General features: G+C 62.7%; 56 protein-coding genes (3 of these 56 running past the window's edge). 30 read left to right on the top strand and 26 right to left on the bottom strand.

Annotated elements, in window-relative coordinates; translation table 11 throughout:
- The 5 genes from GA829_RS09610 to GA829_RS09590 form a co-directional block, all read right to left on the bottom strand.
- A protein-coding gene (locus tag GA829_RS09610) for a sugar phosphate isomerase/epimerase family protein (RefSeq protein WP_195178266.1) crosses the window boundary here: on the bottom strand, positions 1–744 show its 5' portion. 3 nt of this gene lie to the left of the window's left edge; only the first 744 of its 747 coding nucleotides appear in the window; it begins with the start codon at positions 742–744; the stop codon falls past the left edge of the window.
- A 53-nt stretch (positions 745–797) separates the two neighbouring features.
- Positions 798–1892, bottom strand: a complete 1095-nt coding sequence (locus tag GA829_RS09605; protein WP_374940415.1) for an ABC transporter ATP-binding protein — start codon at positions 1890–1892, stop codon at positions 798–800.
- A gap of 5 nt (positions 1893–1897) precedes the next feature.
- Positions 1898–2833: a carbohydrate ABC transporter permease gene (locus tag GA829_RS09600; RefSeq protein WP_195178264.1), complete on the bottom strand. Its 936-nt coding sequence runs from the start codon at positions 2831–2833 to the stop codon at positions 1898–1900.
- Entirely contained in the window at positions 2830–3723 is an 894-nt protein-coding gene (locus tag GA829_RS09595) for a carbohydrate ABC transporter permease (RefSeq protein ID WP_195178263.1), read from the bottom strand. Before GA829_RS09595 ends, GA829_RS09600 begins: the two co-directional genes overlap by 4 nt.
- A gap of 85 nt (positions 3724–3808) precedes the next feature.
- Positions 3809–5047 (bottom strand): ABC transporter substrate-binding protein, encoded by a 1239-nt coding sequence (locus GA829_RS09590; RefSeq protein ID WP_195178262.1) that lies wholly within the window; start codon positions 5045–5047, stop codon positions 3809–3811.
- 415 nt (positions 5048–5462) lie between these two features.
- Here GA829_RS09590 and GA829_RS09585 point away from each other — a divergent pair, with 415 nt between their 5' ends.
- A complete protein-coding gene (locus tag GA829_RS09585; RefSeq protein ID WP_195178261.1) occupies positions 5463–6518 on the top strand; it encodes a LacI family transcriptional regulator in 1056 nt (351 codons plus the stop codon).
- Here the strand turns inward: GA829_RS09585 and gndA are convergent.
- The 6 genes from gndA to GA829_RS09555 form a co-directional block, all read right to left on the bottom strand.
- Positions 6515–7939: an NADP-dependent phosphogluconate dehydrogenase gene (gene gndA, locus GA829_RS09580; RefSeq protein ID WP_195178260.1), complete on the bottom strand. Its 1425-nt coding sequence runs from the start codon at positions 7937–7939 to the stop codon at positions 6515–6517. The genes GA829_RS09585 and gndA overlap by 4 nt on opposite strands.
- Before the next feature lie 162 nt (positions 7940–8101).
- Positions 8102–9739: a copper resistance CopC/CopD family protein gene (locus tag GA829_RS09575; RefSeq protein ID WP_195178259.1), complete on the bottom strand. Its 1638-nt coding sequence runs from the start codon at positions 9737–9739 to the stop codon at positions 8102–8104.
- 115 nt (positions 9740–9854) lie between these two features.
- The gene (locus GA829_RS09570; protein ID WP_195178258.1) at positions 9855–10373 is read right to left on the bottom strand and encodes a YcnI family copper-binding membrane protein; all 519 of its coding nucleotides are present in this window, start codon (positions 10371–10373) and stop codon (positions 9855–9857) included.
- Between the two features lie 42 nt (positions 10374–10415).
- Positions 10416–10958 (bottom strand): copper chaperone PCu(A)C, encoded by a 543-nt coding sequence (locus tag GA829_RS09565; protein ID WP_195178257.1) that lies wholly within the window; start codon positions 10956–10958, stop codon positions 10416–10418.
- Positions 10959–11057: 99 nt separating this feature from the next.
- Positions 11058–11414 (bottom strand): DUF2946 family protein, encoded by a 357-nt coding sequence (locus GA829_RS09560; RefSeq protein ID WP_195179585.1) that lies wholly within the window; start codon positions 11412–11414, stop codon positions 11058–11060.
- A gap of 117 nt (positions 11415–11531) precedes the next feature.
- Positions 11532–12434 carry a GntR family transcriptional regulator gene (locus GA829_RS09555; RefSeq protein WP_195178256.1) on the bottom strand — a complete coding sequence of 301 codons (903 nt, stop codon included), beginning with the start codon at positions 12432–12434 and terminating at the stop codon, positions 11532–11534.
- Between the two features lie 230 nt (positions 12435–12664).
- Here GA829_RS09555 and GA829_RS09550 point away from each other — a divergent pair, with 230 nt between their 5' ends.
- The 6 genes from GA829_RS09550 to GA829_RS09525 all read left to right on the top strand — a co-directional run bounded on the left by GA829_RS09550 (position 12665) and on the right by GA829_RS09525 (position 20410).
- A complete protein-coding gene (locus GA829_RS09550; protein ID WP_195178255.1) occupies positions 12665–14170 on the top strand; it encodes a UxaA family hydrolase in 1506 nt (501 codons plus the stop codon).
- Between the two features lie 147 nt (positions 14171–14317).
- On the top strand, positions 14318–15316 hold the full coding sequence (locus GA829_RS09545) for an aldo/keto reductase (protein WP_195178254.1): 999 nt from the start codon (positions 14318–14320) through the stop codon (positions 15314–15316).
- A gap of 320 nt (positions 15317–15636) precedes the next feature.
- Positions 15637–16629 carry an ABC transporter substrate-binding protein gene (locus GA829_RS09540; RefSeq protein ID WP_195178253.1) on the top strand — a complete coding sequence of 331 codons (993 nt, stop codon included), beginning with the start codon at positions 15637–15639 and terminating at the stop codon, positions 16627–16629.
- A 157-nt stretch (positions 16630–16786) separates the two neighbouring features.
- On the top strand, positions 16787–18310 hold the full coding sequence (locus tag GA829_RS09535) for a sugar ABC transporter ATP-binding protein (protein WP_195178252.1): 1524 nt from the start codon (positions 16787–16789) through the stop codon (positions 18308–18310).
- Between the two features lie 37 nt (positions 18311–18347).
- Positions 18348–19316, top strand: coding sequence for an ABC transporter permease (locus GA829_RS09530; RefSeq protein WP_195178251.1), 969 nt, complete (start codon positions 18348–18350; stop codon positions 19314–19316).
- A gap of 74 nt (positions 19317–19390) precedes the next feature.
- Positions 19391–20410 carry a zinc-binding alcohol dehydrogenase family protein gene (locus GA829_RS09525; protein WP_195178250.1) on the top strand — a complete coding sequence of 340 codons (1020 nt, stop codon included), beginning with the start codon at positions 19391–19393 and terminating at the stop codon, positions 20408–20410.
- 291 nt (positions 20411–20701) lie between these two features.
- Here the strand turns inward: GA829_RS09525 and phnF are convergent, their stop codons facing one another.
- The gene (gene phnF, locus GA829_RS09520; RefSeq protein ID WP_195178249.1) at positions 20702–21451 is read right to left on the bottom strand and encodes a phosphonate metabolism transcriptional regulator PhnF; all 750 of its coding nucleotides are present in this window, start codon (positions 21449–21451) and stop codon (positions 20702–20704) included.
- Positions 21452–21572: 121 nt separating this feature from the next.
- Here phnF and phnG point away from each other — a divergent pair, with 121 nt between their 5' ends.
- The 12 genes from phnG (at position 21573) to phnE (GA829_RS09460) (ending at position 32260) form a co-directional block, all read left to right on the top strand.
- Complete coding sequence (phnG, locus tag GA829_RS09515; protein WP_195179584.1) at positions 21573–22034, top strand: phosphonate C-P lyase system protein PhnG; 462 nt, start codon at positions 21573–21575, stop codon at positions 22032–22034.
- The gene (gene phnH, locus GA829_RS09510) at positions 22034–22645 is read left to right on the top strand and encodes a phosphonate C-P lyase system protein PhnH (protein WP_195178248.1); all 612 of its coding nucleotides are present in this window, start codon (positions 22034–22036) and stop codon (positions 22643–22645) included. Before phnG ends, phnH begins: the two co-directional genes overlap by 1 nt.
- Position 22646: 1 nt before the next feature.
- Positions 22647–23759 carry a carbon-phosphorus lyase complex subunit gene (locus GA829_RS09505; RefSeq protein WP_195178247.1) on the top strand — a complete coding sequence of 371 codons (1113 nt, stop codon included), beginning with the start codon at positions 22647–22649 and terminating at the stop codon, positions 23757–23759.
- Complete coding sequence (locus GA829_RS09500; protein WP_195178246.1) at positions 23756–24667, top strand: alpha-D-ribose 1-methylphosphonate 5-phosphate C-P-lyase PhnJ; 912 nt, start codon at positions 23756–23758, stop codon at positions 24665–24667. Before GA829_RS09505 ends, GA829_RS09500 begins: the two co-directional genes overlap by 4 nt.
- Positions 24664–25440, top strand: a complete 777-nt coding sequence (gene phnK / locus GA829_RS09495) for a phosphonate C-P lyase system protein PhnK (RefSeq protein ID WP_195178245.1) — start codon at positions 24664–24666, stop codon at positions 25438–25440. Before GA829_RS09500 ends, phnK begins: the two co-directional genes overlap by 4 nt.
- A 223-nt stretch (positions 25441–25663) precedes the next feature.
- Entirely contained in the window at positions 25664–26371 is a 708-nt protein-coding gene (gene phnL / locus GA829_RS09490; protein WP_195178244.1) for a phosphonate C-P lyase system protein PhnL, read from the top strand.
- Positions 26368–26985, top strand: a complete 618-nt coding sequence (locus tag GA829_RS09485; protein WP_195178243.1) for a DapH/DapD/GlmU-related protein — start codon at positions 26368–26370, stop codon at positions 26983–26985. The genes phnL and GA829_RS09485 overlap by 4 nt, the downstream gene beginning before the upstream one ends.
- Positions 26986–27069: 84 nt before the next feature.
- A complete protein-coding gene (locus GA829_RS09480) occupies positions 27070–27780 on the top strand; it encodes a DUF1868 domain-containing protein (RefSeq protein ID WP_195178242.1) in 711 nt (236 codons plus the stop codon).
- Between the two features lie 148 nt (positions 27781–27928).
- The gene (gene phnC, locus GA829_RS09475; RefSeq protein WP_195178241.1) at positions 27929–28777 is read left to right on the top strand and encodes a phosphonate ABC transporter ATP-binding protein; all 849 of its coding nucleotides are present in this window, start codon (positions 27929–27931) and stop codon (positions 28775–28777) included.
- Between the two features lie 151 nt (positions 28778–28928).
- Positions 28929–29837 carry a phosphonate ABC transporter substrate-binding protein gene (gene phnD / locus GA829_RS09470; RefSeq protein ID WP_195178240.1) on the top strand — a complete coding sequence of 303 codons (909 nt, stop codon included), beginning with the start codon at positions 28929–28931 and terminating at the stop codon, positions 29835–29837.
- 97 nt (positions 29838–29934) lie between these two features.
- Positions 29935–30849, top strand: coding sequence for a phosphonate ABC transporter, permease protein PhnE (phnE, locus tag GA829_RS09465; RefSeq protein ID WP_374940391.1), 915 nt, complete (start codon positions 29935–29937; stop codon positions 30847–30849).
- 43 nt (positions 30850–30892) lie between these two features.
- Complete coding sequence (gene phnE, locus GA829_RS09460) at positions 30893–32260, top strand: phosphonate ABC transporter, permease protein PhnE (RefSeq protein WP_195178238.1); 1368 nt, start codon at positions 30893–30895, stop codon at positions 32258–32260.
- Between the two features lie 241 nt (positions 32261–32501).
- Here phnE (GA829_RS09460) and GA829_RS09455 read toward each other — a convergent pair whose 3' ends face one another.
- The 3 genes from GA829_RS09455 to GA829_RS09445 all read right to left on the bottom strand — a co-directional run bounded on the left by GA829_RS09455 (position 32502) and on the right by GA829_RS09445 (position 35983).
- Positions 32502–33353 carry a sugar phosphate isomerase/epimerase family protein gene (locus tag GA829_RS09455; protein ID WP_195178237.1) on the bottom strand — a complete coding sequence of 284 codons (852 nt, stop codon included), beginning with the start codon at positions 33351–33353 and terminating at the stop codon, positions 32502–32504.
- Between the two features lie 237 nt (positions 33354–33590).
- Positions 33591–34778 carry a Gfo/Idh/MocA family protein gene (locus GA829_RS09450; RefSeq protein WP_195178236.1) on the bottom strand — a complete coding sequence of 396 codons (1188 nt, stop codon included), beginning with the start codon at positions 34776–34778 and terminating at the stop codon, positions 33591–33593.
- Between the two features lie 149 nt (positions 34779–34927).
- Positions 34928–35983, bottom strand: coding sequence for a sugar phosphate isomerase/epimerase family protein (locus GA829_RS09445; RefSeq protein WP_195178235.1), 1056 nt, complete (start codon positions 35981–35983; stop codon positions 34928–34930).
- Between the two features lie 399 nt (positions 35984–36382).
- On the opposite strand from GA829_RS09445, the gene GA829_RS09440 reads away from it, so the two are divergent.
- From GA829_RS09440 to GA829_RS09420, 5 genes are all read left to right on the top strand, one after another.
- Positions 36383–37270 carry a sugar phosphate isomerase/epimerase family protein gene (locus tag GA829_RS09440; protein ID WP_195178234.1) on the top strand — a complete coding sequence of 296 codons (888 nt, stop codon included), beginning with the start codon at positions 36383–36385 and terminating at the stop codon, positions 37268–37270.
- A gap of 58 nt (positions 37271–37328) precedes the next feature.
- On the top strand, positions 37329–38498 hold the full coding sequence (locus tag GA829_RS09435; RefSeq protein WP_195178233.1) for a mandelate racemase/muconate lactonizing enzyme family protein: 1170 nt from the start codon (positions 37329–37331) through the stop codon (positions 38496–38498).
- Between the two features lie 2 nt (positions 38499–38500).
- Positions 38501–39217: a FadR/GntR family transcriptional regulator gene (locus GA829_RS09430; protein WP_195178232.1), complete on the top strand. Its 717-nt coding sequence runs from the start codon at positions 38501–38503 to the stop codon at positions 39215–39217.
- 1 nt (position 39218) lies between these two features.
- Positions 39219–40199, top strand: coding sequence for a hydroxyacid dehydrogenase (locus GA829_RS09425; RefSeq protein ID WP_195178231.1), 981 nt, complete (start codon positions 39219–39221; stop codon positions 40197–40199).
- A gap of 82 nt (positions 40200–40281) precedes the next feature.
- Positions 40282–40668: a hypothetical protein gene (locus GA829_RS09420; protein WP_195178230.1), complete on the top strand. Its 387-nt coding sequence runs from the start codon at positions 40282–40284 to the stop codon at positions 40666–40668.
- A gap of 18 nt (positions 40669–40686) precedes the next feature.
- Here GA829_RS09420 and GA829_RS09415 read toward each other — a convergent pair whose 3' ends face one another.
- Positions 40687–41982 (bottom strand): amidase, encoded by a 1296-nt coding sequence (locus GA829_RS09415; RefSeq protein ID WP_195178229.1) that lies wholly within the window; start codon positions 41980–41982, stop codon positions 40687–40689.
- Between the two features lie 117 nt (positions 41983–42099).
- On the opposite strand from GA829_RS09415, the gene GA829_RS09410 reads away from it, so the two are divergent.
- Positions 42100–42447 (top strand): GFA family protein, encoded by a 348-nt coding sequence (locus GA829_RS09410; RefSeq protein WP_195179583.1) that lies wholly within the window; start codon positions 42100–42102, stop codon positions 42445–42447.
- Between the two features lie 2 nt (positions 42448–42449).
- Here the strand turns inward: GA829_RS09410 and GA829_RS09405 are convergent, their stop codons facing one another.
- Complete coding sequence (locus GA829_RS09405) at positions 42450–43667, bottom strand: MFS transporter (RefSeq protein ID WP_195178228.1); 1218 nt, start codon at positions 43665–43667, stop codon at positions 42450–42452.
- A 185-nt stretch (positions 43668–43852) separates the two neighbouring features.
- Here GA829_RS09405 and GA829_RS09400 point away from each other — a divergent pair, with 185 nt between their 5' ends.
- Complete coding sequence (locus GA829_RS09400; protein ID WP_195178227.1) at positions 43853–44839, top strand: AraC family transcriptional regulator; 987 nt, start codon at positions 43853–43855, stop codon at positions 44837–44839.
- A gap of 11 nt (positions 44840–44850) precedes the next feature.
- Here the strand turns inward: GA829_RS09400 and GA829_RS09395 are convergent, their stop codons facing one another.
- From GA829_RS09395 to GA829_RS09365, 7 genes are all read right to left on the bottom strand, one after another.
- Positions 44851–45936: an ABC transporter ATP-binding protein gene (locus tag GA829_RS09395; RefSeq protein WP_195178226.1), complete on the bottom strand. Its 1086-nt coding sequence runs from the start codon at positions 45934–45936 to the stop codon at positions 44851–44853.
- Positions 45936–47039 carry an ABC transporter ATP-binding protein gene (locus GA829_RS09390; protein ID WP_195178225.1) on the bottom strand — a complete coding sequence of 368 codons (1104 nt, stop codon included), beginning with the start codon at positions 47037–47039 and terminating at the stop codon, positions 45936–45938. The genes GA829_RS09395 and GA829_RS09390 overlap by 1 nt, the downstream gene beginning before the upstream one ends.
- On the bottom strand, positions 47036–47266 hold the full coding sequence (locus GA829_RS09385) for a hypothetical protein (protein ID WP_195178224.1): 231 nt from the start codon (positions 47264–47266) through the stop codon (positions 47036–47038). The genes GA829_RS09390 and GA829_RS09385 overlap by 4 nt, the downstream gene beginning before the upstream one ends.
- Entirely contained in the window at positions 47263–48222 is a 960-nt protein-coding gene (locus tag GA829_RS09380) for a carbohydrate ABC transporter permease (RefSeq protein ID WP_195178223.1), read from the bottom strand. The genes GA829_RS09385 and GA829_RS09380 overlap by 4 nt, the downstream gene beginning before the upstream one ends.
- A gap of 1 nt (position 48223) precedes the next feature.
- On the bottom strand, positions 48224–49129 hold the full coding sequence (locus GA829_RS09375; protein WP_195178222.1) for a carbohydrate ABC transporter permease: 906 nt from the start codon (positions 49127–49129) through the stop codon (positions 48224–48226).
- A gap of 69 nt (positions 49130–49198) precedes the next feature.
- Positions 49199–50515 carry an ABC transporter substrate-binding protein gene (locus GA829_RS09370; RefSeq protein ID WP_195178221.1) on the bottom strand — a complete coding sequence of 439 codons (1317 nt, stop codon included), beginning with the start codon at positions 50513–50515 and terminating at the stop codon, positions 49199–49201.
- 359 nt (positions 50516–50874) lie between these two features.
- The gene (locus GA829_RS09365; protein WP_195178220.1) at positions 50875–51570 is read right to left on the bottom strand and encodes a TetR/AcrR family transcriptional regulator; all 696 of its coding nucleotides are present in this window, start codon (positions 51568–51570) and stop codon (positions 50875–50877) included.
- A gap of 101 nt (positions 51571–51671) precedes the next feature.
- Between GA829_RS09365 and GA829_RS09360 the strand changes: the two genes are divergently transcribed.
- From GA829_RS09360 to GA829_RS09350, 3 genes are read left to right on the top strand one after another with little or no spacing between them, the layout of a single operon-like run.
- Positions 51672–52868: a Tm-1-like ATP-binding domain-containing protein gene (locus GA829_RS09360; protein ID WP_195178219.1), complete on the top strand. Its 1197-nt coding sequence runs from the start codon at positions 51672–51674 to the stop codon at positions 52866–52868.
- Between the two features lie 10 nt (positions 52869–52878).
- Positions 52879–53736: a phosphoenolpyruvate hydrolase family protein gene (locus GA829_RS09355; protein ID WP_195178218.1), complete on the top strand. Its 858-nt coding sequence runs from the start codon at positions 52879–52881 to the stop codon at positions 53734–53736.
- Positions 53737–53741: 5 nt separating this feature from the next.
- Entirely contained in the window at positions 53742–54161 is a 420-nt protein-coding gene (locus GA829_RS09350) for a cupin domain-containing protein (protein WP_195178217.1), read from the top strand.
- 181 nt (positions 54162–54342) lie between these two features.
- On the opposite strand, the gene GA829_RS09345 is transcribed toward GA829_RS09350, so the two are convergent.
- Both GA829_RS09345 and GA829_RS09340 read right to left on the bottom strand, forming a co-directional pair.
- Positions 54343–55533 (bottom strand): M24 family metallopeptidase, encoded by a 1191-nt coding sequence (locus GA829_RS09345; protein ID WP_195178216.1) that lies wholly within the window; start codon positions 55531–55533, stop codon positions 54343–54345.
- 85 nt (positions 55534–55618) lie between these two features.
- A protein-coding gene (locus GA829_RS09340; RefSeq protein ID WP_195179910.1) for a hypothetical protein crosses the window boundary here: on the bottom strand, positions 55619–55926 show its 3' portion. The gene runs 31 nt beyond the window's last position; only the last 308 of its 339 coding nucleotides appear in the window; its start codon lies beyond the right edge, outside the window; its stop codon occupies positions 55619–55621.
- A protein-coding gene (locus GA829_RS09335) for an ABC transporter substrate-binding protein (RefSeq protein ID WP_195178215.1) crosses the window boundary here: on the top strand, positions 55908–55926 show its beginning. 1592 nt of this gene lie beyond the right edge of the window; only the first 19 of its 1611 coding nucleotides appear in the window; it begins with the start codon at positions 55908–55910; its stop codon lies off the right edge, out of view. The two genes, GA829_RS09340 and GA829_RS09335, sit on opposite strands and share 50 nt — an antisense overlap.

The following is a 55926-nucleotide window of genomic DNA, read 5'->3' as shown; positions in this document are numbered from 1 at the left end:
GTAGGTCTTGGCGGCCGCGATCGAGCGGCGCGCGAAACGCTCGATGTCGTTTGGATTGTCCTGCTCCATGATGAAATATTTGGCAGGGCTGTTGGCGCGCAGCGCCTTGATCAGGCCCGCCCAGTCGATGATGCCGTGGCCGACATCCGACCAGCCATCCTCATCCAGCCCCTCGCCGGGCTTGGCCATGTCCTTGACATGGACAGCCAGGATGCGCCTGCCATGCTTTTCGATCCAGGGCAGCGGGTCGGCGCCGCCGCGCACCACCCAGGCAACGTCCATCTCCCAGCCGATGTCGGGCGCCGACGACAGGATGTGATCCTGCGGCAGCGTGCCATCGGCGAGTGCCTTGAACTCGAAATCATGATTGTGCCAGGCAAAGCCGTAGCCGGCCTTCTTCGCGGCTTCGCCAACCTTGGCCAGCCGCGCGCCGAAGCCTTTCCAGCCGGCCGCATCGGACGGCCTGGCCTCGGCGACCAGATAGGGGCAGACCAAAAGCTTGATGCCGAGCGTTTCGGCGATTTTGCGCACGCCGTCGAAGTCATTTTCGAGCGCGTCGATGGAGAAATGCCCGGTCGGCATGGCAAGGCCATTCTTGTCGAGCTCGGCGCGAAAAGCCTTCGGGTCGTCATAGACGCCGCCATAGCCTTCAACCTCCTTGTAGCCGAGCTTGCCGAGCGTGTTGAGCACGCCGTCCCAGGGCAGGAAATTGCGGGCGCTGTAGAGTTGGAATGACCAGTTCATCGTCTCTGTCCGTTTTGCTTGGGGATGGATGGTTCTTGGGAGTTCTAGGGAAGTTAAAGGCGGCTGCCGGTTGCGATATCGAACAGCGAGGCGCGCATCGGATCGAAGCCGACCGTCACCGCCTCATCATTCTTGGGTGTGCGTTCGGAGGTGACCCGGACGCTGAACCTTTGTTGGGCGAACTTCAGCCAGACCAATGTGTCGGAGCCCATCGGCTCGACCACCTCGACATTGGCGGTTGTCGAAAACGGCCAGCCCGTGCCGCTGTTCAAACTCACATGCTCGGGCCTGATGCCGAACACGACAGGCCCTGGTGACGGCTGCCCGTCGAAATCATAGTTGCTAAGAGGAATCTTGAGGCCACTGGCCGCGAAGTGCCAGCCGCCATTCTCGTTGACCAACTGCCCCTCGAGAAAATTCATCGCCGGCGAGCCGAGGAAGCCGGCTACGAAGCGGTTGACCGGCCGGTTGTAGATGGTCTGCGGCGCATCGAGTTGCTGGATTACCCCGCCCTTCATCACCGCGATGCGGTCGGCCAGCGTCATCGCCTCGATCTGGTCGTGGGTGACATAAATCATGGTGTTCTGCAGCTTGCGATGCAGCAGCTTGATCTCGACACGCAATTCGGCGCGCAGCTTGGCGTCGAGATTGGACAGCGGTTCGTCGAACAGGAACACGTCGACATCGCGCACCAGCGCCCGTCCGATCGCCACGCGCTGACGCTGGCCGCCCGAAAGCGCTGCCGGCTTGCGTTGCAGCAAGGGCTCGATCTGCAGGATTTCAGCGGCACGCGCGATGCGCTTGGCGATCTCGTCCTTCGGCGTGCCGGCAACGCGCAGCCCGAAGGACAGGTTCTTCTCCACCGTCATCTGCGGATAGAGCGCATAGGACTGGAACACCATGCCGATGCCACGGTCCTTCGGTTCTTCCCAAGTGACGTTCTTGCCCTTGATGAAGATGCGGCCTTCCGAGACGTCGAGCAGGCCGGCAATGCAGTTGAGCAAGGTTGACTTGCCGCAGCCGGAGGGGCCGAGCAGCACGATGAACTCGCCTTCGGCGACATCGAGATTGAGCGTCTGCAGCACCGAGACCGCGCCGAAATTCAGCGACAGCTCCTGGATTGAAACGCTGGTGCCGTTCATTGTCATCGCGGTCATCCCTTCACCGCGCCGGCGGCGATGCCACGCACGAACAGTTTTCCGGAAACGAAATAGACGATCAGCGGCACCAGGCCGGTGATCAGCGTCGCGGCCATGTTGACGTTGTATTCCTTCACGCCCTGCACCGAATTGACGATGTTGTTGAGCTGCACCGTCATCGGATAGGTGTCGGGCTTGGTGTAGATGACGCCGAACAGGAAGTCGTTCCAGATGCCGGTCACCTGCAGGATGATGGCGACGACGAAGATCGGCAGCGACATCGGCAGCATGATGCGGAAATAGATGCCCCAGAAGCCGGCGCCATCGACACGCGCCGCGCGGAACAGCTCCTCCGGCATTGACGAAAAATAATTGCGGAACAACAGCGTCAGGATCGGCATGCCGAAGATCGAATGCACGAGGATCAGGCCCCAGATGGTGCCGTAGAGGCCGATCTCGCGCAGGATGATGACGATCGGATAGATCATCACCTGGTAGGGGATGAAGGCACCGACGATCAGGATGGTGAAGAACAGGTCGGCGCCCTTGAAGCGCCAGTTGGCCAGCGCATAGCCATTGACCGAAGCGATGGCGATCGACAGCAGCACCGACGGCACGGTGATCCGCACCGAGTTCCAGAAGCCGCGCGACAGCCCGTCGCAATTGAGGCCGGTGCAGGCGGTCGACCACGCCTTGACCCATGGCTCGAAGGTGATCTCCAGCGGCGGCGAGAAGATGTTGCCGAGCCGGATTTCAGGCATGCCTTTGAGCGAGGTGACGACCATCACATAGAGCGGCAGGAGATAGTAGGCCGCCACGACGAACAGGGTGCCATAGAGAAAGATATTGCGGCGCGAAAACACGTGGCGCGGCTTCGGGCCATGGGGCCCGGTGATCTCAGTTCGCGAGGCGCCGGCAACCGTTGGGCCCGGGACGGCAATGTTGCTCATTTGCGCCTCCCGAATTCCAGATACGCCCATGGCACAATGGCGATGATCACCGACAGAAGCATCATGGTGGAAGCGGCAAAGCCCTGGCCGAGGTTCTGGGCGTGGAACATGTATTCGTAGACATATTTCGCTGGCACTTCCGACGAGATGCCGGGGCCGCCGCTGGTCTGGGCGACGACCAGGTCATAGACCTTGACGATGCTGGCGGCGATGATCACCAGCGTCGTGATCAGCACCGGCCGCATCATCGGAATGATGATGAACAAATAGGTTTGCCAGGTCGGGATCCCGTCCACCCGCGCCGCCTTCCAGATGTCTTCGTCGATGCCGCGCAGACCGGCCAGCATCAGGCACATGACGAGGCCTGTTCCTTGCCAGAGGGCCGCGATCAGGATGCCGTAGATGACGATGGTGGAATCATAGAGCGGGTCGAAGGCGAAGTCGGTCCAGCCGAGCGAGCGCACCACGTGCTGGACGCCGAAATTCGGGTTGAGGATCCATTGCCAGACCAGCCCGGTGACGATGAAGGACAGCGCGAACGGATAGAGGAAGATCGTGCGGAACGTGTCCTCGAAGCGGATTTTCTGATCGAGCAATGCCGCCAGCAGAAAGCCGATGAGCAGCGAGAACACGAGCATGCAGGCGCCATAGATGGCCAGGTTCTCGACCGCCACCAGCCAGCGCGGCGTCGCCCACAGCCGATAATACTGGTCAAGGCCGACGAAATTCAGCCGCGGCAGCAGTCTGGAATCGGTGAAGGAATAGACGACCGTCCAGACGGTGCCGCCGAGGAAGATGACCAATGCGTTGAGGATCATCGGGATCGACGCAATCTTGGCGTTGAGATTGCGAAACAAACGGCTTGGCCGCCTGGATGCCTGTTCGTTCATGGAATGCGCCTCGCTGGACAGGATCGCGTTGCGGCTTGCCTCCGGCCCCGTGTCGGGAGCCGGAGGATCGGAGCGACAAAGACCGTCAATCGGCCTTCGAGACGATGTCGGCGAAGCGCTTCTGCGCATCCTCGGGCGTCATCGTCGGCGTCGCGAAGAACTCGGCGAACAGGTCGTTGACCTGGGTCAGCGAATCCTCGGTCATCAGCTGGTTGGTGTCGGGAATGGTGTTGCCCTTGGCCAGGATGTCGAGGCCCTTCTTCATGCAGTCATTGGCGGCGTTGAGATCGACATCGCCGCGCACCGGCAGCGAGCCTTTCTTCAGGTTGAAAGCAACCTGCGTCGCCGGTGAAAGCATGGTCGAGGCCAGCACTTCCTGCGCCTTCGCCTTGTCCGCGTCCTTGAGCAGCGGGAAGTAGAAGGAATCGCCACCGGTCTGGATGACGGCATTGACGCCGAGACCCGGCAGGCAGGTGTAATCCTTGCCGGCGGTCTGCCCGGCGACCTGGAATTCACCCTGTGCCCAGTCGCCCATGATCTGGCCACCGGCCTGGCCGGTGATGACCAGATTGGTCGCCTGGTTCCAGTCCTGTACCTTGGACTTCACCTGCATCTTGCGCGCGTCGTCGGCGGCCTTGAACACCTTGGCCACTTCCGGTCCGCCGGCAACCTTGGCGTCCTTGTCGCCATAGACCTTCTTGTAGATGTCCGGACCGCCGATCGCCACCATCAGCACCTGGAAGGCGCCGGAGGTCTGCCAGGCCTGCTGGCCGACGGCGAGCGGGATTTTGCCGGCCTTTTCCAGCGCGGGCGCGGCAGCGACAAATTCATCCCAGTTCTTCGGCACCGGTACGCCCGCGTCGGCGAATGCCTTGTTGGACAGCCATAGCCACTGCCAGGAGTGAATGTTGACCGGGATGCAATAGACCTTGCCGTCGACCGTGCACTCATTGAGCAGGCTGGCGGGGCGGATGACATCCTTCCAATGTTCCTTCGTGGCAAGGTCGGTCAGGTCGCGCATCAGGCCGGCCTTCACCAGTTCCTCGGCTTGGCGGCCGTGGTTGAACTGGGTGGCGCCCATCGGGTCGCCGCCGGTGATGCGGCTGATCATGATCGGCCGCGCGGTGTCGCCGGAGCCGGCAATGGCGCCGTCGACCCAGTGATTGCCGGTGGCGTCGAAAGCCTTGGCGAATTCGGCGACCGCCGCTGCCTCGCCGCCGGAGGTCCACCAATGGGTGACTTCCAGATCCGTCGCCGCCGCCGGACCGGCAAACTGCAGCGCCGCCGTCGCCGCCAATGCGGCAGTCATCAGTTTGTATCGCATTTCGGTTCCTCCCAGAATCTGAAACGTTACAGATTTTCGATACGGCAATTGTTCAAACGGCGCAACCCCTCGGTTATTGGCCGTCCTATATTTTTTCGGCGCCCGAATAAATTCACCCGAATGATTATGCCTTGCTGCACCGCAACAGACATAGTTGCGCTGCAAAATGATGTGGAGATGCATAAAAGTCGGCAAAAGGCTCATCCGGAACTCATCCCCTCTGATTCTTCAGCATTTTTCTGTTAGGCGCAGGCGGCCCCTTAGGAGCAGTCCGATATGAGCCTTTCACGGCGACAGTGACAATCTGTAACGTTTCAGTATACTGGAGCCTCGCTGAGCGAGGAAACGCACCGCGGCGTGATCCGGCGATTGCCGGCCTGCCTCGCGACTGCTATGCGCCTGACGGGCGGGACGAATGGACAGACAGCGTACAGACCGAGACGACGAGGCTACGGCGAAAGGCAGGCCGACGCTGAAGACGCTCGCCTTCATGACCGGGCTGGGGGTAACCACCGTGTCGCGCGCATTGAAGGACGCGCCCGAGATCGGCGCCGAGACCCGGCGCCGCGTGCAGCTGGTAGCCAAGCAGATCGGCTATCGCCCGAACCGCGCCGGCGTGCGTTTGCGCACCGGCCGGACCAACGTCATCAGCCTTGTGCTGAACACCGATCGCGAGATCATGAGTTTCGTCTCGGACATCATCTATGGTGTCTCCGAAGTGCTCGCAGAAACGCCCTATCACCTGATCGTCACGCCTTACTCCGGCTCACAGGATCCGCTCGAGCCGATACGCTATCTGGTCGAGACCGGCTCCGCCGACGGCGTGATCATCTCGCGCACCCAGCCAAACGACCCGCGTGCCCGCTACATGCTGGAACACGGCATGCCGTTTGCCACGCATGGCCGCACCGACATGGGTCTGGTCCACCCCTATCATGACTTCGACAATCACACCTTCGCTATGGAGGCCGTGCGCCGGCTGGCCAGCCTGGGACGCCGCAGGCTGGCATTGCTGACGCCACCGCCGGGACTGACCTATTACGGCCATACGCTGAATGGCTTTGCCGATGCGTTAAGCGAGGTCGGCGCCAGCGAGGTTCCGTTCAACACCGTCTCGATCGACCACACGATCGAGCAGATCAGGAGCCGGACCGCGCAGTTGATGCGCCGCGACACCGGGCCGGACGGCTTCGTCAGCAGCGGCGCCGCCGCGACGCTGGCCATCGTCGCTGGCATCGAGGATGCCGGCCTCAAGCTCGGCCGCGATGTCGATGTCGTGTCAAAACAGTCGTCGGACCTGCTGCACCTGTTCCGGCCGGAATTGCTGGTCGTCAACGAGAACTTCCGGCTGGCGGGCTCTGAACTCGCCCGCGCCGTGCTCGGCTGGATCGGCGGTGCGGCGCCCGGCTCCTTGCAGAGCCTCAGCGCCGCCAGCGATGTTCTGGCAGTCCGCCAGCCAGTATCATCCTAGCCAGCAGCGCCGCTGCCCCATGGGCCATGGAACGCGCCCGGCCCATCGATGCGCTCAAAACCATGCGCACCGAAGAAGTCACGCTGCGCCTGGATCAGGTTCGAGGTGCCACGGCCCTGGCGATAGCTGTCGAAATAGGCCAGCGCCGACGACAACGCCGGCACCGGCGCGCCGGCTTCCGATGCCCTTGCCACGACGCGGCGCAGCGACGGATGCGCCTCCTGCATCATGGCGATGAAGGCAGGCGCCATCAAAAGATTGGTGGAAGCGCTGCCCTTGCCAAAAGCCTCGGCCATGGTGTCGAGCATCTGCGAGCGGATGATGCAGCCCGCCCGCCAGATCTTGGCGATGGTGGGCATCGGCAGGTTCCAGTTGAACTCCTTGGAGGCACCGCTCATCACCGCGAAACCCTGCGCGTAAGCCGCGATCTTGCCGGCGAACAGCGCCAGTTCGAGGTCCTTGAGCAGAGCGGCCTTGTCGCCGGAAATCCTGGTGACCCCGCCGCCATAGGCTTTCTCGGCGGCCAGCCGCTCGTCCTTGATCGACGACAGCACGCGCGCCGCCACCGCCGCCTCGATCGCGGTCGCCGGAATGCCAAGCTGCTGCGCCTCGATGACCGACCATTTGCCGGTGCCTTTCTGGCCGGCGCGGTCGACGATGATGTCGACCACCGGCTTGCCGGTCTTCGGGTCATCGGCGGCCAGCACCTTGGCGGTGATCTCGATCAGGTAGGAGTTGAGCCGGCCCTTGTTCCAGTCGGCAAACACCGTGCCGATCTCTTTGGGCCCCATGCCGAGCCCGTCGCGCAAAATGCCGTAGATTTCGCCGATCATCTGCATGTCGGCATATTCGATGCCATTGTGGATGGTCTTGACGAAATGGCCGGCGCCATCGGTTCCAAGCCAGGCCGCGCAAGGCTCGTCCTTGAACTTGGCGGATATCGCGGTCAGCACCTTTTCGACGCGCTTCCAGGAATCCTCGGTACCGCCGACCATGATGGACGGACCATGACGGGCGCCCTCTTCACCGCCTGAGACACCCATGCCGATGAAGGTGAGGCCCGAGCCGGAAAGCTCGGAGAAGCGCCGCATCGTGTCGCGGAAATTGGCGTTGCCCGCGTCAATGACAATGTCGTTGGCCGAAAGCACGCCGCGAAGGGCGGCAATCTGCTCGTCCACCGGCTTGCCGGCCAGCACCATGATGATGATCGGGCGCGGCGGGCGGATGGCGGCCGCGAGTTCTTCAAGGCTGTAGCACGGCACCACCATATCTTTCAGCGTACCGGCATTCTCGACGAAGGCGTCGGTGCGTGCCCTGGTTCGGTTGAAGACGGCGATACGGTGCCCGTGCTCGGCGATGTTCAGCGCCAGGTTGGAGCCCATCGTGCCAAGGCCAATCAGGCCAATCTCGGCTTTTTCCATCGTTTCTTCCCTGCCTTCGGATTTGTCGGTTCGAACCCGCGATCGCGGCGATGCCAATTCTTTCGATGATGATTGACGGGCCTTCAAGGCCGCGTCAACCGCCTCGCCTATTTGTGTTGCCACAAGACATCGTCGCCGCTCCTCAAGCGGCGATATAGTGGATCAAGGCCTGATGTCGATCGGCGCCTCGATCTTCACCATCTCGAAATCCGAGACAAGAATGTCGATCCGCACCGTCCATCTGCCCGGAATCGGAATGACAAGGTTGTCGACGCGCCAGCTTCCGTCACCAGGCTTGGTCGCCGCGCGCTTCAACGGCTCGATGCCCGAATCCGGTTTTGACAGCACCAGCGTCACTTCCTTGGCGTCGAGCGCGCCGAAATCGCCACTCATGATGATCATCGAGGCGGCGACTGGCCCGGCATGGCCAGGCGTGATGCTGAGATCGGCCATCGCCTGCAACGCATGGATGTGGACCGAGGCTGGCTGCGCCGCCGCGATTGCCAACGCTCGTGGCGGCGGCGTGAAACGCCAGCCCGCGGCCACGCCGAAGATAGCCAGCACGATCAATATCTCGACGCCGATCGAACGGCTGAGCCGCTGTCGCACCTCCGTCACCCCCGTCTCGGCCATCGCTGTCAGTTTCCAGCGGTTGATGGCAGCGAGCGTGAACAGGAAGACCAGCAGCCCCAGCTTGATCAGCAGCAGGCGGCCATAGGCGGTGTCGACAAGCGCAGAGAGTGTTTGCACCTGAACGACCCCGAGCACGATGCCTGCAGCGGCAAGCACGGCCACGACGGGCAGGATCATTCTTGAAAACCGCCGCAGGAAAGCCGCGGCCTCCACCGATTGACTTCTCATCGCCAGGCCGAGCGGCACCAATGCGCCAGCCCAGAAGGCGATGCCCGCGCCATGCAGGAACACCATCGGCCGCGTCAGCCATTGCGGCTCGGCGGCACTGGCGTGTCCGCTGGCGGCCAGCGCCGCGCCGACACCCAGAAGCCCGGCGAGAGCGAGCGGCCTGGCCGTCACTCGCGGCCCGACCAGCGACAGCAGGCCGAGGCCCAGCGCGACCAGGGCGATCAGCACCGTCCAGCCGAAACTGGTGCCGAGACCTGTCCGCCAGATGACCGGTTGCACCAGACGGGCGAATGGCGCGCCCAGTGCATCAAGCCCCTGGAAGCCGAGCGACAAGGGTGCGGCAACCAGCCCGCACAGAATCGCGACCGTGACAAAACGCTGTCCGGCGCGGGCGCCCTGCGCCAGCCAGGCCAGCGCGAAGGCGCCGCCGATGCCAAGGAAAAGGCCGATGTAGAGAAAAACCTTGCCGGTCCAGACCGCCGACCGCAGCCCCCAGTCGACAGCCTCGGAGATCGCCGGCGGCTCGGTGGGCGCACCGACGGAAAACAGGATCGAGCCGCCGACCGGATGACCGTCCGTGGAAATCACGCGCCAGCTCAGAACATGCGTGCCAGGCTTGAGCGTTTGCGGATTGTCGATTTCAACCGACTGGTAGCTGAGACGGAAGGAGGTCAGCGGCACCGGCGTGCCGTCGGGTTTCACCAGGGTCAGCACCAGCGGTGACACCGGCTCGCTGAAGGTGATGATGAATTGCGCCGGGCTTTGCGCCAGCAGTGCACCATCGGCCGGCTCGGTCTTGATCAGCGCGGCATGGGCGAAGGCCGGATTGGGTGCCGCCATGACCAGCAGCAGCATGACCATTGCCAGCAGTCCGCCGGCAATGCGGCAGGCCACCTTGCCGCTCAAGTCGACCGTCCGCAGTGAGATTATCGCGTTCATGTCATTGCCATGCAAATCAATGGGCCATGCAAATCAATGGGCCATGCAAATCACGGCCATGCAAATCAGCGGCGCGCCGTCGCCCAAAATGGAACCGGGCGCGCCGCTGGAACAGCTATTTCTTGGGCAGGAGCTTGATGCCAGGCGCCGGATTCTCCAGCGCATCCTCATCTTGCCCGGCGGCGGGGATCTCGATCCAGCGATCGGCGGCGCCATCGCATTCCTGCACAACCGGGAAATAGAGCTTCTGGCCGACAGGAAGGCCCTCGGTCAGCATCACGCGGAAGACGAACTCGTCGTAGAATTCGTCGGGCAGGCTGCCGCCGCTCCAGTCCACTTCCTTGACGCCATCGGTCACCGCCTGGCCATAGAGCTGGTAGGACTTGTCGTACTTGCCCTTCTTGGTCTGCAGCGTCCAGCCCGCCTTCGGCATCGGCTTGACCGCGATCACCCCTTCCGGGATCTGCACACGCACGGCAGTCGTTGCCTTGCCGTCACAGCCATGCGGCACACGCAGGACCGCTTTGTAGTTGGCTCCGACCGGTGCTTCCTGCGTTTCGAGTGTGATGTGTGCGAAAGCGGAGCTGGTCCCGAGAACGAGAAGCACGGCTGCCGGCAAAAGATACTTGTTCATAATAGTCCCTCTGATTTTCAAAATTTTGTGGAGTTGGTCAAATCACTCGGCATGGTCCATGCTGCCCATCTCGCCCATCCCTTCGACGGCGAAATCGACGCTGACCGTGCCGGCCTTTTCGAAGGTCAGCGTGGCGGAGAATTTCTCACCTTGCTTCGGCTGCTGCTTCAGGCCGATGAACATCAGATGATAGCCGCCCGGCGCCAGCGCGACCTTGCCGCCGGCCGGAATCTCCAGACCGTCGCTGACTGGCCGCATGGTCATGACACCATCCTTGACCCCCATCTCATGCAGCTCGGCCTTCTCGGAAATGTCGGAAGAAATCGACACCAACCGGTCCGCCGTGCTGCCTTTGTTGGTGATGGTGAAATAGCCGCCGGCCACTTTGGCGCCGGCAGGTGTCGCGCGGGACCAAGGATGGCCGATCTCGAGATCGCCGACCTTGAACTCGTGCGCCAGCGCAGCCTGGCCGCCGGCGAACAACAGGGCGAGAGCGAACAAGATGATGCCGAGCCGCTGTTCGAAAGCGTGCCGAAAGCGGCTGAACGCAGGCGCACGCGCGGCGGTGCGGATAGAGTGAGACATGGTTGCTCCATGAATTGATGATCGCGCCGTTAAGCGGCCGCGAACGATTTTGATCTTTTGACGGGTGCGCCGGCGAAAGGTTCCGCCGGACGAACGGACTCAGGCCGCCAGTGGCGGCGCGCGCGGGTTCGATGGCGAGCGTTCACGCGCGAAATCAAGGTGCGTGACAGCCGGAAAAACAAAGGCCACCGTCTCGAAAGAAAGCGTGCCCAGCGCCAGGCCGGCATCAGGCGGCGGTGCATAGGCTGGCGAAAACATGCTGCAGCCAAGCACGCAGCATGAAGGCAGATGCGACGGCGGCGGATTGCCCCCGGGCAGCTGGGTCGCCCCTTCCCGGGTGCAGATGACATTGCCGAAGGCGTCGAGCTGTGAAGGGTTCGGCGCCATGCCGGCGGCGAAGGTGGCGAGGACGGACTGGAGTAATAGCAGATAGGCCGCGGCGAACGCGACCGGTATGCTCCATCGTCTCCTCTTGGCGCTCAAAGCCTTGCCTCTTCGCAGCAACGAAACATCCCTAGCACGAGGCCGGCAACGGGAAAATCGCCAATTCAAGGCTGCGGCAACGCGGCGCTGTCAGGATCTTGGCGGCTGCCGGCTCTCTGGAATGGAGGTCAGCAAAGTATGCCGTGCCGACTTCAGGTGCTTGCGGCAGGCGGCATCGACCTTGCCGAGATCGCGCGATTTGAGCGCCGCGATGTAAGCGAGATGCTCGCCGACCGCCACTTCGTTGCGCTCGCGTTCCTGCGCCTTGTTCCACTGATAGTGGTAGTGGAAGATCATGGCGATGACATCGTAGAAATCGACGATGAAACGGTTGTGCGATGCGCGATGGATCAGCCGGTGGAAGCGCTCGTCCAGCTCCGAGAACTCGTTGAAGCGGGCAGCGATCTCTCCCGCCAGCAGGCGATGCTCGTCTTCTAGACGGTCAAGATCAGCCCAGACCGGACTTTCCGGCGGCAGGGCGGCAAAGGCCGCCGCCGAGCGCAATTCGAACATCTCGCGGATTTCGGTCAGCTCCAGCGCGAAGGCGCGGGTGAAGCCTTTCAGCACCCAGTGACTGTTGCGGCGCTTCTCGATCAGGCCGAAGCGCGAAAAGCGGATCAGGAATTCGCGCACGCTGGTGGTGCCGACACCGATCTCGCGTGCCAGTTCGAGCTCGTTGATCTGCATCCCGGCCTCGGCGCCGCTGGCAAGCAGCCGACGCATGAAAGAGCGCTCGATGATCTGTGCCAGCGTGTCGGTCTCTTCCTCGGGGAAGAAATCATCAGGACGCGGCTCGCGCAGCACCGTCTTGGCGCGCTTGTTCCAGGCAATCAGCCCGGTCTCTTCCATGCGCGCCAGGATGGTGCGCACGGTCGTGCGGCTGACGCCCAGCAACGTGCCAAGTTCCGGCTCCGACGGCAGGCTGCGCGTTTCGTCGAGCAGCCGAAGGCATCTGTTGTAGGCGTCCTTGTAGACGTTGTTGCTCTTCGACATCCCCAGACCCGTTGCACACCGGCGCTTGCAGCTGCCGGCTTGAAGCGCAATATGACGTTCCCATGACCGTGAAAAGCGGAATCGCCTTTTGGAACACTCGAAGGCATGCGGAACTCTCAGCGAAAAAACAATTGACGCAAAACTGTTTTTTCACGATAAAAGACATTAACTCTTAACAGCCGCGTGTCAATCCGCCCGCACCTCCCAGGATCACACCCAGGAAACCGCCCGTGAACGTCTCAAACAGCATTCTTCTGTCCCCCGCCGACAATGTCGCGGTCGCCAATGGCCGCATCGAGATCGGCACAACCCTTCCAGGCGGCGCGGTTGCCGCCGCGCTGATCGAGCCCGGCCACAAGGTCGCGATCAAGCCGATCCCGGCGGGCGAAGCCGTGGTGAAATACGCGCAGGCGATCGGCCGCGCCACCCAGGACATCGCGCCTGGCGAGCATGTCCATTCGCACAACCTGGTTTTCGAATCCGGCCGCTTGCCGGTGGTGCCGCCGAGCGAGGCCGAGCACGCGACCGAAGCCGACCGTGCACGCACCTTCATGGGCTACCGCCGCGCCGACGGACGCGCCGGCACGCGCAACTTCATCGGCATCCTCGCCAGCGTCAACTGCTCGGCCACTGTCTGCCATTCCATAGCCGACACCGCCAACCGGACCTTGCTGCCGAAATATCCCGGCATCGACGGCTTCGTGCCCATCGTCCATGGCCAAGGCTGCGGCATGAGCGGCACCGGTGACGGCATGATGGTGCTGCACCGCACCCTGGCCGGCTATGCCCGCCATCCCAATTTCGGCGGCGTGCTGATGGTCGGCTTGGGCTGCGAGGTCAACCAGCTCACGCTCTATGGCCAGAAAGGCGTTGCCGCCGGCAAGCGCCATTTCAACATCCAGGATGCCGGCGGTTCGCGCAAATCGGTCGAGAAGGCGATGCTTGTCCTGGCCGAGATCGCGGAAGAAGTCGGCCACCTGAAGCGGGAGCCGATCCCGGTCAGCGAGATCGTCGTTGGCCTGCAATGCGGCGGCTCGGATGGCATGTCGGGCATCACCGCCAATCCGGCGCTGGGCGCGGCTGTCGATATCCTGGCCGGCGTCGGCGGCATCGGCATCCTGTCCGAGACCACCGAAATCTACGGTGCCGAGCATCTGCTTGCCTATCGCGCGGCGTCGCCTGAGATCGCCAAGAAGCTCGACGGCTACGTCAAGTGGTGGGAAGAGCATGTCGCCAAGCATGGCGCCTCTATCGACAACAATCCGTCGCCCGGCAACAAGCGCGGCGGTCTCACCACCATCCTGGAAAAGTCGCTGGGCGCGGTGGCCAAGGGTGGCCAGACGCCGCTCAATGGCGTCTTCGGCTATGCCGAGAAGGTCACCGGCAGCGGGCTGGTGTTCATGGACACGCCCGGTTACGACCCGGTGTCAGCCACGGGCCAGGTGGCGGGCGGCGCCAACGTCATCGTCTTCACCACCGGGCGCGGTTCCTGCTTCGGCTGCAGGCCGACGCCATCGATCAAGGTTGCCACCAATTCGACCATGTACCACCAGATGGAAGAGGACATGGACGTAAACTGCGGCGTCATCGCCTCGGGCGAGAAGACCATTGCCGGCATGGGCCGCGAAATCTTCGAACTGATTGTCGAGACAGCCTCCGGCCGCAAGACCAAGAGCGAAGATTTTGGCTACGGCGACAACGAGTTCGTGCCCTGGCACCTCGGCGCGACGCTCTGATCCAGGTCACCGCACTCCGGGCTCGGGCTCCGGGGCGCAACGAAAGCCAGCAATAGAAATCCAAAGCGCGCCTTGCGACTCTTCGGGCATGCTTTGTGCCGAAAAGACGTCGACAGGCCGCAGTCGGCCGGCAACGGGAGGTTTTGCATGGAATCGCGCCGCATCGGTCAAACCGCGCTGGAGGTCACGGAAATCAGCTTCGGCGGTGCGGCAATAGGGGGCCTCTACCGGGCCTCTTCCCGCGAGGCGGCCATGGAAACGCTGCAAGGCGCCTGGGAAGCCGGCTTGCGTTACTTCGACACCGCGCCCTTCTATGGCTTCGGCCTGTCGGAACGGCGCTTCGGCGATTTCCTGCGCTACAAGCCGCGCGATTCCTACGTGCTGTCGACCAAGGTCGGCCGCCTGCTTCGTCCGGTGCCGGAAGACCAGGTCCCGGACCACTCCTATGTCGAACCACTGCCCTTCGCGGTCGACTATGATTATTCCTATGACGGGATCATGCGCTCGGTCGAGTTCAGCTATGCCAGGCTCGGCCTCAACAAGATCGATATCCTCTACGTCCATGACATCGGCGCCTACACGCATGGTATCGAAAAGACCAAATTGCATTTCCGCCAGTTGATGGACGGCGGGATCAAGGCGCTGGACGAATTGAAACGCTCCGGCGCCATTTCCGCCTATGGCCTCGGGGTCAATGAAGTGCCGATCTGCCTTGAGGTAATGCACCGGGCGCCGCTCGACTGCATCCTGCTCGCCAGCCGCTATTCTTTGCTCGATCGCAGCGCGCAAGCCGAATTGCTGCCGCTCTGCCGGGCGCGGCAGACCTCGCTGGTCATCGGCGGCGTGTTCAATTCCGGCATTCTGGCAACAGGCCCGGTACAGGGCGCGCATTTCGATTACCAGCCCGCCAGCCGTGACGTGCTCGCCCGCGTCGATGCCATGGAAAAGATTGCCGGCGAAGGCGGCTACCCGCTTGCCGCAGCGGCATTCCAATTTCCTTTGCATGAGCCGTTGGTCGCCACGGTGCTGACTGGAACCGCTAAGCTCGCCAATCTGATGCGCAATATCGACCTGCTCGACATCGACGTGCCGGAAACGGAATTCGCCAAATATGATCCCTATACGGTGATCCAGGAATTGGCATGATGCCTCCGCAGGGTGATGAGCTTCACAACGTGCGATCTCCACAAAGAATGAATATTCCATATTGACTGGACGGTGGAATTAATATTCCATACCTTGCAGAACGAGAATAGGACCGCTTGAACAGGGGCGACGAGAGAAACGAGGAGGCCCGTCTCTCGCCGCGCCATACGGACACCATGACGAAACACCGCTTGCATCGGCCGGAGCGATGCACTATCAAAACGCGGTAAATGTTTTTTATTGATAAAGTTCTGTTTGGGCTGCGCCTATCCGGACAGGGCTTTCCGTAACGTTCACCAGGCGACTTAGGGAGGAATCCTATGAAATTCGTGACCAGCATTCTCAACCGCCGCACAGTCATGGCACTCGCAGCCGCCTCGATGCTCACCGGCGTGATGCACACGGCGCCGGTTTCGGCGGCGGACGTGACCATTCCGATCATCGTCAAGGACACCACGTCCTTCTACTGGCAGATCGTTCTGGCCGGCGCCCGCAAGGCCGGCAAGGATCTCGGCGTCAAAGTGCCGGAACTCGGCGCCCAGGCTGAAACCGATGTCAACGGTCAGGTCTCGATCCTCGAGAACGCCGTTGCCAGCAACCCGGCCGCCATCGTGATCGCTCCGACCGAGTTCAAGGCGCTTGGCAAGCCGATCGACGAAGCCGCTGCCAAGGTCAAGGTTATCGGCATCGACTCCGGCGCCGACTCCAAGGCCTTCACCTCGTTCCTGACCACCGACAACGTGCAGGGCGGCCGCGTCGCTGCTGACGGCCTCGCCGCCGCCATCGGCGCCGCCAACGGCGGCAAGGTCGAGGGCGACGTCGCCCTGATCACCAACGCACCGGGCGCCGGTTCGCTCGAACAGCGCAAGCAGGGCTTCACCGAGCAGCTCAAGGCAAAATACCCGGGCCTGAAGCTGGTCGCTGACAAATACGCCGACGGTCAGGCCACCACCGGCCTCAACATCGCCACCGACCTGATCACCGCCAACCCGAACCTCAAGGGCATTTTCGCCTCCAACCTGATCATGGCGCAGGGCGTCGGTCAGGCTGTCGCCGAAAACAACCTTGGCGGCAAGCTGGCACTGGTCGGCTTCGACAGCGACGAGAAGCTGATCAAGTTCCTCAACGACGGCGTCATTTCCGCTCTCGTCGTCCAGGATCCATACCGGATGGGCTATGACGGCATCAAGACCGCGCTCGCCGCATCCAAGGGCGAGAAGGTCGAGGCCAATGTCGACACCGGCGCCAATCTGGTGACCAAGGCCAACATGAAAGAACCCAAGATCGACGCGCTGCTCAACCCGAAACTCTGAGCCATCGCATCCGAAATCGTTTCCGGGGCGACTGGCCCCGGAAACATCCCTGGCCGGCACAAACGGCTTGGAAATCCGCAGGCTTAGGCTAGGCTGTTTTTGGGGCATTCCTTGCCTCGCCGCGTGCCCATCGTGAGGCCAATCTGGGAGGATTGTCATGACGTCGACGGCGCAGGAACTGCACCCCGCCCCCGTGCTGGAGGCCGGCAGGACCATCCTCGAATTGCGCGGACTGGAAAAGCGCTATCCTGGCACGCACGCGCTGAAGCCGGTCAACCTCGCCTTCAAGTCAGGCGAAATTCACGCCATCGTTGGCGAGAACGGCGCCGGCAAATCCACACTCATCAAGCTTTTGACCGGCGTCATGCCGCGCACCTCAGGCGACGTCTTCTGGGAAGGCAAGCCGGCAGCGCTGGCGACCCCGCATGAAGCGATGGCGCTCGGCATCAATGCCGTGCATCAGGAAGTCGTGCTGTGCCGTCACCTGACAGTCGCCGCCAACATGTTCCTCGGCGAGGAGAACTCCCGCTTCGGAATCCTGCAGCAGCGGGCCATGGTCAAGGAAGCACAGAAGATCATCGACGATCTCGGCTTCGACTTGCCGGCCCATGTCGTGCTTGGCGACCTGACCATCGGCCAGCAGCAATTGATTGCCGCGGCCCGCGCCACGGTACGCGGCACCAAGTTCCTGATCTTCGACGAACCCACCGCTTACCTTACCCGTAAGGAGGCCGACCAGCTCTTCACCCTGATCCGCCGCCTGAAGGGCGAAGGCGTGACGATCATCTACATCAGCCACCGCATGGAGGAAGTGTTCGAACTCGCCGACCGTGTTTCGGTGCTGCGAGACGGCACACTGGTCGGCACCCGCGACATTGCCGAGACCAACGATGCCGAGCTGGTCAAGATGATGATCAACCGCTCGATCGAGCAGGTCTACCACAAGGAGCATTTCACGCCGGGCGCCCCGATCCTCGAGGCGAGGAACCTGTCGGGCAAAGGGTTCGAAGACGTCTCGATGACGGTTCGCGCCGGTGAGATCGTAGGACTCTATGGGCTGATCGGCGCCGGGCGCAGCGAGTTCGTCACCACGCTCTACGGCCGCCACGCCAAGTCGGCGGGCCAGGTCCTATGGGAAGGCAAGCCGGCCAGCATCAACAACGAGCATGATGCGATCAAGCTCGGCATGGCGCTGGCGCCGGAGAGCCGCCGCGACCAGGGCCTCTGCCTCAACCTGCCGGTCGGCCTCAACCTCAACCTGCCGATCTACAAGCGCATCTCCAACAACATGCTGATTTCCGGTACGCAGGAAAAGACGCAGGCCGATCGCCAGATCGCCGATCTCCGCATCAAGACACCTACGCGGAGCGCACTGGCCTCCAGCCTGTCGGGCGGCAACCAGCAGAAGATCGTCATCGGCAAATGGCTGGCGCACGGCGCCAAGCTGTTCATCTTCGACGAGCCGACCGTTGGCGTCGATGTCGGCACCAAGGCCGAGATTTACCGCCTGTTCGGCGCGCTGTTGTCAAAGGGCGCCGGCATCATCCTGATCTCGTCCTACCTGCCGGAAGTCTACGAGCTTGCCGATACGCTGCATGTGTTCCGACGCGGCAAGCTGGTGGCAAGCCATGGCTATCGTGCAGCAAGCCACGAAGACGTGCTGACGCAAGCGATCGGCTGACAAGCGAACAAGACGAATAAAAGAAACGGGAGGAACCATGAGCACCGAAACTCTACCGGCCGAAAAGCCGAAGCGGAATTACAACGTCCTGTTTGGGCTGACGCTTCTGGCTCTGCTGGTTCTGCTCTGGATTCTGCTGTCGGTGACGACAAGCAGTTTCGCCTCCGCCAACAACATCGCCAATCTTCTGCGCCAGGGGTCGATGATCGCCATCATGGCGGTCGGCCAGACCTTCGTCATCATCACCGGCGGCATCGACCTGTCGGTTGGCGCCGTGGTCGGCTTCGCCACTGTCGTCGTCGCCATGATGATCAATGCCGGTTTCCCGATCTGGCTGGCCATTCTGGTGACGCTGCTGGTCGGCGTCTGCATCGGCCTCTTCCACGGTTTCGGCATCGTCAAGATGGGACTGCCACCCTTCATCATCACGCTGGCAACCCTGACTTCGCTGCGCGGCATCGGCCTTTTGATGACCAACGGCAACTCGATCAACATCAACAGCGACAGCTTCACCGCCTTCTCCCGCAACTCCTTTATCGGCATCCCCAATCTGTTCTGGATGGTCATCCTGGTCGGCATTCCGGCCTACATCTTCCTCCATCACAGCCGCTGGGGCCGCTATCTCTTTTCGGTCGGCTCCAACGCCGAGGCGTCGCGCCTGTCGGGCGTCAATGTCCAGCGCACCATTTACATGGCCTACACGCTGTCAGGCCTGTGCGCGGCCTTCGTCGGCGTCCTGCTTGCCGCCCGCATCGGCATCGGCAACCCGACGCAGGCCGAAGGCTGGGAACTGCAAGCGATTGCTTCGTCGGTCATCGGCGGCACATCGCTGTTCGGCGCGGTCGGCTCGGTGCATGGGCCGCTGCTCGGCGCCTTCATCCTGGCCACCATCAACAACGGCGCCAATCTGCTCAACGTCAATTCGTTCTGGCAGCGCATCATCACCGGCGCGCTGATCATCATCATCGTCTATTTCGACGGGTTGCGCCGCCGCGGCGGCAAGTAACCCACCCCCTGGCGGAATTGCCGGCCCTCTTCGTTCGATGGGCCGGCAACGCCATGACCTGACTGGATTGAAACATGAAAGCCGTAGTCTGCCGCTCGCCCGGCGACCTTGTTCTTGAAGACCATCAGGCGCCCGGCGCGCCGCCTCCGGGCTGGGCGCTGGTCGCGGTCAGCCATGTCGGCATCTGCGGCACCGACTACCATATCTTCGAAGGCAAGCATCCGTTCCTCGCCTATCCCCGCATCATGGGCCACGAGGTATCGGGAACCATCGTGGAGACAGGCGCCGGTGTCGATCTCGCCGTTGGCGAACCGGTGGTCATCAATCCCTATCTCGCTTGCGGCAAATGCATCGCCTGCCGGCAAGGCAGACCCAATTGCTGCGTCAGGATCGAAGTGCTCGGCGTCCATCGCGACGGCGCCATGTGCGAGCAGATCCTGGTGCCGGCACAAAACCTCTATCCGGCCAACGGCCTCTCGCTGGCCGACGCCGCCGCCGTCGAATTCCTGGCCATCGGCGCGCATGCGGTGCGCCGGGCGCGGGCCGAACCAGACGCGCGTACGCTGGTCATCGGCGCCGGCCCGATCGGCCTCGGCACCGCCATCTTCGCCCGCATCGCCGGCCTCGACGTGAGCCTGCTCGACATGAGCAGCGAAAGACTGGGCTTCGCGGCAAGTGAACTCGGCTTCTCGGTCCTTGATGGTTCGCAAGCATCAGCGGCCGATCTGGTTCGCGAAGCAACCAACGGCGAAGGCTTCGACGTGGTCTTCGACGCCACCGGCAACACCCAGTCGGTGCAATCGGCCTTCGCCCATGTCGCGCATGCCGGCACGCTGGTTCTGGTCAGCGTCGTCAAGGACGACATCAGCTTCTCCGATCCCGAATTCCACAAGCGTGAGATGACGCTGGTCGGCAGCCGCAATGCCTTGCGCGCCGACTTCGATCATGTCGCCGCCTCGATCCGTGACGGCGCCGTGCCATTGGCGAAGCTGGTTACCCACACAACAACGCTTGCCGCTACGCCGTCCGATCTCGCCCGCTGGGCACATGAAAAGTCCGGCCTGATCAAGGCTGTGATCGAGATTGGATCATAACACGGAATTGAAGATGCCCGCGCAGGTCGACCCCCACTCCGTCGAGCTGCGCTCGACACCTCTCCCCCGATCGACGGGGTAGAGGAAGGGCGCGAGCTTTTACCGCCAACGCTCCTCCAACCGGGTTCTTCCTCTCCCGCCATCACAGCGGGCTCCCCTTCCTCTCCCTCCGGAGGGGGTAGAGGTGGCCCGGCGAAGCCGAGACGGAGTGGGGGAAGCCGGTCCTCAGACGCGAAGCCGCCGACAGGCGGGCGCGATCGAGATAAGTCACGGTCTGATATAGGATCCGCCCTACAGCGCCGACAATTTCAACTCCACCCGCTCGGCCGGAAAGCGGGATTCGGAAAACTGGATCGGCTGGCCGTCGGGCGTGACGTTGATGGCAACCGTGACCAGCACGATGGCGCCCGGCCGCAGGTCGAGGTCGGCGAGGTCGGCGGCATCCGCATGGCGCGCCGACAGCACGGTCGACTGCCTGAGATAGTCGTCGATGCCGAAGCGTGCCAGCGATGCGGTGATCGATCCGGTTTGCGCCATCGCGGCGTCGATCCCGGCAAAGCGTTTGGCATCGAACCAGCCGGCGGCACGCGAGACCGCCCGCCCATCAGCTTCACCGCGCGTCTCCAAGCGTATCACGTCAGCGCCCCTGGCAAGCCCAAGGCCCTCGGCGACGCGCGGGCTGGCCGGCTCGACCGTCGACGCGAGCAGCACGATATGCCGCTCCGATGTCTGCCCTTGCAGGCCGGTCGAGAAGCGCGTGCGCGCGCCGATCGGGTAAGACAGCCGTTTGCGTGACAGCACGAAAGTACCGCGCCCCTGCTCGGCCCGAAGCACGCCTTCCTGCACAAGGGCCGAAATGGCACTGCGTACCGTATGGCGGTTGACGCCGTAGCGTTCGGCCAGCGCCACCTCGGGCGGCAGTGCCGCATTCTCGGCAAAGTCGCCAACGGCAATCGACTGCAGGATCTTGTCGGCGATCTGGCGCCACAGCGAAACGCCGCTGCGCCGCTCAATGCTGTCGGCCGTCTGTTGCCCAACCATCTTTTGCCCCCGGCCTTCCAACCCCTGTCATCCACCCGTCATGGACACACGTTAGATAATAGATATAATTTGTATAGTTGTCTATATCAATAGACAAATTTAGCAATGAGGAATGTTGATGATGCGAGGACAGGAAGCAAGGGACCAGGCCGGGCGCAAAGCCGCCATGGCAACACTGGCGCAATCCAGCGGCGACGACATTGTCCGGCTCTGGAACGTGTCGGGCCTGCCCGTCGAGGCCGAATTGCTGCGCGGCCCCGAAACCGGGCTGGTCACCATGCGTGGCCGCATCGGCGGCGGTGGCGCGCCGTTCAATGTCGGTGAGGCCACCGTTACCCGGGCCACTGTGCGGCTGGCATCCGGCCAGGTCGGTCATTGCTACGCGCTCGGCCGCGACAAGCAGAAGGCCAGGCTGGCGGCGATCGCCGACGCGCTTTGGCAGGACCCCGGCCATCGTCATGAGGTCGAGACCAGGCTCATCGCCCCGCTGCAGGCAACACTGACCGAGGCTCGTGACAAGCGCCGCGCCGAGACGGCGGCGACGAAGGTCGATTTCTTCACCATGGTTCGCGGAGAAGACTGATGGACGTTTCAACGCAAGCAATCGACGGCGGCTTTGCCGATCCGGTGTTCAATGCCCAGACCGTCTTTCGCGCCGTCATGGACGCGATGGCGCGGCCAGGCACGGTGCAGCCCTTGCCGGCCTTCGCCCGCCCGCCGGCGCCATTGACGGCAACCGCCGGCGCCATCGCCCTGGCGCTCTGCGACAACGACACGCCGCTCTGGCTCGACCCTGCCCTCCAGGCTGCGGCTGCGGTGAAAACCTGGCTTGGCTTCCACAGCGGCGCGCCGATGGCCAACACGCCGGCTGACGCGCATTTCGCGCTGATCGCCTCGCCCGCCGAGATGATGGCGCTCGATGGCTTTTCGCAAGGCACGCAGGACTATCCCGACCGTTCAACCACACTCATCCTGCAGGTGAGCGACCTCTTTTCGGGCGCGCCGCTGCTGCTCCAAGGTCCCGGCATCGAGGCCAGCGCGACGATCGCGCCAGCAGCGATGCCGCGTCACTTCGTCGAACAGTGGAAGCAGAATATCAAGCGCTTCCCGCGCGGCATCGACATCATCCTGGCCGCACCGGATGGCATCGCCTGCCTGCCGCGCACGACCCGCATCAAGACGATGGAGGCTTAACATGTATGTCGCGGTAAAAGGCGGCGAAGCCGCCATTGCCAACGCTCACAGCCTGCTCGCCGACCGGCGGCGCGGCGACCGGTCGGTGCCGGCGTTGAGGCTCGACCAGATCGTCGAGCAACTGGCGCTTGGTGTTGACCGGGTTATGAGCGAAGGCTCGCTCTACGACCGTGAGCTGGCCGCGCTTGCCATCGTCCAGGCACGCGGCGACATGATCGAAGCGATCTTCCTTGTTCGCGCCTATCGCACGACGCTGCCGCGCTTCGGTTATTCCAAGCCGATCGACACCGCCACGATGCTGATCGAACGGCGCGTGTCGGCGACCTACAAGGATCTTCCCGGGGGCCAGTTGCTCGGCCCTACCTTCGACTACACGCACCGCCTGCTCGACCCCGAGCTTGCCGCCGGTGCCGATGTCCCGGAACCCTTGCAGCGTGCAACTGAGGCGGAAGCCATGCCGCGTGTCTCGGCGATCCTTGCCCGCGAAGGCCTGATCGAGCCGGACGGCGACATGCCTGGGGATCATATCCCGGGCGACATCACCCGCGAGCCGCTGGAATTTCCAATGGCGCGCGACATCCGCCTGCAGGCGCTGTCACGCGGCGACGAGGGTTTCCTGCTGGCGCTCGGCTATTCCACCCAGCGCGGCTATGCCCGCAACCATCCCTTTGTCGGCGAGATCCGCATCGGCGAGGTCGATCTGGAACTCGACGTGCCGGAACTACCTTTCGCCGTGCCGCTCGGCACGGTGCACGTCACCGAGTGCCAGATGGTCAACCAGTTCAAGGGTTCGGCCAAGGCGCCGCCGCAATTTACGCGCGGCTATGGCTTGGTCTTCGGGCAGAGCGAGCGCAAGGCGATGGCGATGGCGCTCTGCGACCGGGCGCTTCGTGCTTCCGAACTCGGCGAAGATGTCGTTGCCGCCGCACAGGACGAGGAATTCGTCATCTCGCATTCAGACAATGTCCAGGCGACCGGCTTTGTCGAGCATCTCAAGCTGCCGCACTATGTCGACTTCCAGGCCGAACTCGATCTCGTGCGCCGCATGCGCGCCGAATACGACGCCCGAGAGAATCCCGCGAAGATTGAAGAGAAAAGGGAGGCAGCGGAATGACCGCGCAACCGACAGACATCGCCACCTACAACTTCGCCTATCTCGACGAACAGACCAAGCGGATGATCCGGCGGGCGATCCTCAAGGGCATCGCCATTCCCGGCTATCAGGTGCCGTTCGCCTCACGCGAAATGCCGATGCCTTACGGCTGGGGCACCGGCGGCGTTCAGGTCACCGCGTCGATCATCGGCCCCGATGACGTGCTGAAGGTCATCGACCAAGGTGCCGACGACACCACCAACGCGGTTTCGATCCGTGCCTTCTTCAAGAAGGTCGCCAATGTCGCGGTGACCACCGACACAGCGCAAGCCACCATCATCCAGACCCGCCACCGCATCCCGGAACATCCGCTCGGCGCCGGCCAGGTGCTGGTCTACCAGGTGCCGATCCCGGAGCCCTTGCGTTTCCTCGAGCCGCGCGAAACCGAAACGCGCAAAATGCATGCGCTGGAGGAATACGGCCTCATGCATGTGAAGCTCTACGAGGACATCGCCAAGCACGGCCGCATCGCCACCACCTATGCCTATCCGGTCAAGGTCGAGGGCCGCTACGTCATGGACCCGTCGCCGACGCCGAAATTCGACAATCCGAAGATGCACCGCTCGCCCGCGCTGCAGCTGTTCGGCGCCGGCCGCGAAAAGCGCATCTACGCGCTGCCGCCCTTCACCGACGTGGTCAGCCTCGACTTCGAGGATCATCCGTTCGAGGTGCAAACCTTCGACCAGCCCTGCGCGCTGTGCGCGGCCGAGAATGTCTATCTCGACGAGGTCATCCTCGACGACCACGGCGGCCACATGTTCGTCTGTTCAGATACCGATCATTGCGAGAAGCGGCGCGAACAAGGCCATCGCGGCCATCTCGCGCCTGAGACACGGGCTGCTGTCGAAACAATGGAGCCGGCACGATGACCCACGAACCGCTGCTGCGCGTCAGCGCACTGTCAAAATTCTACGGCTCGCGCGTCGGCTGCGACAACGTCACTTTCGACCTGTGGCCGGGCGAAGTGCTGGCTGTGGTCGGCGAGTCCGGCTCAGGCAAGACGACACTGCTCAACTGCCTGTCGACGCGGCTGCTGCCGAGCTCCGGCACCGCCAGCTACCGCATGCGCGACGGCCAGTTCCGCGAACTCTACCGCATGAGCGAGGCCGAGCGCCGCTTCCTGATGCGGACCGACTGGGGCTTTGTTCACCAGAACCCCGCCGACGGCCTGCGCATGACGGTTTCGGCCGGCGCCAATGTCGGCGAGCGGCTGATGGCGGTCGGCGATCGCCACTACGGCAAGATCCGCGCCACCGCCGTCGACTGGCTGTCGCGCGTCGAGATCGACGAGGACCGCATAGACGACGAACCGCGCGCCTTCTCCGGCGGCATGCGCCAGCGCCTGCAGATCGCCCGCAATCTCGTCACCGGACCGCGCCTGGTGTTCATGGACGAGCCGACCGGCGGTCTCGACGTTTCGGTACAGGCGCGCCTGCTCGACCTGTTGCGCGGTCTGGTCACCGATCTCGGCCTGGCGGCCATCGTCGTCACCCACGATCTCGCCGTGGCACGGCTGTTGTCGCAGCGCATGATGGTGATGAAAGACGGGCGCGTTGTCGAAAGCGGTCTCACCGACCGCGTGCTCGACGACCCGCGCGCGCCTTACACCCAATTGCTTGTTTCCTCGATTTTGCAGGTGTGATCATGCTTGCTCCGGCGTACCCCCCTCTGACCTGCCGGCCATCTCCCCCTCAAGGGGGGAGATCGGCTGTCGCGTCGGCTTTCGCCAGTCCCCGACCTTGCAGATGGAGCCAGGCAGAAGAGCAATTAATCTCCCCCCTTGAGGGGGAGATGGCCGGCAGGCCAGAGGGGGGTGCCTGGCACCACCCAAGATCACTATCGAATAGCGACTGGAGGACTTTCTGATGCCGACCCCCCTCGTTGTCTCCGACGTCGCCAAGAGCTTCACCATGCATCTGCGCGACGGCATCAAATTGCCTGTGGTCTCCGGTGTCTCCTTCTCCATCCGGGCCGGCGAATGCACCGTGCTTGGCGGCCCATCCGGTGCTGGCAAGAGCTCGATCCTGAAAATGCTCTACGGCAACTATGCCGTCGACGAGGGTCAGATCATCGTCAGGCACAATGACGGGTTGATCGATCTCGCCACCGCCAGCCCGCGCACGGTTCTTGCCATACGCCGTCAGACCATCGGCTATGTCAGCCAGTTCCTGCGCACCGTGCCGCGCGTTTCGGCGCTTGATGTCGTCGCCGAGCCGCTGGTGGAGCGTGGCGAGGAACGCGAGACGGCGCGCGACAAGGCGCGCGCCTTGCTGGCGCAGCTCAATCTGCCGGAGAAGCTTTGGGCCTTGCCGCCGGCGACCTTCTCGGGCGGCGAGCAGCAGCGCATCAACATCGCGCGCGGCTTCATCACCGAGCACCCGATCCTGCTGCTCGACGAGCCGACCGCTTCGCTCGATGCCCGAAACCGCGACGTGGTGATCGCCCTGATCGCGGCCAAGAAGACGGCGGGCGTCGCCTTGCTCGGCATCTTCCACGACCACGATGTGCGCGAGGCGGTTGCCGACCGCATCATCGATGTCGCCGCTTTCGCCCCGGGAAAAATCGCGGCATGACAAGAAAGCTGTCGGAAGCGCCGCTGGTCCACGCGACAGCGGAAGTGCAGAACTCGACGCTTGGCCGCTGGACCGAGATCGCCGACCGCAGCCGGGTCTCCGAAAGCGAGCTCGGCGACTATTCCTACATGATGCAGGATTGCGCCGTCTGGTGCGCCACCATCGGCAAGTTCTCCAACATTGCAGCAAGCGTGCGCATCAATGCCACCAACCACCCGACATGGCGGCCGACGCTGCACCATTTCACCTACCGCGCCTCGGACTACTGGGAGGACGCCGAACACGAGACCGAGTTTTTCGCCCAGCGCCGCGCCAGGCGCGTCACCATCGGCCACGACACATGGCTCGGCCATGGCTCGACCATCCTGCCCGGCGTCACTGTCGGCGATGGCGCGGCGGTTGGCGCGGGTGCCGTCGTATCCAGGGATGTCGCCCCCTACACCATCGTCGCCGGCGTGCCGGCCAAACCGATCCGCGAACGCTTCGACCGCCGCACGGCGGAGCGCTACCAAGCACTCGCATGGTGGAACTGGGATCACGCAAGGCTGCGCGAGGCCCTCGACGATTTCCGTGAGCTCGAGGCAGAAGCTTTCCTGGAAAAATACGGCGGGTAGCCTTCACATCGACGTCATCAAAAGCCCTGCTTCACATCCCTGACACATCGCGGAGGCAGGACGCCATCTCCCCAGGAGGTCGCAATGCCTGCTTCCATTAGACCCTCGCTCGCCGGATTCTTTGCCGGCTCCAATCCGGCAGCGCCGGCCCATCTCGGCACCCGCTACGACATGGCGGGCAACTTCCTGATCGAGCCCGGCAATACAGTGGTCAGCCATCTCGTCGGCGGCTCGCCGTCGGAAGCGGTGGTGCTTGCCGTGCGCGACCGGATGCTGGCGATGCCGGACGCGGACCGGCTGGCGTTCACGCCTGTTACCAGCCTGCACATGACCCTTTTCCAGGGCATCATCGAATACCGCCGGCGGTTGCCCTACTGGCCGCGGGATGTGCCGCTCGACACCAGCATCGAAGCCATGACACGCCTCTATCTGGAACGGCTGAAGGGCTTCGAAGGCCTCGGTGCGTTTCAGATCAAGGCCATCGAAGTCACCCCGACGGGACTGACCGTTGCCGGCGCAACGGACGAAGACGTGCGCACAATGCGCGCCTGGCGCGACGCCCTGGCCGTGCCGTTCGGATACCGGCATCCGGACCACGACACCTACGTCCTCCACATCACCTTCGCCTATCAGATCCAGCGCCTCGCCGACGACAGGGTCGCCGCGTGGCAGGACCTGTTTGACGATTGCCTGGCGCTCTTCGCGCGGCAGGCCCCGGTCATCGAGATAAAGGCACCGGCCTTCTGCGGCTTCCGGGACATGAAGCATTTCGAGGAATTGCTGATCCTCGGCTGATCATCGCGAACGGTGCTCTGACGTTGCGTCTGTGGGTGGTAACAAAACTGACATCAATCCGACACCGCAGGTTCATGGCGCTGCGCTAGCGAAAGCGAACAGACGTCAACGCGACCGGGCTGGAAACGGGCCGGATTGGAAACCTGATATGTCAGCTACGCTCGAAATCCGCGGTGTCAGCCGCCGCTTTGGCAAGAACACCGCCGTCAGCGATGTGAACATCTCGATTCCGCAAGGCCAGATGGTCGGCATCATCGGCCGCTCGGGCGCCGGCAAGTCGACCCTCCTGCGCATGATCAATCGTCTCGTCGACCCCAGCCAGGGGTCGATTTTTTTTGACGGCGCCGAGGTCTCGAAATTGCGCGGCTCACCTCTGAGGCGCTGGCAGCGCGATTGCGCCATGATCTTCCAGCAGTTCAATCTGGTGCCGCGCCTCGACGTGCTGACCAATGTTCTGCTCGGCAAGCTGAACCATCGCTCGACCATCAGCAATCTCCTCGGCATGTTCTCGCGCGCCGAATGCGCGGAGGCGGTCGCCGCGCTCGAGCGTCTCGACATCGCCCGCACCGCGCTGCAGCCTGCAGGCACCTTGTCGGGCGGTCAGCAGCAGCGTGTCGCCATTGCCCGCGCCATGATGCAGCAACCCAAGGTGATCCTCGCCGACGAGCCGATCGCCTCGCTCGACCCGCTCAATGCCAAGGTGGTGATGGACTCGCTGCAAGACATCAACCTGCGCGAAGGCATCACCGTTGTCACCAATCTTCACACGCTGGACACCGCCCGCACCTATTGCAACCGCATCATCGGCATGGCCGCCGGCAAGGTGGTCTTTGACGGTGCGCCGGAAGAGCTGAACCGCGAAGCCGTCCGTCTCGTCTATGGCGCCGACAGCAATGGTGGCGAGATCTCCGAGGCCATCACGTCGACCAGCGTTGCTTTCAAGAAAAAAATCGCCGCATCCGCCGGACCGCTCGAGCCCGCATTCCCGGGGTACTGAAATCCATGATCCCGAAAGGCTGAAACCGGTTTTTCGGGAAAAGATCATGGGCAATTCGAGAGCAGCCTGGATCGCCAGCCCGCGTCAAGGGCACCTGTAAAGAACAAGAACGCCGCCGGCGCGAGGCCGGAACCTACTGGAGAGATGTCACATGTTTAGAAAGATGGTTTTCGGCGCCGTTTCGGTGCTCGCCATGGCGACCAGCGCGGCCCATGCCGCCGATATGAAGGAATTCCGCGTCGGCATTCTCGGCGGTGAAAACGAGACCGACCGCCTGCGCAACTACCAGTGCCTGGCCGACCACCTGAAGACCGAATTCGGCTTCGAGAAGGTCTCGCTGTTCCCCGCCGCCGACTATGACGGCGTCATTCAGGGCCTGCTCGGCGGAACGCTCGACTTCGCCGAACTCGGCGCTTCCGGCTATGCCAGCGTCTATATCAAGGATCCGAACGCCGTCACCCCGATCCTCACCACCCAGCAGACCGACGGCGCCACCGGTTACTATTCGGTCGGCCTCGCCCTGAAGACCTCCGGCATCACCGACATCAAGTCGGCCAAGGGCAAGAAGCTCGGCTACGCCGATCCGGATTCGACCTCGGGCTATCTGATCCCGCTGACCCAGATTCCGAAGACCACCGGCATGCCGAACGACAACTACTTCGCTTCGACCCAGTTCAACGGCGGCCATGAAAACAACATCCTCGCCGTCCGCGACGGCAAGGTCGACGTTGCGGTGGACGATTCCTCTGGTATCGGCGACTTCAAGAACGGCTTCAGCTCGGGTACCTTCCACAAGGTCGTCGCCAAGGGCGCCGTTGACCCTAACGACTTCGTCGAAGTCTGGCGCTCGGGCCTGATCCCGAACGGCCCGCTGGTCGTGCGCACCGCGATCGGCAACGACATGACCGCCAAGCTCGCCGCCTTCTTCACCGACCTGCCGAAGAAGGACAAGGCTTGCTTCGAAGGCGTCGAAGGCGGCGATTTTACCGGCTACGTTCCGGTGAAGCCTGACTTCTACAACGTCATCGTCGAAGCGCGTAAGGCAGCCATCGGCGGCTAACGGCGAAATCGGCAAGGGCGGCATCAACGATGCCGCCCTTTCTGCTTGTCCGATCATGACCCTTTCTGTTCCCGCCCCTTCCGGCACCCCTCATCCGATGGCCGACGCCTGGCGACGCCAGACGTCGCAGCGGCGCCTCTATACGGTGCTCGGCATTGGGCTGTTGCTTGCCGCCATGTTCTCAAGCATGTGGTTCGCCGACGAAGCCAATGCCGGGCACTTCTTCGACCGGCTGCCACACCTTCTGGATTTCCTGAGCTGGCTGATCCCCAAGGACTGGAACGATGTCTGGCGGGCCTTGTTCGACATCGCCTCGCCCCACGACACCGGCACCCAGGAATTCAACTTTCCGCTTGGCCGCGTCTATGTCTGGGGCGGTTTCTACGTCCCTGAATATTTCGAGCTGATGCTCACCACGGTCAATGTGGCGCTGGTCTCGACGTTCGTCGGTTTCGTCTTCGCTGTGCCGTTCTCCTTCATCGCGGCGCGCAATCTGACGCCCCATCCAGTGCTGCGGCTTATCGTCAAGCGGTTCATGGAACTGCTGCGCGCCTTCCCGGAAATCGTCATCGCCGGTCTGTTCGCGGCCATCGTGTCGATCGGCCCGATCGCCGCCATCATCGCCATTGGCCTGCATTCGATCGGCGCATTGGGCAAGCTGTTCTACGAGATCAACGAGAACGTCGACATGCGCGCCGAGGAGGGCCTGCGGGCTGTCGGCGCCAACTGGTTCGAGCGCGTGCGCTTCGCCGACCTGCCGCAGGTGCTGCCCAACTTCATGTCCTACACGCTGCTCAGGATCGAGATCAACGTACGCGCCTCGACCATCATCGGTGCGGTCGGCGGCGGCGGCATCGGCGAGGAACTGAAGCTCTCCATCTCACGCGGCTTCGGCGCCAAGACGCTGGCGCTGGTGCTCTTGCTGTTCACCACCATCTTCATCGTCGACCAGTTCTCCGCCTGGCTGCGCCGCAAGCTCGTCGGCGAGCAGGCCTTCCTGATGAACGCTTAGATCGGGTTTCCGAAAAGATCATGGTCCGCCAGAAAGACAAGACATGACTTCGATGACCATGGACGAAATCCGGTCGATCGAGGAGCGCTACCCGGATGTGTTCCGCCGGCCCGCCTACAAGCGCTATGGGCCGCTGTTCCTGCTCGCCGGCACGCTGCTCTACCTCACCTACGCCTTGTGGTTCTTCAACCTGCCGCAGGTGATGAGGGAATCGCACTGGGAGCGCCTCCCGCTCTTCCTGACGCAGTGGATCAGCTACGACCTGCAGCCGGAATTCCGTCTCGACCAGCCTGAGATCACACCGAAATATCCACGCTTTTCGGCACTCGGCGAGAACCCGAACCCCGATTGGGTGATCAGGAATCCCGATGGCACCTACACCGTGCTGATCGACGGACCGGCAAAGTCCGTCACCTTCGACAAGGCTCAGGCGACGATTGTTGCGAATGGACAGACGGTTCCCGTCTCGCTGACCAGCGGCAAGCCGGTGATATCAGGCCCGGTACCGGACTGGGTTACCGTGCATGACGACGAAGTGGTCGCCAAGATGGGCTTCGTCGGCGAGGTTCGCGTTACGGTCGACCGCGTCAAGGTTCGGAAGCGTTTCCTGGGATGGGCGAATTTCGTCTTCGACACCCGCTCGCCCTTCTTCGGCAAGCCGGCCGGCGAAGTGATCTCGCTGCTGGTGTCCGGGCCAGAGCTGAAGCCTGGCATGTCGAACATCGCGCTGGCCGGCGACAACATCTGGAACAACGCCCAGTGGCAGCACGGCGATGTCTGGACGAAGCTGCTGCAGACCATTGTCATGGCGTTCCTCGGCACGCTGCTCGGCGGCATCGTCGCCTTCCCGCTGGCCTTTTTCGCTGCCCGCAACATCACGCCGAGCGGCGCGCTGAGCCAGGTGCTCAAGCGCTTCTTCGACTTCATGCGCTCGGTCGACATGCTGATCTGGGCGTTGTTCTTCACCCGCGCCTTCGGCCCTGGGCCGCTGGCCGGCAGTGCCGCGATCTTCTTCACCGAGATCGGCACGCTCGGCAAAACCTATTCCGAGGCACTGGAGAACATCGACGACAAGCCGCGCGAAGGCGTGCTTTCAACCGGCGCCAACGGCCTGCTTGTACAACGCTACGGCGTGATGCCGGAGGTGATACCGGTGTTCATCAGCCAGACGCTCTACCAGTGGGAATCCAACACGCGTGGCGCGACGATCATCGGCGCCGTCGGCGCTGGCGGCATCGGCCTGAAGCTGTGGGAAGCGATGCGCACCAACTCCAACTGGGCCAACGTCTTCTACATGGTGCTGCTGATCCTGGCCGTCGTCTTCATCTTCGACAACATTTCCAACTTCCTGCGCCGCCGGCTAAGCCGGACGATCCACGACTACAACAGGATCCAGTCCGAGCGGGGTTGATAAACTTGCCGCAATGATTGACTGCGGGGCCACCGCGCATTCGTCATCCTAGGGCGAAGCAAGGAGCGCAGCGACGCGGCGCAGACCCTGGGATCCATGCCGGGACGTGGGCGTAGAATGCAGCGGTTCAGAATGACCGCAAACAGCCCACCGTTGCCTTACTCAGAGGTCGCGGCATGGATCCTCGGGTCTGCGCGTCCGCTTCGCTCCCGCGCCGCCCGTGGATGACGAAGGCTCGAGACTATGCCGCTCTCCTCCACCCGTTCCTGATATGCTTGTACCCGTCGCGATAAACCGCCTCAGGCGTCTCCGAAAAATCACGCCAAACCTTGGTTGCCGCCGCCAGGTCCTTGAGTGAACGCCCAAAGGCCTCGATCGTCAGCCAGTCGTCATAGCCGCTCTTGCGGATGGCGGAGAAGGTCTCCTTCCACGGAAGGTTACCGCGCCCCGGCACGCCGCGATCATTCTCCGAGATATGGATATGCACCACATTGTCGCGATGCTTCGTATAGGCGCCGATCGGATCGGCCTCCTCGATATTGGCGTGAAACGTGTCGTACATCGCCCTGATATGCGGCCGGTCGATGGCGTCGATATGCTCCGACAGGTCAGCCATCGTGTTGACGAGATAGCATTCGAAGCGGTTGAGCGCCTCCAGCCCGATGGTGACGTCCTTCTTGCCGGCATGGTCGCCGATGGCGCGCTGCGAGGAAACCGAGCGCTTCTTTTCCGCCGCCGTCGGCCCCGTGCCGGAGAAGGCGCCCAGTGTCGAATGCAGCGGACCGCTCAGTGTTCGCGCACCAAGCGCATCGGCGCAGTCGATTGCCCACTTCATGTAGTCGACCCCGGCCTTGCGTGTCGCTGCATCAGCCGAAATCAGGTTCATCGCCGGATCGCCCATGGCCGAGACAGCGGTGCGCTCCAGTCCAATGCGATCCAGCAACTCGCCCAGTTTCCCGTAATCATCGGGCGTGCCGACGAAGATCGGTATCTCGACACCATCGAAGCCCGTCGCCTTGATGTCACGGAGCAAAGGCTCGTGTTTCTTCGACACAGCCGTCGTCCACAAGAACATGCACATGCCGATTTTCATCGACGCCCTCTCCCCACTTTAAATTCCCCGGCCCCTTCGCCGGTTTCGCTATAGGCCCACTCATCCGGCCGCATCGCGGCCACCTTCTCCCCCGTGGGGAGAAGAGGCAGACGCCGACGCCAGCGATCTCCTCTCCTCTCCTCTCCCCTCGGGGAGAGGTCGGACTGCCCCGAATTGCTCTTCGCAATTCGGTCGGCAATCCGGGTGAGGGGGCACTCCCTCAGCCAGGCGCCGCAACTACAGCTTCGTCCACGCCCCGTTTTTCTTCGACGACTTCACGCAGGCTTCGATAAAGGCCATGCCTTCGACGCCGTCATGAATGGTCGGGAACATAACGTCCTTGGCCGGCTTGCCGCCCTTGCGGCGCGCCGCGCGGATGGCGCGGGCAGCCTCCTGGTAGATGTTGGCAAAGCCTTCGAGATAGCCCTCGGGGTGGCCCGGCGGCACGCGGCTGACACGGCCAGCGGCCGGCAGCGAGCCTGCGCCATTGCGGGTAATCAACTGCTTCGGCTGGCCGAACGGCGTGTACCAGAGATAGTTCGGATCAGCTTGCACCCACTCCAGCCCGCCCTTCGAACCGTAGATGCGCAGCTTCAGCCCGTTCTCGTGGCCTGGCGCCACCTGGCTTGCCCAGATCATGCCTTTTGCCGGATGCGTGTTGCCGGCCGGCTTGAAGCGCAGCATGACGTTGACGTTGTCGTCCAGCAACCGGCCCGGCACGAAGGCGTCGAGATCGGCTGACAGGGAATCCAGCTCCAGCCCGGAGACGAAGCGCGCCAGATTGTAGGCATGAGTGCCGATGTCGCCCAGCGCGCCGCCAGCACCGGCCTGCTTTGGGTCGGCACGCCACGATGCCTGCTTCTGGCCGGTGGCGGCAAGGTCCTCGGTCAGCCAGTCCTGCGGGTACTCGGATTGCACGATGCGGATGTCGCCGAGCGTACCCTTGGCGACCATCTCACGCGCCTGGCGGATCATCGGATAGGCGGTGTAGTTGTGGGTGAGCACGAACACCTTGCCGGTCTTCTCGACCACGGAAGCCAGTTTCTTCGCCTCTGCCAGGGTCGTTGCCAGCGGCTTGTCGCAAATGACGTGGATGCCGGCCTCAAGGAAAGCCTTTGCCGCCGGCACGTGGACATTGTTGGGGGTGACGATGGCGACGGCCTCGATTCCGTCCGGCCGCTTCGCCTCGGCCTTGGCCATCTCGGCGTAGGAGGCATAGCTGCGGTCCGGGTCGAGCCCGAGCTCGGCGGCCGATGCCTTGGCGCGCGCCGGGTCGGATGACAGCGCGCCGGCGACCAGCACAAAGTCGTTGTCCATCCGCGCCGCGATCCGGTGCACCGCACCGATGAAGGCGCCTTGCCCGCCGCCAACCATGCCGTAGCGGATCGGGCCGCCTCCCGCTTCCGCCTTCGATGCGCCGACCATGTTTTCTCCTTCGTTTTGTTCACCTCCCCTTGAGGGGAGGTCGATCCGCGCAGCGGATCGGGTGGGGTCGCTGGGCGTGGAGATCGGCATGAACCGACCCTACCCAGCTCTTCGGGCCACCCCTCCCTTGAAGAGGAGGGAAAGCCGCCTCAGATTCCCATCATCGCCCGCAACACCTTCTTGTCGGTGGCGCCGCCGGCGAAGTCGTCGAATGCCTTTTCCGTTACCCGGATGATGTGGTGCTGAATGAAGGGCGCGCCCTCGGCGGCACCGTCTTCGGGATGCTTCAGGCAGCATTCCCATTCCAGCACCGCCCAGCTGTCGTAGCCATATTGGGTAAGCTTGGAGAAGATGCCGCCGAAATCGACCTGCCCATCACCGAGGGAGCGGAAGCGGCCGGCGCGGTTGGTCCAGCTTTGATAGCCGGAATAGACGCCTTGCCGGCCAGTCGGATTGAACTCGGCATCCTTGACGTGAAACGCCTTGATGCGCTCGTGGTAGATGTCGATGAATTCGAGATAGTCGAGCTGCTGCAACAGGAAGTGCGAGGGATCGTAGTTGATGTTGCAGCGCTTGTGGCCGCCGACCGCATCGAGGAACATCTCGAACGTCGCACCATCGAACACGTCCTCGCCGGGATGGATCTCATAGCCGACGTCGACGCCATTGTCCTCATAGACATCAAGGATCGGCTTCCAGCGCTTGCCGAGTTCGGAAAATGCTTCCTCGATCAAACCAGCGGGCCGTTGCGGCCACGGGTAGAGATAAGGGAAGGCCAGCGCCCCGGAGAAGGTCACCGAAGCCTTGAGGCCGAGATTCTTCGACGCCTTGGCGCCGAACTTCATCTGTTCGACCGCCCATTTCTGCCGGGCCTTGGGATTGTTATGCACCGCAGGCGGCGCGAAGCCGTCGAACTGCGCGTCATAGGCCGGGTGCACGGCCACCAGTTGCCCCTGAAGATGCGTCGACAGTTCGGTGATCTCGACACCGGCATCGGCGCAGATGCCTTTCACCTCATCGCAATAGGCCTTGGAAGACGCCGCTTTCTTCAGATCGAAAAGCCGTGCATCCCAGGTCGGAATCTGCACGCCCTTGTAGCCCAGCCCGGCCGCCCATTTGGTGATCGACGCCAGCGAATTGAATGGCGCGGCATCGCCCGCGAATTGCGCCAGAAACAGTGCAGGGCCCTTCATCGTCGATGGCATCGGCATCCTCCCCTTCTTTGCAAGAGCGAGCATAGCGCCTGTTGAAAGTTGGGCCAGCCCACTTTGGTCTTTTCGCAGCGGACCACTTGTTCACTCCGCAATCTGGTATTACCAAAAATGCCGATTTGGTCAAGATCAAGGAGTCGTCATTTTGCCCATTACAGCCGCCAACTGGAGTCAACATATTCCAATATAATCAATGAAATACCCCAAAGACTCAGCTGCTTCCTCGTACTCCTTGCCGTCCTGTAGATTTTGCGATAGACCTCACTTCAGGCCAAATTGGTCGAACCAGTTTAGCAAAAAATGCTGGAACGCCTTGGGGAGGAACCCGGCGTCGCCTTTCCGGCGGTGCATGTTGCAGGCGAAGCATACTGGCGAATTTGGGAAGGACAGACCATGCATCTTTCGACACACAACTGGATGCGCGCGGAACCGTTGGAAACGACGCTCAAGCGCATCAAGAAATTCGGCTATGAGTCGATCGAGATTTCCGGCGAGCCCGAACAATACAAGACCAAGGAAACGCGCGCGCTCCTGAAGGAACACGGTATCCGCTGCTGGGGCGCGGTAACGCTGATGCTGGGCGAACGCAATCTTGCGGCCCGGGACCAAGGGCAGCGCGAGCGCTCGGTGCAATACGTCAAGGATGTGCTGACCATGGTCAGTGAACTCGACGGCGAGATCATCACGCTGGTTCCCGCAACCGTGGGCAAAGTGGTTCCGGACGGCACCGAGGAAGAGGAATGGAAATGGGTGGTCGACGCCACCAGGGAATGTTTCACCCATGCCAAGAAGGTTGGCGTCAAGATCGCCGTCGAACCACTGAATCGCTTCGAGACCTATCTGTTCAACCGGGGCGCCCAAGCGCTGGCGCTGGCCGACGCGGTCAGCCCCGAATGCGGCGTCTGCCTCGATGCCTACCACATCCACATGGAAGAATTTAACGTCTACGACGCGATCCGGCAGGTGGGAAAGCGCCTGTTCGACTTCCACGTCGCCGACAACAACCGCTTCGCCGCCGGTCTCGGCCAGATCGACTGGAAGAAGATCATCGCCACGCTGCGGGAGGTTGGCTACGACGGCGCGCTGACCAACGAATTCGTCGCCCCGGTCGACCGCACGCCGGCAGCGCCCTATCCCGAAATGGTCGAGCGCAATCCGGTCGATATTTCACCTGAACAGCTGAAGTTCATCCAGGATCACGGATCCAGCGTGCTGACGGAAAAGTTCTACACCGACCAGATGCGCATCAACGCCGAAACGCTGCTGCCGCTGATCAAGTAATCGACCCTTCCTGTGAGTAAGCCCTTCCGCCATGACGGCGGCGGGGCCGGGGAACAACATGCGCATCAAAACGGTCCAAGCCTGGTGGGTCCGCGTGCCGATCGAAGCGGCCAAGCAACACCGCAGCGATTTCGGTCAGGTGACGACCTTTGACGCCGCCATCCTGCGCATCGAGACCGATGACGGATTGGTCGGCTGGGGCGAAGGCAAGAACGCCGCCGGCAGCGCCGGCAACTATGGCGCCCTCGTCCACATGCTGAACCACGAGGTCGGCCCACAACTGATCGGCCGCGACCCGGCCGATATCGGCGTCATCTGGGAAATGCTTTACAACGGCGTGCGCCACGAAAGTGCGGCGCGTGCCGGCCATGCCATGCCGCAGCTGGCGCGGCGCGGCATGAGCGTCGCCGCCATCAGCGCCGTCGACATCGCGCTGTGGGATATTCTCGGCAAATCGCTTGGGGTGCCGGTCTGGCGGCTGCTCGGCGGCCGCAAGCTCGACCGCATGCCGGCCTATGCCTCCGGTGGCTGGGCTTCTTCCGATGCCATTGGCGACCAGTTGAAATCCTATATCGCCAAGGGCGGCTTCAAGGCGCTGAAGATGCGGATCGGCGCCATGGACGGCGCCGCGCACATCTCCGCCGCCCGCGTGCGCGCCGCAAGGCAGGCACTTGGCCCGGATGTCGAACTGATGGTCGATGCCCATGGCACCTACACGGTCGCGGAGGCCAAGCGCTTCATCCGTCTCGCCGGCGACCTCGACCTCGCCTGGTTCGAGGAGCCGGTCATCGCCGATGACAAGCCCGGCATGGCCGAAGTGCGGGCGAGCGGCTCGATACCGATCGCCACCGGCGAAAGCGAGGCGACCCGCTACGCCTTCCGCGATCTGGCCGTGCTCAAAGCGGCCGACATCTTCCAGCCCGATCCGGCCTTCTGCGGCGGCATCAGCGAGGCAATGAAGATCGGCACCATCGCCAGCGCCTTCAACCTGCGCTTTGCGCCGCATCTGTGGGCTGGCGCGCCCTGCTTCTTTGCCGGGCTGCATGTCTGCGCCGCCTCGCCATCGAGTTTTACCGTTGAATATTCGCTTGGCGCCAACCCGATGATTCACGATCTCGTGCAAGAGACTGTCGAAGCAAGAGACGGTATGATAGCGATTCCGGAAAAGCCGGGTCTGGGATTCACCATTTCAGAGCGGTTCCTGGAGGCGCACGCGCAACGCAATTGACGATGAAAGAAAAGAACCTTCTCGCGGAACTCGCTGCCTACCTGTTCTCCCATTCGGACAAGGAGACAGGCCGAACGCCGTCGGAACGTGAACTGGCGGAGCATTTCGGCGTCAGCCGTGGTCAGATCCGGGAAGCGCTGGCCATTCTCGAAGCCATGCGCATCGTCGAGCGCCGCGCCAAGTCCGGCATCTACATCGACACCAAGCAGGCCAGTGTCGAGGCCATGGCGCTGTTCGCCCGCGCCGGCCTGCCGCTCGACCCGATCCAGATCTATGAAACGGTCGAACTGCGCAAGATCCATGAGATCAAGGCGGCCGAACTTGCCTGCTCGCGCGCCACCGAGGAGAATTTCGAGCGGCTGCGCGAGATCCTAAAGGCCTCGGAAGACCGCATCGCCGCCGGTGAAGGTCTTGCCAAGGAAGACCGCGAATTTCACCTCGAGATCGTGCGGGCAACCAAGAACAGCGTCTTCCACAATGTCTGCAGCGTCTACTACATGATGGGCGCACAGCGCCTGCCGATCTATTTCAACGAACCCGAGCGCAGCGTGCGCTCGCATGCCGAGCATATCCAGATTTACGAAGCGCTTCTGCGCCGCGACGGCAATCTGGCCCAGGCGCTGATGAGCGCGCATCTGCAAGGCGCCGAGAGCTACTGGAAAGGCATTATCGAGAACCGTGAGGCCGCGCCTCAGAGCCCAACGCTCGAACGGGCCTGAGATGCCCAGGATCCTGTCGACCCACCCTTTGCATCCGCGCGCCTCCGCCATGCTGGCGGGGGCCGGCGACCTCGTTGTCGCCTCCGCCATCGACGCTGGCACGCTGGCCGCCGAGGCCAAAAACGCCGACATCGTCATCGTGCGCGCGCATCTGCCGCCGCAACTTTTCGACGGCGCCACGCGGCTGCGCGCGGCGATCCGCCACGGTGCCGGGCTCGACATGATCCCGATGGAAGCCGCGACGGCGGCAGGCGTCCTGGTTGCGAACGTGCCGGCGGTCAACGCGCGGTCCGTCGCCGAGCATGTGATGTTCACCGCGCTCGCCTTGCTGCGGCAGTTTCGCGTCGTCGATCGCGATCTGCGCGCCAAGGGCTGGCTAGCCGGGCGCGAACACGCCAATTCCAACACCGAACTCGCCGGCAAGACGATCGGCATTGTCGGCCTTGGCGCCGTCGGTCAGGCGGTTGGCCATATCGCGGCTCATGGCTTCGACCTCAATGTCGTGGCGACGACGCGCAGCATGCGGCCCGCGCCGGACCGCGTCGGCTTCCTGTCGATCGACGCGCTGGTTGAACAGAGCGACATTATCGTGCTGTGCTGTCCGCTGACGCCGGAAACGCGCGACCTGATCAACCGCGAGCGCATCGCGCGCATGAAGCCGCACGCGCTGCTGATCAACGTCTCGCGCGGGCCTGTGATCGATGACGACGCGCTGATCGAGGCCCTCAGGAGTCGCCGCATCGGCGGCGCGGCGCTCGATGTGTTTTCGACGCAGCCGCTGCCGCAAAACCACCCCTATTTCAGCTTCGACAACGTCATCATCACCCCGCATATGGCCGGGATCACCGAGGAATCGATGATGCGCATGGGCGTCGGCGCGGCGGGCGAAGCCTTGCTCGTGCTGGCCAACAAATTGCCGGTCAACCTGCGCAATCCCGAAGTGGTCGACCACTACCGGCGGCGGTTCCCGGCCGGCGCTTAGTGCATATCGCCCAAGCGCATGACCCAAGGATGTTTGGTCCGAGAATCCCGGTTTCGCCGCATTTCTCGACGACGCTGAACCCATGTTCACGCAGCGCTTCGCCCTTCTGATCATTGTCTCTTCGATCTGCGCCATGCCGTCATTGGCCATGGCCGAGAGCAGCTATGTCTATTGCGACAATGGGCTGCGCTGCTTCAAGGCGCCTTGTCCGTCGAACAGCGCGCTCGACCTTGCCACCGGCAAGATCATCAAGGGTGTGTCGATCGACGCCAGCCGGCTGCCGCAGGCCGACAAGGCAATAACGGATCTCTCGGACGCGCTCTACGCCGGAAAGATCGTTGTCAGGGGATCGATAGAGCGCCGCACGCAGACCATCACAGGCAAGGAATATGATCTGCCGTGGTTGGTCGCGAACGGTATCGTGCGCACTGCCAGGGACAACGAGCGCAAGCACTGCTCGTCGCGCTAGCCCTCAATCGATGCCCGATCAAGCGTCAAGCAGCGTTTCGACTGAAGCCGCGATGCGCAGCAGACGCCTGTCATGGCCATGGCGCGCCACCAGCATGAGCCCGGCCGGCAGTATCATGTAAGGCATCGGCAACGAAATGGCGCAAAGATCGAACTGATTGGCGACCTGCGTATTGCGCAGCAACAGGCCCTCTGTGCGGTCGCGCAGTTCGGCATCCTCAGCCATCGAAACGATGGTCGGCGCTGTCACCGGCGTCGTCGGCAAGGCCAGGACGTCGACCGATGCCAGCCTCTCGTCCATCGCCAGGCACAGGGCTGCGCGCCGGCGCATTGCCCTGATATAGACCGGTGCCGGTATTGCCTCTGCACGCGACAGAGGCCCGCTCACGTGCGGGTCGACCGGCACCGGCGCTCCGGTCGCCAGCCAGTCGGCATGGACTTCGCCGCCTTCCATCGCGGCGATCGAACCGCGCTTGGTCGCGGCGCGCATCTCGGCCAGCAAGTCGTCGACCGATATGTCCGTGATATCAGCACCTGTCTGCCCGATCTTGCCAAGGCAGCGATCGAACGCCGCCATGACTTCGGTCTCCGTGTCGCCGAAGAGAACACCGCGCGGAATGCCGATGCGAAGGCCTGAAAGAGCGATCGGCGCCAGCGCGGCCGGCGCTTCGCCGGCCATCACAGCGTCCGCCTGGGCACATTGAGCGACCGTGCGGGCAAGCGGCCCGATTGAATCCAGCGTGGCGGACAGCGGGAAGGCGCCGGCGAGCGGCACGCGCCGTGCCGTCGGCTTGAAACCAACAACGCCGTTGAGCGATGCCGGAATGCGCACCGAACCGCCGGTATCCGAGCCGATGGAGATTTCGCTCGTCCCCTCGCCCACGGAAACACCAGCGCCCGACGACGAGCCGCCTGGAATGCGGCTTGCGTCGATGGCATTGCCCGGCGTGCCATAGTGCATGTTGTCGCCGATCGCGGTGAAAGCGAATTCGGTCATGTTGGTCTTGCCGAGGATTACCGCACCTGCCTGCCGCAGCCGGCTAACGATGGTCGCGTCGACAAGGGCGGGCGTGGCGGTCTTGCGCATCAGCGAGCCGGCTGTCGTCGCCTCATCGGCAACGTCGAACAGATCCTTGATGGAGACAATGACGCCGTCGAGCGGTCCGAGGGTCACGCCGGCCTTGTGCCGTGCGTCGCTGGCATCAGCCGCGGCCCGCGCGGCCTCGGCATAGAGCTTCATGAACACCTTCTCGTCGGCTGCACGATTGGCAAGACGTGACAGGATGATTTCGAGATGGTCGCGGATGGATTGCATGTCGATGTCGGACTCCGCCAGGATGCAACGTCTTTAAGGCAAGCAGCCGGTTGGGCCTGCCAGACGGATAACCCGGCCAGCGTGCCTTTGCACCCTGCCAGCGATAGGAAGATGCTGATGCTGTACAAAGGCAGCTGTCACTGCGGCAAGATCGCGCTCGAGTTTGAAGCCGAGCTGACAGGGGCAGTGCGGTGCAATTGCTCTATCTGCGCGCGCAAGGGCGCCTTGCTATGCGCCATTCCGCACGAGGCACTGCAGGTGCTGGCATGGGGCGACGATCTCGGCACCTACACGTTCGGCAACCACGCCATCGCGCACCGCTTCTGCCGCGCCTGTGGCATTCACCCATTTGCCGAGGATGTCCGCGAAGGCGGCGAACGCAGTGCCTATATCAACCTGCACTGCGTCGCCGATCTGGATCCGGCCATCATGCCAGTCTTCGACTTTGACGGCCGCTCAGTCTGATTTCAGGCATCCGCCCGCTTCGGGCCAAGCAGGAAGACCACCACGGCCGCCAGCAATGTCGCCGCGCTGCAATAGGCGAAGGCGCTGGCCACGCCGGCGTGGTCGACCAGCAAGCCGCCGAACACCGCACCCAGCGCGATAGCCATCTGGAAGGTCGCGACCATCAGGCCACCCGCGCTCTCGGCTTGATCAGGGGCTTCTCGCACCAGCCACGTCTGCAGCCCGACCGGCACCGCGCCGAAGGCGAAGCCCCAGACGGCGACAGCAACCGCCGAGGCCAATGGAGACGCGCCCAGAACCAGCAGCGACAGCGCCGCCAGTCCGATCAGCAGCGGCGCCAGGGCTACAGCCGTCTTGAGGCTGCGTTCGGCCAGGAAGCCTCCGGCAAGATTGCCGAAGAACCCGCCAACGCCATAGCCCAGCAAAACAAGAGAAATCGTCTGAATGTTCAGCACCGGCACTTTCTCAAGGAAAGGACGGACATAGGTGAAGCCGGCGAATTGCCCGGAAGCAACCAGCAGCACGACCAGCAAGGCAATCCTGATCATCGGCCGCTTCAGCACTTCGAGCAAGGTGCTGAAGCTCGCAACGCCGACGGGCGGCAGTTTGGGGATGGTCGCCAACTGCGCCAGAAGCGCCAGGCCACCGACGACAGTGGCGATCATGAACGCTGTCCGCCATCCCCAGACGTCGCCAACATAGGCGCCGATCGGCGCCGCGCAGACGGTCGCCACCGAAACGCCGGTCAGGATGATCGACATGGCGCGCGGCATCAGCCGCATAGGCACTAGCCGCAGCGCCATGGCCGCAGACATCGCCCAGAAGCCACCGAGTGCTACGCCAAGCACGACTCGGGCAATCAGAAGAACCGAAAGCGACGATGCAAACGCCGCCAGAAGGTTGGACAGGATCAAAAGCACCGTCAGCATCCACATCACCAGCCTGCGGTCCATGCGCCTGGTGATGATGGCCATGGTCGGCGCGGCAATGGCGCCGACGATCGCGGTCGCCGTCACCGCCTGCCCGGCCACGCCTTCGGTGACGCCGAGGTCACGCGCCATCGGCGTCAGCAGGCTGGCCGGAAGAAATTCGGCGGTCACCAATCCGAACACGCCAAGCGCGAGAGAAATCACGGCGCCCCATGCCGGATCGGTACGTTCGTCAGAATCCGCAGGGTTTAGAAGTGAGGCGTCGATAACGCCTGTCGCGGGGTCGGCCATGGTCAGTCTCCAGTTCCTCAGCAGCGCCAGATAGAGAGTGACCGGCAGGGGCTCCACCCGTTACATGCTTGACCGGAACGGGGCGTGCCATGGGTCAGTCTCTGGTTTTGTTGCGGTGCAACATCTGGCTGCAGTGCAACAAATAGGAAGTAACCACCTGGAGTTTCCATGCTAGAAACCCCATCATGTTTGACCATTCGTCCAAAATTCCGGTGACTGGCGATCCTCTCACCGACATCTTGCGCGGCCTGCGTCTCGACGGTGTCGAGTATGGCCGCTGCGAAATGAAGGAACCCTGGGGCATCCAGTTCCCGGCTCACTCGGGCGCGCGGTTTCACTTCATTGGCCGCAAAGGCTGCTGGCTGAAGCAGCCGTCCGGCGAATGGGTGCAGCTTAACGCGGGCGATGCGGTGCTTTTGCCGCGAGGAACTGCCCATGTGCTTGCCAGCGAGCCTGGCGCGCGGACCTGGCCGATCCATGGCTACGAGCTCGAGGAAGTCTGCAAGGATGTCTTCTGCACGTCGAACGCGGAGATGTGCAACACCGACTGCCAGCCAGGAACGCTGCTGTTCAGTGCCAGCATGTATTTCAACATCGATGGGATGCACCCGCTGCTCGGCATGATGCCCGACGTGATGCGCACACATGAGCTGGAAGCCTATGAACCGGGCATCCCGCACCTGCTTGAATCGATGGCGCGCGAAGTCACCATGGAACGCGTCGGCTCCGGCGGCATTCTTGCACGGCTAGCCGATGTGCTTGCAGCGACCGTCATCCGCTCCTGGGTCGAGCGTGGCTGCGGCGATTCCACCGGATGGATCGCGGCGGTCAGGGATCGTGAGATCGGCCGCGTGCTGGCCGCCATTCATCTCGAACCCCATCACGACTGGACGGTGGAAAGCCTCGCCAAAATGATGGGCGCCTCGCGCTCGGGTTTTGCCGAACGCTTCGCCACCATCGTCGGCGAGACGCCAGCGAAATACGTCACGCAGGTCAGGATGCACCAGGCCAGGCAATGGCTGGTTCGCGACCGGATGAAGATTTCCGTCGTCGCCACACGCCTTGGCTATGAATCGGACGCCGCCTTCAGCCGCGCCTTCAAGCGCGTCATCGGCTCGGCACCCAGCCACCTTCGCGCCGAAGTGCGCGGCGAAATCCGGAAGGTCAATTAGACCGGCACCGCCTACCCGGCGTGCCGCAGGTTGATGCCGCTGCCCTTGTCGAACAGCACCACCTTGTCCGGGTTCCAGGCAAAGCGCACCGATTGCTCGATCGCGACATCGGTTCTCGCCGGCACGGTGGCACGCAGCGTGGTGTCACCTACCCGCAGCGTCAGAATCTTCTCGACGCCATGGTTCTCGACGTCGTGAACCCGTGCCTCAACCGGTGCGCCGCCCTCCAGATAGACATCCTCAGGACGGACGCCGAAGACGAGCGGGCGACCATCGGTCGCGCCACTCGCCTTGGCTCCCCCAGCGAACGGCAGTTCGAAATTCAGCGGCGCCATCACCGCGCGGCCATTCACCAGCTTGCCGTCTATGAGGTTCATCGGCGGTGAGCCGACAAAGCTCGCCACATAGGTGTCGCGCGGGTTGTTGTAGATCTCATGCGGCGTACCGGTCTGGACGATGCGGCCATGGTTGAGCACGCCTACCTTGTCGCCCATCGACATCGCCTCGATCTGGTCATGCGTGACGAACAGGAACGTGGCGCCGAGCTGTATCTGCAGGTTCTTCAGTTCGGTGCGCAGCGCCTCGCGCAACTTGGCGTCGAGTGCCGACAAGGGCTCGTCCATCAGGAACACACGCGGCTTGCGAACGATGGCGCGGCCGATCGAGACGCGCTGCATCTCGCCGCCGGACAGCCGATCGGTCTTGCGCTCGAGCAGATGCTCGATACGCAGGGTCCTCGCGACACGATCGACGCGATCCTTGATCTCGGCATCAGGCAACCGGCGGATCTTGGGCTTCAGCGGGAATTCGAGGTTCTGCCGCACCGTATAGCGCGGATAGAGCGAATATTGTTGCAGCACCAGCGCCACGTCGCGCTCGGCCGCACCCCAGTCAGCAACGTCGACGCCATCGATGAAGACCTGACCCTCGGTCGGCTTCTCCAACCCGGCGACCAGCCGTAGCGTCGTCGTCTTGCCGGCGCCCGTCTCGCCCAGCAGAACGAAGAATTCGCCGTCGGCGATATCGAGATCGAGCCCGGTCAGCGCCGTGTGGTTGCCGAATGTCTTGGAGATGTTCTTGAGCTGGATATGCGCCATCAGAGCCTCACCTCAAGCGACTTGCCGCTCACTGTATCGAAGAAATGCGCCTGGGCTGGATCGATCCGGGCAAACACCTTCTCGCCAGGCCCGCCAACGAAGCCGCTCTTGGTGCGTGCCCGCAGCATCTTGGAGCCGACCTTCAGATCGACAATGTCGAAAGAGCCAAGCGGCTCGACGATCTGCGTCTCGACCGGCAGGAACCCCTCGGCCGCATCGTGGCGGATGAGGACGCCTTCCGGACGGATGCCGAGGGCCAGTTGGCCGCCGGCATGACCGTTGAGCTTCGACAGCAACGCGCGCGGGAATTCGAAGCCGGCGGCCGCACCACCGACCGTCACCGAAGCCGAAGCAGCGGTCTCGGCAACCAACGCGTCGGCGACATTCATCACCGGGCTGCCGACGAACTGCGCGACGAACAGATTGGCCGGGCGCGAATAGACCTCGTCCGGCGAGCCGACCTGCTGCAGCACGCCTTCGTGCATGATGACGATGCGGTCGGCGAGGCTCATCGCCTCGATCTGGTCGTGCGTGACATAGATAGTGGTCGAACCCTGCTTGATGTGCAGGCGCTTGATCTCGGCCCGCATCTCCTCGCGCAGCTTGGCGTCGAGCGCGCCGATCGGCTCGTCCATCAGCATGGCCTTCGGCCGCCGCACCAGCGCCCGGCCGATGGCCACCCGCTGCATGTCGCCACCGGAAAGCGCTGACGGCTTCTTGTCGAGCAGGTCGCTGATCTGCAGCGTTTTAGCGACCGAACGCACTTCCTGGTCGATCTCGGCCTTGCTCTTGCGCGTCGCGCGCAGCGGAAAGGCGATGTTCTCGTAGACGCTCATATGCGGGTAGAGCGAGAACGACTGGAAGACCATGGCGATGTCGCGGTCGGCCGCCTTCAGGTGCTGGATGGGCTTGCCGTCGATGAGGATATCGCCCTCGTCGATCGTCTCAAGTCCGGCGATGGCGCGCAAGGTCGTCGTCTTGCCGCAGCCCGACTGGCCGAGCAGCACGATGAACTCGTTGTCGGCGATCTTGAGATTGAGGTCCTTGATGACCTGGACAGCGCCGAAAAACTTCTGGACGCCGCGAAGCTCGATCTGGGTCAATGCTGCGCTCCTGGATTTCGCGCGTCGCCCGTCTGGCCAGTGCCGGCCTTCTCCTCTGGCGCGATCTTCGACGTGATGTTGAAGCCGATCAGGCCGATCAGGATGATGGTCAGGCCGTAGGTGTGCAGCAGCATGTTCCAGGGCTGGCAGAGCGCCACGATGCCAAGCACCATGAGTATCTGCGACCCCGGCTCGAGATATTTCTGATTGATGGCGCGAAAACTCATTTGCGGATTGCTCCGAAGGACATGCCGCGCAGCAGATGATTGCGAAGCAGGAAGGTGAAGATCGCGACCGGCAGCAGGAACAGAAAAGTTCCTGCGGCAATCACGGTCCAGTCCGGCAGGCCGGAGCCGACCTGGCTCGGGATGAACGGCGGCGCGGTCTGGGCGCGGCGATTGGTCATGATCAGCGCGAAGGCATATTCGTTCCAGGCGGTGATGAAGCAGAACACGGCGGTAGCGGCGATGCCGGTGGCTGCCTCGGGCAGCACGATCTTGAAGAAGGCCTCCATGCGCGTGTAGCCATCGACGAGTGCCGCCTCCTCGTACTCCTTCGGGATTTCATCCATGAAACCCTTCATCAGCCAGACCGAGAAGGACAGGTTGAAAGCGGTGTAGAGGATGATCAGGCCGACGTGGGAATCGTTGAGACCGACCGCCCGGTACATCAGGAACATCGGGATCGCCACCACCACCGGCGGCAGCATGCGCGTCGACAGGATGAAGAAGAGCAGGTCCGCCTCCCCCTTCACCTTGAAGCGGGAGAAGCCATAGGCGGTGAACGTGCCCATCCCGACCGCCAGCACCGTCGAGGTGATGGCGATGATCAGCGAGTTCATGAAGCGGTTCGGATAGCCTGACCACTGCACCTCGCCCTTGCCGTCGCGAACGATCTTTTCGCCACCGTCGAAGACAACACGCTCCCACCACGGGGCCGCTGCATATTCCTCCGGCGTTGGCGGCGAGCGCAGCTGCGAGCGCTTGGTGAACAGCTTCACGAAGGGCGATATCTCCGGCTGGAAGACGATCGTCGGCGGGATGGTGGTGGCAAGGTTGCGTGGTTTGAAAGCGGTCGAGGCGATCCAGTAGATCGGCGCCAGGAAGATGAGCGTCACCAAAAGAACGACGACGATGGCGATGCGGTTGAAGGTGATTTCCGAAGAAGTGCGGACGGCAGCCATCTCAGCGCTCCTTCACCTTGTTGAGGTATTTGACATAGATGTTGGTGATGGCCAGCACCATGATCAGCACGATGTAGGCGAGCGCGCAGGAGCGCCCCGTCTGCCATTCCTGGAACGCCATCTTGTAGAGCCGGATCGAGATCAGTTCGGTCGTCGGCTGGCTTGTCAGGATGTAGGCGAGATCGAAGGTCTTGAACGCCTCCATGGTGCGGAAGATGACCGCGATCATCAGGATCGGTGCGACCAAGGGCAGCGTGATGCGGAAGAAGGTGTAGAACGGCCCGGCTCGATCGATCGCGGCGGCCTCGTAGAGATGCTTCGGCACGGCCGACAGACCGGCCAGCGACAACAGCATGACGAAGGGCGACCACATCCAGATGTCGGTCAGTGCGACGGCATAGAGCGCCATCTTGGGGTCCGCCAGCCACTCGAAATTGCCGAGCCCGAGGAAGTAGTTGATGACGCCCCAGGAGGGATCATAGAGCAACTTCCAGAACAGCCCTACGACGGCCATCGACAACATCATCGGCAGCAGAAGCAGCGTGGTGATCAAGCCCTTGAGAGGTATCTCCCGGTTGAGCAGCATGGCCACGCCGAAGCCGACGAGCAACTGGCCGGAGACCGAGACGATGACGTATTTGGCGGTGATGGCGAAATTGTTCCACACGAACGGGTCGTTGAGCAGCTCGCGGTAGTTCTGCAGCCCGACGAAGTTCGCCGGGGCATTGGTCGATGCACGGAAATCGGTGAAGGAATAGCCGAGCGAATAGATCAGCGGAAAGATGTTGAAGACGATCAGGAACAGGATCGTCGGAATGATGAAGAAGTTGCGGATCGACATGTCGCTGAGGCCGCGTGCGGCCGCACGCGAGGACCGATCCAGCGTGGTGATCATCGTGGTCGCCAAGACCCTGCTCCCGGTTCAAGAAAAAGAAACGGAGGAGGCACCAACGCCCCCTCCGCGAAAATGATCCGATTATTGGACGCGGCCGTATTTCTTGAAGGTCGCGTTCCAGTCGCCAGCCAATGCGTCCAGCGTTTCCTTGGCGGTACCACTGCCGCCGATCATGTAGGGATAGATACGCTGGTTTAGCTGCTGCAGCAGTTCGGCATATTCAGGCACCGCCCAGAAGTCCTTCACCTTGAACATGGTCTCGTAGAAGGCCTTGTTGTAGGGCGTGGCGTTCTGGAATTCAGCCGACTTCAGCACGGCCTGGCTGCAGGTGTAACCGCCAAGGGCCGCCCACTTCTTCTGGGTGTCGTCCTTGATGAACCATTCCAGGAACTTCATCGCCTCTTCCTGCTTCTGCGAGTAGGAGATGACGGAGATGCCTTGCCCGCCAAGTGCGGCGAACTGGTCGCCGCCCGGGCCAGCCGGATTGGCGAAGAAGCCGGTGTTCTTGGCATTCGGGTTCGACGCCGGGTTGATCAGCGACGGGAAGAACGCGAAGAAGTTCATGCTCATCGCGGCCAGGTTTTCGGTGATCGCCTGGTTGTCTTCGACGAAGAAGGTCTTGGCCCAGCCCGGAGGGGTGAACTTGTAGAGCTCCTTGTAGGCGTCGAGTGCCGCTACGGCCTTGTCGGAATTGATGTGGCCGTCGACCTTGTAGGTCGCGTAGTCACCCAGTTCGCCGCCGTAGGAGAACAGTGCGTTCTCGAAGCCCATCGCCATCGCGTCATAGGAATTGTCGGTGTAGATCGCGATGCCGTATCGTTTCTGGTCGGGCCTGTAGAAGAACTCGGCGATGTCGCGCAACGCCTTGAAATCCTTCGGCACGTCGAGGTCATAACCGTACTTGGCCTTGAAGGCTTCCTTCTCCTTGGGGTCCTCGAACCAGTCCTTGCGATAGGACCAGCCGACGGCATCGCCCTCGAGCGGGATGGCCCAGTATTTGCCGCTGTTGCCGGGATATTCGGCGTAGTATTTCACCGTCGCCGGCGCCATGACATTGCCGAGATCATGCTTTTTGAAGAAGTCGGTCAGATCGACATAGTGGCCGCCGGTCGAGCCGGCGCCAAGCCACTGCGAGTCGCCGACGACCAGATCATAGGCATCGCCATGGGCATTGAACTCGGTGAAGGCCTTGGTCTGAAAGTCCGACCACGGCGTGGTTTCCACCGTGATCTTGACGCCGGTTTCCTTCTCATACTCGTTGCCGAGTTCCTGCAGGTAGTTGGCCGGGTCCCATTCCGCCCAGAAGATGGTGAGTGATTTTTCCTGCGCGTAGACGGACGTTCCGCAGGCGAGCGTTAATCCGATACCAGCAAGCACGCTGGTCACTAACTTGCGCATAATGATTTCCTCCCTTGTGCGCATTCTACCGTATCAAGCGAGCCGGCAACGGGGCCGGCCCTGGTAGTTCCTCCCGAGATCGCACCTTTCCGGTTCCGGGCCTCCTCGCCCTGCCGGAAAATGGATCGCAGCCATCACTTTCGATCCGTTTTTCTTTTCTAATCTGGTATTACCAATTTTACATGCACGTCAAGCTCTTTCTTGGCGGCTCGCGCTGGTCAGCGCAATCGGATTCCAGCGATATCTGTCTGTTTTCGCACGATTTTCCTACTCAATGATACACAGAGGCGTTGCCGAAGCATCCGCACTCCGCTCAATATAGGCAATCGATACGCCAATCTGGTCGAACCAGATTGGCGCTATTTCGCAACCTTTGCTGGCTTCGCCACCTCGGTTGCGACGATCGACTCAGCCACCGCCGCCCGCACAAGGGCGCCAGCTGCCCATTGCGCCACGGATCGCGTTTCGCGGCTGTCCAGCCCCCAGATATCTTTCAGCACGACCAGCACTTCGACACCGAAGATCAGCGACAGCGCCTGCGCCAGCCGCTTGAAGTCTCTGGGCGGCAATTGGCCCTTGAGCGGCGCGATCGCGTCCTTCAGCAACTCGATGCGATGCCCGCGTGTGAAGGCCGGTTCGCCGCCCAGTGTACCGGCCTGGCGCCGCGCCCACTGATCGAGCGTCAGTTTCAGCGCCGCCTTGAATGTCGCCTCGAACGCCTCGATGCGCGGCATGGCCGTATCGAACAGTTCGGCGACACGGCGCTCGGGGTCAGTGGAGGTGGATTTCCAGGTGAGGATCGGCCCCAGCCCCTCGTCGACCACGGCCTGCACCAATGCTGCCTGGCTCGGAAAGTAGCGATAGGCGGTCGCCCGGGAAACCTCCGCCGCCTCGGCGACTTCGCTGACCGAGGGCGTCGCGCCAGCCTGCATCAGCCGCGTCGCCGTCTCCAGCATCAGCCGCCGGGTGCGGGCACGCGGTCCACGCTCGGCAACCCGGTTGCCTTGCTGATCGGCGTCATCACCAGCCAAGGGTTGTTGACGTGAGACATTCATACCAATACGATACGCGCGTCTCAAAAAATTGCAATGGCCATCCAACGGTCTGGCGAAAACGGCGGGCGAAACACCAGGCCCGCCACGGAACGGGAGCCGCTATGAAGCGCATCTATGTTGTGGGCACCGCCGACACCAAGGGCGAGGAGCTCGCTTTCCTGGCCGACGCGATCATGGCTGCCGGCGCCACTGTTGCCCGCGTCGACGTCGGAACGCTCAAAGCCACCGTGCCCGTCGACATCTCCGCCAGCGAGGTTGCCACCTATCACCCGAATGGCAGGGATGCGGTTCTGGGCAGTGGCGATCGCGGCACCTCGGTGGCGGCCATGGCCGAGGCTTTTGCCCGCTTTGTCCAGTCCAGGGGCGACATTGCCGCCATCATCGGCATTGGCGGCGGCGGCGGCACCTCGATTGTCACTTCAGGCATGCGCGCACTGCCGCTCGGCCTGCCCAAGATCATGATCTCGACGCTCGCCTCCGGTGACACCGCGCCTTACGTTGATGTCTCCGACATCGTCATGATGCCGTCGGTGACCGACATGGCCGGGTTAAACCGGCTTTCCCGCACCGTGCTGCACAACGCCGCCCAGGCGATATCAGGCATGGCGGCGAAGCCTGCGCCGGCGCCCGACGGCAAGGCGTCGATCGGCCTCACCATGTTCGGTGTCACCACCGCTTGCGTGACCGACATCGCCGACCAGCTTCGCTCGACCTATGACTGCCTGGTCTTCCATGCCACCGGCACCGGCGGCCGCGCCATGGAAAAGCTCGCCGACAGCGGCCTACTGTCCGGTATCCTCGACATCACCACCACGGAAGTCTGCGACCTGCTGTTTGGCGGCGTGCTGCCGGCGACAGAGGACCGTTTCGGCGCCATCGCCCGCACCCGCTTGCCTTATGTCGGCTCGGTTGGCGCGCTCGACATGGTCAATTTCTGGGCACCGGCAACGATCCCGGAAAGATACCGCGGACGATTGTTCTACGAACACAATTCGAACGTCACGCTGATGCGCACCACCCCGGCCGAGAACCGCGAGATCGGTGCGTGGATCGGGGAAAAGCTGAGCCGCTGCGAAGGCCCGGTACATTTCCTCATTCCTGAAAAGGGCGTCTCGGCGCTGGACATCGAAGGCGGCGCCTTCTTCGATCCGGAAGCCGATGAAGCCCTGTTCGAGGCCATCGAGCGCGCCATCAAGCCAAGTGCCACGCGCCGCATCACGCGCCTGCCGCTGAACATCAACGATCCCGAATTCGCAAAAGCCGCGGTCGCGGCTTTTCTCGACATCGCCAGACAGTGAGAGACGAACCATGACTGCCATACCGCGCAAGGACATCCTGAAGAAATTCAGGGGAATGATCGACAAGGGCGTGCCGATCGTCGGCGGCGGCGCCGGCACCGGCCTGTCGGCCAAGGCCGAGGAAGCCGGCGGCATCGACCTCATCATCATCTACAATTCCGGCCGCTACCGCATGGCCGGCCGCGGTTCGGCCGCCGGCCTGCTCGCCTACGGCAACGCCAACGAGATCGTCAAGGAAATGGCCTACGAGGTGCTGCCGGTGGTCAAGAAGACGCCGGTGCTGGCCGGCGTCAACGGCACCGATCCCTTCGTCATCATGCCGCTGCTTCTGGCGGAATTGAAAACGATGGGCTTTTCCGGCGTGCAGAATTTTCCAACCATAGGCCTGTTCGACGGGAAGATGCGGCAGAGTTTCGAGGAGACCGGCATGGGCTTTGGCCTCGAGGTCGACATGATCGCCGAGGCGCACAAGCTCGACCTGTTGACCACGCCCTACGTCTTCAACCCCGACGAAGCGCGCGCCATGACCAAGGCCGGTGCCGACATCATCGTCGCCCATATGGGCGTGACGACAGGCGGTTCTATCGGCGCCACGTCGGCAAAATCGCTCGACGACTGCGTGGTTGAGATCGACGCCATCGCCAATGCCGCCCGCTCGGTGCGCAAGGACGTCATCCTGCTTTGCCATGGCGGACCGATCTCGATGCCGGACGACGCCCGCTACATTCTCGACCGCTGCAAAGGCCTGCATGGTTTCTATGGCGCAAGCTCGATGGAGCGGCTGCCGGCGGAAGCCGCCATCGCCAAACAGACCGCGGATTTCAAGGCCGTTACGCTCGATGGCCAGACGAAGAAAAAGAAGGGATGAGAGAGATGACCGACAAGAACAAGGTGTTTGTCTACCCAAAGGACGTCAGCGCCTTCGGCTTCGACTGGGGCAAGCTGTCGCTGACCGTCGCGCCCGAAGTGAACGGCGCGACGCGCTTTTCCGGCGGCGTCGTCGACCTGCCGTCGGGCAAGGGCCACACGCGCCACAATCATCCCGGCGCGGAGGAAATCATTTTCGTCATTTCAGGCCATGGTGAACAGATGGTCGAGGACGACAAGGGCAACCCGGTTGTCGCCAAGGTCGGCCCTGGCTGCACCATCTATGTGCCGGAGAGCCGCTTTCACTCGACGCTCAACACGGGTGACAGCCCGATGCAACTGTTCGTCGTCTATTCACCTGCCGGACCGGAGCTGGGCTTGCGGGAGTTGCCGGATTTCAGGCTTATTCCGCCGGGTGGGAAGTAGCCTCCCCGCGTTGCGGAGGCCCCCTCATCCGGCCGCTACGCGGCCACCTTCTCCCCGCAGGGGAGAAGAGAAAGGCGCCGTGATGCCCAACTCCTCTTCATCTTGGGGAGAGGTCGGATTGCCCCGAATTGTTCTTTGCAATTCGGTCTTGGCAATCCGGGTGAGGGGCGCACCGCCGGCGCTAGGCCACCCCACCCCTGTTCCAGCCCCTGCCCCGATCGCCGAACATCACATAGCCGGTCTCGGTTATCGCCAGCGTGTCTTCCAGCTTGATGAAGCCGCGCGTCGGGTGAAGCATGGTCGTCTCGACCGAGATGACCATATTCTTCTCCAGCGGCCTGGCCGCATCGGTGCCCTCATAGGCGACCGGATGATTGGTCATCAGGAACGGCACTTCATGCGTGATCAGGCCCATGCCGTGGGCGAAGAAATCAGTGTATGGGGCAACCCTAGATGCCTTTAGCACCCCCTCCGCATGGGAGATCATGTCGCCGCCCAGCGTGCCGGCCCTGACCTTCGAGAACGCAGCCTGCTGCACCGTCTCGACCTCGGCCAGCAGATCCTCAAGTTCGGCATCCGGTTCGCCCAGAATTCCCATGCGGCAGAGGTCGCCTATATAGCCGTGATAATTGCCGCCGGAATCGATCGATAGCACCTCGCCCTTCTTCCACGCCTGCGGCGAGGCGGCGCGGTTGTGGCTGGAACCCAGCGTCAGCAGGCAATATTCGAAATGGATGCCGCGATTGGTTTCCTCGCGCCGCAGCTGCTCGATGATCTCGCTCTTGGTCGAGCCTTCCCTGGCCGCGCCGATCGTCGCCAGCATCGAGTCCGTGATCAGTTCCGAAGCAACGCGCAGCTTCTCCAGTTCCGCATCGGTCTTGATGGCTCGCATGCGCTCCAGCATGGCTGTCGCATCGATCAGCTTGGCGTCCGGCAGCGCATGGCGGATCAGCGCATAGGCGTCCGAAGGCAGGAAGCCAGGTTCGATGCCGATGCGGGCGGTGCCCTTGCCGATCTTCCTCAGGTGCTCGACCGCGAGGTTGGCAGCATCAAGCGTGCCCCAGCAGGCGGCATGCAGCGTCGGCGTCCAGAACGGATTGTTCTGGTGTTCGGCGCCTTCCATGCGGTTACCGATATAGGCCGCGTGATCCGGACCACCTTTCTCGTAGAGGACGATGGGCAGGTAGCGGCTATGGCCGATGGCATCCATGGCGGCGAAGAAGATGAACTTGTAGCCGCCGAGCAGATATTGCGTGTTGTGCTTCGACGTCGCCAGTAGCACGTCGATGCCGGCCTCCTCCATCAACCGGTCGACCCTGGCCTGATCGAAGGGAATATTGCCGACCGCGCCTTTGCCTGGGGCTATGTTCATCGTCTCTCTCCGTGAATTACCGCTGATCGGCCCCACGCCGCCCGCATCCTGTTCCTGATCTCTAGGTTGCGGGTCCAAATCTGCATCAGATTGCCCCATCTGGTCCATCCAGAAATAGAGAAGATACGGAATCCTCAGTCAAATCCCGATAATTTGATGTTTCGCCATCAAATCTGGTCTTACCAGATAACGCGCGCCGACCTATCCTTCCATAACTGGTCCAGTGGATGAAAATTTCAAAGCCACGCCACGATGCGCCAATTCCGTCTCTGGCGAAACCCTCAACAACGGCCATAATCGAAGCCACCTGGATGCGTCTGCCGTGGACGCCCATCATGGTATGCCGCCCGAGGCGGCCGATAGGGGGATTGAGTATGTCGGAGTTCACAGTTT

It is taken from the genome of Mesorhizobium sp. INR15, from assembly GCF_015500075.1.
Taxonomy (GTDB): Bacteria; Pseudomonadota; Alphaproteobacteria; order Rhizobiales; family Rhizobiaceae; genus Mesorhizobium.
Note: the sequence above shows the minus strand (reverse complement) of the source record. Positions and strands in the feature narration are given on the sequence as shown.

Coding starts and splice junctions, on each gene's coding strand:
- GA829_RS09595 (WP_195178263.1), bottom strand. CDS start 3,723: ATGAACGAACAGGCATCCAGGCGGCCAAGCCGTTTGTTTCGCAATCTC.
- GA829_RS09565 (WP_195178257.1), bottom strand. CDS start 10,958: ATGTCTCACTCTATCCGCACCGCCGCGCGTGCGCCTGCGTTCAGCCGC.
- GA829_RS09405 (WP_195178228.1), bottom strand. CDS start 43,667: ATGGCCGACCCCGCGACAGGCGTTATCGACGCCTCACTTCTAAACCCT.
- GA829_RS09360 (WP_195178219.1), top strand. CDS start 51,672: ATGAAGCGCATCTATGTTGTGGGCACCGCCGACACCAAGGGCGAGGAG.
- phnF (WP_195178249.1), bottom strand. CDS start 21,451: ATGGTTGGGCAACAGACGGCCGACAGCATTGAGCGGCGCAGCGGCGTT.
- GA829_RS09555 (WP_195178256.1), bottom strand. CDS start 12,434: ATGTCGAAGAGCAACAACGTCTACAAGGACGCCTACAACAGATGCCTT.
- GA829_RS09545 (WP_195178254.1), top strand. CDS start 14,318: ATGGAATCGCGCCGCATCGGTCAAACCGCGCTGGAGGTCACGGAAATC.
- GA829_RS09505 (WP_195178247.1), top strand. CDS start 22,647: ATGTATGTCGCGGTAAAAGGCGGCGAAGCCGCCATTGCCAACGCTCAC.
- GA829_RS09455 (WP_195178237.1), bottom strand. CDS start 33,353: ATGAAAATCGGCATGTGCATGTTCTTGTGGACGACGGCTGTGTCGAAG.
- GA829_RS09480 (WP_195178242.1), top strand. CDS start 27,070: ATGCCTGCTTCCATTAGACCCTCGCTCGCCGGATTCTTTGCCGGCTCC.
- phnE (WP_374940391.1), top strand. CDS start 29,935: ATGGCCGACGCCTGGCGACGCCAGACGTCGCAGCGGCGCCTCTATACG.
- gndA (WP_195178260.1), bottom strand. CDS start 7,939: ATGGAAAAAGCCGAGATTGGCCTGATTGGCCTTGGCACGATGGGCTCC.
- GA829_RS09345 (WP_195178216.1), bottom strand. CDS start 55,533: ATGAACATAGCCCCAGGCAAAGGCGCGGTCGGCAATATTCCCTTCGAT.
- GA829_RS09530 (WP_195178251.1), top strand. CDS start 18,348: ATGAGCACCGAAACTCTACCGGCCGAAAAGCCGAAGCGGAATTACAAC.
- phnE (WP_195178238.1), top strand. CDS start 30,893: ATGACTTCGATGACCATGGACGAAATCCGGTCGATCGAGGAGCGCTAC.
- GA829_RS09435 (WP_195178233.1), top strand. CDS start 37,329: ATGCGCATCAAAACGGTCCAAGCCTGGTGGGTCCGCGTGCCGATCGAA.
- GA829_RS09420 (WP_195178230.1), top strand. CDS start 40,282: ATGTTCACGCAGCGCTTCGCCCTTCTGATCATTGTCTCTTCGATCTGC.
- GA829_RS09540 (WP_195178253.1), top strand. CDS start 15,637: ATGAAATTCGTGACCAGCATTCTCAACCGCCGCACAGTCATGGCACTC.
- GA829_RS09365 (WP_195178220.1), bottom strand. CDS start 51,570: ATGAATGTCTCACGTCAACAACCCTTGGCTGGTGATGACGCCGATCAG.
- GA829_RS09525 (WP_195178250.1), top strand. CDS start 19,391: ATGAAAGCCGTAGTCTGCCGCTCGCCCGGCGACCTTGTTCTTGAAGAC.
- phnC (WP_195178241.1), top strand. CDS start 27,929: ATGTCAGCTACGCTCGAAATCCGCGGTGTCAGCCGCCGCTTTGGCAAG.
- GA829_RS09535 (WP_195178252.1), top strand. CDS start 16,787: ATGACGTCGACGGCGCAGGAACTGCACCCCGCCCCCGTGCTGGAGGCC.
- GA829_RS09445 (WP_195178235.1), bottom strand. CDS start 35,983: ATGCCATCGACGATGAAGGGCCCTGCACTGTTTCTGGCGCAATTCGCG.
- GA829_RS09590 (WP_195178262.1), bottom strand. CDS start 5,047: ATGCGATACAAACTGATGACTGCCGCATTGGCGGCGACGGCGGCGCTG.
- phnD (WP_195178240.1), top strand. CDS start 28,929: ATGTTTAGAAAGATGGTTTTCGGCGCCGTTTCGGTGCTCGCCATGGCG.
- GA829_RS09485 (WP_195178243.1), top strand. CDS start 26,368: ATGACAAGAAAGCTGTCGGAAGCGCCGCTGGTCCACGCGACAGCGGAA.
- phnG (WP_195179584.1), top strand. CDS start 21,573: ATGCGAGGACAGGAAGCAAGGGACCAGGCCGGGCGCAAAGCCGCCATG.
- phnH (WP_195178248.1), top strand. CDS start 22,034: ATGGACGTTTCAACGCAAGCAATCGACGGCGGCTTTGCCGATCCGGTG.
- GA829_RS09570 (WP_195178258.1), bottom strand. CDS start 10,373: ATGAACAAGTATCTTTTGCCGGCAGCCGTGCTTCTCGTTCTCGGGACC.
- GA829_RS09410 (WP_195179583.1), top strand. CDS start 42,100: ATGCTGTACAAAGGCAGCTGTCACTGCGGCAAGATCGCGCTCGAGTTT.
- GA829_RS09380 (WP_195178223.1), bottom strand. CDS start 48,222: ATGGCTGCCGTCCGCACTTCTTCGGAAATCACCTTCAACCGCATCGCC.
- GA829_RS09450 (WP_195178236.1), bottom strand. CDS start 34,778: ATGGTCGGCGCATCGAAGGCGGAAGCGGGAGGCGGCCCGATCCGCTAC.
- GA829_RS09355 (WP_195178218.1), top strand. CDS start 52,879: ATGACTGCCATACCGCGCAAGGACATCCTGAAGAAATTCAGGGGAATG.
- GA829_RS09395 (WP_195178226.1), bottom strand. CDS start 45,936: ATGGCGCATATCCAGCTCAAGAACATCTCCAAGACATTCGGCAACCAC.
- GA829_RS09425 (WP_195178231.1), top strand. CDS start 39,219: ATGCCCAGGATCCTGTCGACCCACCCTTTGCATCCGCGCGCCTCCGCC.
- GA829_RS09400 (WP_195178227.1), top strand. CDS start 43,853: ATGTTTGACCATTCGTCCAAAATTCCGGTGACTGGCGATCCTCTCACC.
- GA829_RS09585 (WP_195178261.1), top strand. CDS start 5,463: ATGGACAGACAGCGTACAGACCGAGACGACGAGGCTACGGCGAAAGGC.
- GA829_RS09350 (WP_195178217.1), top strand. CDS start 53,742: ATGACCGACAAGAACAAGGTGTTTGTCTACCCAAAGGACGTCAGCGCC.
- GA829_RS09370 (WP_195178221.1), bottom strand. CDS start 50,515: ATGCGCAAGTTAGTGACCAGCGTGCTTGCTGGTATCGGATTAACGCTC.
- GA829_RS09415 (WP_195178229.1), bottom strand. CDS start 41,982: ATGCAATCCATCCGCGACCATCTCGAAATCATCCTGTCACGTCTTGCC.
- GA829_RS09500 (WP_195178246.1), top strand. CDS start 23,756: ATGACCGCGCAACCGACAGACATCGCCACCTACAACTTCGCCTATCTC.
- phnK (WP_195178245.1), top strand. CDS start 24,664: ATGACCCACGAACCGCTGCTGCGCGTCAGCGCACTGTCAAAATTCTAC.
- GA829_RS09440 (WP_195178234.1), top strand. CDS start 36,383: ATGCATCTTTCGACACACAACTGGATGCGCGCGGAACCGTTGGAAACG.
- GA829_RS09385 (WP_195178224.1), bottom strand. CDS start 47,266: ATGAGTTTTCGCGCCATCAATCAGAAATATCTCGAGCCGGGGTCGCAG.
- phnL (WP_195178244.1), top strand. CDS start 25,664: ATGCCGACCCCCCTCGTTGTCTCCGACGTCGCCAAGAGCTTCACCATG.
- GA829_RS09600 (WP_195178264.1), bottom strand. CDS start 2,833: ATGAGCAACATTGCCGTCCCGGGCCCAACGGTTGCCGGCGCCTCGCGA.
- GA829_RS09605 (WP_374940415.1), bottom strand. CDS start 1,892: ATGACAATGAACGGCACCAGCGTTTCAATCCAGGAGCTGTCGCTGAAT.
- GA829_RS09575 (WP_195178259.1), bottom strand. CDS start 9,739: ATGAACGCGATAATCTCACTGCGGACGGTCGACTTGAGCGGCAAGGTG.
- GA829_RS09430 (WP_195178232.1), top strand. CDS start 38,501: ATGAAAGAAAAGAACCTTCTCGCGGAACTCGCTGCCTACCTGTTCTCC.